The organism is Ruegeria sp. E5 (genome assembly GCF_056534105.1).
The window spans coordinates 730219-785039 of sequence record NZ_JBQFPA010000001.1 but is presented as its reverse complement, the minus strand read 5'-3'; the positions used below and the strand labels follow the sequence as shown (position 1 = coordinate 785039).

Below are 54821 nucleotides of genomic sequence, written 5' to 3'. Positions count from 1 at the left end.
GATGCCCCATGGCAGCAATGCCGCGCAAGCCGTTGAATCGCTTCAGAAGCGGTACGAAGGGCGCGGGGTGCGTGTGGTGCGCGTTGGTGAGGCTTGGGCGATCCGCACAGCCCCCGATCTTGGCTTCCTGATGCAGAAGGAAACTGTCGAGACCCGCAAACTCAGCCGGGCGGCCATCGAAACGCTGGCGATCGTGGCTTATCACCAGCCCTGCACCCGCGCCGAGATTGAGGAAATCCGGGGCGTGTCCGTTTCGCGCGGCACCATTGATCAACTGCTTGAGATGGAGTGGATCCGACTGGGCCGCCGTCGCATGACACCAGGCCGTCCGGTGACATTCGTCGTAACGCCTGAGTTTCTGGATCATTTCGGGCTGGAAAACGCCCGTGACCTGCCGGGCCTGAAGGAGTTGCGCGCAGCCGGACTGTTGGAGAATCGCCCACCCCCTGGTGCTGTGCCGCTGGGCGAAGGGCAGGGTGATGACGAGGACGAAGATCAAACCGAGCTGTTCGAAGAAGATTGATCGGACAGCCCTTTTATTGCCGCAGATCCCGCCTATCATAGGGTGCAGGAAACGGAGTTGAGCCAATGAATGCCAATCGGATCATCGATATGATCGTGCGCCGGGTGATGCGTCGCCTGGTGAACCACGGTGTGGACAAGGGTATTGATATGGCCAGCAAGGTGGGCCGCAAACCGGGGCAGTCTGATGTTGAGAATGGCCCCGAGGCGGATCGCCAGATGCGCGATGCGACCAAGCGCCAAAATCAAAGCGCAAAGCAGATGCGGCAGGTGTCGCGTCAGATGCGTCGGTTCATGAAGTTCTGAAACTCAGCCCACAGCTTTGAAATGCTTGGACAGTTTCAGGCCTTGACCCTGATAGTTCGAGGCAATCCCAGCACCATATAGCTGTGTCGGCATTTCGGCCATCTTCTCATAAACCAGGCGCCCGACGACTTGTCCGTGTTCCAACACAAATGGCGCTTCGTGGCAGCGCACTTCCAGCACCCCGCGTGATCCGGCACCGCCTGCTTCGGCATGTCCAAAGCCCGGGTCAAAGAATCCGGCGTAATGTACCCGGAACTCGCCGACCATAGCGAGATATGGGGCCATTTCAGCAGCATACATTGGCGGGATATGCACCGCTTCGCGGCTGACGAGAATGTAAAACGCGCCGGGGTCGAGGATGATGCGACCATCCTTGGTATGCACCTCTTCCCAGTATTCCTGCGGGTCGTATTCGCCGATCCGATCCAGATCGATCACCCCGGTATGGGGCTTGGCACGATAGCCGACCAGATCGGTATCGGGCAGTTGCAGATCGACCGAAAACCCCAACCCGTCCTGAATGACGGCTGGCCCATCAACCAACGGCGTTTGACCATGCAACGCGTTCAGCTCGGCGTCGCTCAGTACTGCCTGACCTTTGCGGAAACGGATCTGATTCAGACGCATTCCGGGGCGCACCAGAACCGAGAACGATCGCGGGCAGATCTCGGCATAAAGCGGACCTGTGTAGCCTGCGGGAACCCGATCAAACTCGGTTCCGCCATCGGTGATCGTGCGCGTGAGCAAGTCGAGCCGCCCGGTCGAGCTTTTGGCATTGGCCACCGCACTGACGTCATCGGGCAGGGCGAGCGATTCCATCAGCGGCACCAGATAGACACAGCCCTTTTCCAGAACAGCGCCTTCAGTGATGTCGATGCGGTGCATCTCAAACTCGGCCAGCCGGTCTGCGACAGAACGCCCTTCGCCCGCCAGAAAGGACGCGCGCACCCGGTAAGCCACTGTTCCCAAACGTAGATCAAGGCTTGCCGGCTGCACCTGTGCAGGGATGATATCCGGGCTTGCGGCGATCTCACCGCGTGCAATCATCGCCTCAAGCTGTTGGTTTGGGCAAACACCTGTCATCTCGATCCCCTCTGCTGCCAGAGCGGGATCTGGCCTATGTGCCATAAACGTCGGTGTGATTTGGTCGGGCTAGCAGGACTCGAACCTGCGACCTTCCGTCCCCCAGACGGACGCGCTACCAGGCTGCGCCATAGCCCGACGTTGAGGTGTTCATAAAGACTTTCCCGGCGGGGGCAAGAGGAAATCATCGCCTTTTTTGCTATCCCGCCGTGTGGTGTTCGACGCGATCCAGCCACCTGCGCAGGTCCTTGGCGATGGGTGCAATCTGGTGCAACAGCTTATCGTCATACTCGTCACGATTCCATGCCAGCGAGGCAATACCACCCATCAGCGGCGCTGCATCCAGCTCAGCCGGTATCGGTTTGGGTTCGGGGGTTGCGACGGGTTTCGGAGCCTCTGGGGCAGGGGAATGGGCGGGTTCGCCCAAATCCATGTCGATCTGGTTTGCGGATGGTTCCGGCGCTGAAGCGAACGGAACCACAGTATCGTCGATGCTGGGTGCGGGCGCGTTTTCATCCAAATTGGGCGAAAGCGATGCAACATGCGCAACGCCCTGTTCCCGAAGGATACGCTGAACACCTTTGATGGTAATCCCGTCCTCGTGTAGCAGTTTCTTGATACCGCCCAGCAGACGCATATCATTGGGGCGATAATATCGCCGCCCACCGGCGCGTTTGACGGGTTTGACTTGGGTAAACCGGCTTTCCCAGAAACGCAGCACATGAGCCTGAACTCCGAGCCAGTCCGCAACTTCACTTATGGTGCGAAAGGCATCGGGGGACTTACTCATAACCTGGATGTCCTGAACTTACTTGCGGTTCCCTGCGGCGACGCGATCCTTCATCAGGTGCGACGGACGGAATGTCAGTACACGACGGGGCTGGATCGGAACCTCTTCACCGGTTTTAGGGTTGCGACCGATACGGGCGGTTTTGTCCCGAACGCTGAAGGTGCCGAATGACGAAATCTTAACCTGTTCGCCACGCACCAGCGCGTCAGACATGTGGTTCAGAACGCTTTCGACCAGCTGTGCGCTTTCATTGCGTGACAAGCCAACCTCACGAAAGACGGCCTCGCTCAGATCCATTCGGGTCAGTGTTTTGTCGCCCATGCTTTTTCCCCTGTTGATGTCTGAGCATATGGCTATGCAAAATTCGCTGTCAATATCAATGAATTGCAGGAGGCTCTGTAAGCCGGATTGTGCCGGTTACCAACGCAGTGCGACCGCCCCCCAGGCCAGACCGCCACCAATCGCCTCTGTAACGATCAGATCGCCGGTTTTGATTTGGCCGTTTTGCTTGCCCACCGACAGGGCCAGAGGGATGGAGGCTGCCGATGTGTTGCCATGGTCCTGAACGGTGACGACGACGTTATCCATCGGCAGGCCCATCTTCTTGGCGGTGCCCTGAATAATGCGGATATTGGCCTGATGCGGCACGATCCAGTCGACATCATCGCTGGACAAACCGGCTCGTTCCAGCGCGACTTCGGCAGTTCGGGCCAGTTTCTCGACCGCATGACGGAAGACCTGATTGCCCTGCATCCGCAAGTGGCCGGTGGATTGGGTCGAAACCCCGCCATCAACATAGAGAAGGTCTTTGTAGCGTCCGTCCGAATTCAAGTCGGTCGCAAGAATACCGCGATCATCCGAAGTGCCCTGACCCTCTTGCTCTTCCAGAACCAGTGCGCCCGCGCCATCGCCAAACAGCACGCAGGTCGACCGGTCGGTCCAGTCCATGATTCGTGAAAAGGTCTCGGCGCCGATCACCAGTACGCGCTTGGCCTGACCGGACAGGATCAGGGCGTTGGCGTTGCTGAGCGCAAAGACAAACCCTGCGCAGACCGCCTGTACATCGAAGGCAAAACCTTTGGTCATGCCCAACCGGGCCTGTACCATGGTTGCCGCCGAAGGAAAGGTCAAATCAGCTGTGGAGGTTGCCAGCACAATCGCGTCGATATCATCCGCCGTCAGTCCGGCATCAGCCAGTGCGGCTTCGGCCGCTTTGGTGGCCAGATCGGATGTGGTTTCGTCCTCGGCCGCGAAGTGTCGCCGCTCGATCCCGGACCGGGTGCGAATCCATTCGTCCGTCGTATCCAGCGTTTTCTCGAACTCAGAGTTCGGTACAACGCGCTCTGGCAAATAATGCCCGACACCTACAACAACTGAGCGGCCTGCCATGCTGGGGTACTGCCTTTTTTGTTATTATTCCGATTGAGACACGGAATGGGCCGCATCTTGTGCAAGTGCGGCTGTTGATGCAACCCGTGCCGCCAATTTTTCGGAGAAACCGGATTCAGCCAATGTGAAAGCCAGTTTGACCGCTGCGGAAACGCCGGTTGCGTCCGCTCCGCCATGGGATTTCACCACGGTTCCATTAAGCCCGAGGAACACGCCTCCATTGACGCGGCGCGGGTCTATCCGCTTTTTCAGACGATTCAACGAGGTGATTGCCAGGATCGAGGCCAGCCGGGATAGGGGCGAGTATTTGAACGCTTCACGAAGCAAATCACCGATAAGGTTCGCGGTGCCTTCGCCGGTTTTAATGGCGACATTTCCAGTGAAGCCGTCGGTCACGATCACGTCAGCTTTGTCGCCGGGGATATCGCTGCCTTCGACAAAGCCCACGAATTCGAAATTCGCCTGATCGGCAAAGTCCGAAATCATCGCATGGGCTTCTTTCAGTTCGGCGCGGCCCTTGTGTTCTTCGGTACCGACATTCAGCAATCCGATCCGAGGGCGGCTGAGCGCCATACCGTTGCGCGCGTATGAAGCCCCCATCAGCGCGTATTGCAAAAGGTCCTTGGCATCAGCGCGCACATCTGCGCCGACGTCCAGCATCACGTTGAACCCATGCGGATTGCGCGAGGGCCACAGGATCGCGATGGCAGGGCGGTTCACGCCGGGCAGCTTGCGCAGCCGCAACATGGACATGGCCATCAGCGCGCCCGTATTGCCGCAGGACACCGCGCCGTGCGCTTCACCTGCACGCACCGCTTCCAGAGCGGACCACATCGACGTGCTCTTGCCGCTGCGGACAACCTGGCTTGGTTTGTCTTCCATCGTGACCACGTCCGGGCAATCACGAAAAACGACGCGCCCATCAAGGACACGCCGTTTGGCAACCAGCTTGCGTAGTTCCTGTTCCTGACCGTGCAGGATGAACCCGATCTTCGGGTTCTTGTCCGCAGATTTTGCAATGCCCGCCACAACGACGGCAGGGCCCGAATCTCCGCCCATAGCGTCAACCGAGATGATGATCCGTCCGGTCTGCGTGGGCTGATCCGTCATGCCTTGGCCTGCGTCCAATCAGGCTTAGGCCGCGTCTTCGTCCAGGTCGATTTCGTCGGCCTGAGCGACGACTTCACGATCGTCATAGTGGCCGCAAGATGCGCAAACGTGGTGTGGGCGCTTCAGCTCGCCGCAGTTCGGGCATTCGTTCGGGTTTGCAGCAACCAGAGCGTCGTGTGCGCGGCGGTTGTTGCGACGCGACTTGGAAACTTTGTTCTGTTGGACGGCCATGGTCTCAACCTTTGTCTGATATGGGCTGACAGAATCGCTGTCAGCCGGGTTACGTACTTTGTTTTCTCGTGGTTTGACGCGCGTTTAAGGGGCTTGCCCCGCAATGTCCAACCCAAATTCCAATGAGCGCGCGAAAATACTGCGATTCTCGTCATGTTCAAGCGGTTTTTCTGACGGCCTGCTATGACAGGAAATCCCTCGCCTGTCACTCGTCTTTTTTCATCGCATCCCGCAGCCCGGCCAAACCAGCGAAGGGTTTTACATCCTCATCCGTGAGGGCCTGTTTGCCCGGTTCGGTATAGTCTATCTGGCCCAGCTCGACTCCATCCTTCCGTGGGTATTGGGGCAGGGCCAGCGACAGCGCTTCAACCATGATCAGCGCAGGATCGATCTCGGGGCCAAGCGGTTCGGTCTCGTCATCCTCGGGGATTTCGAACTCGGGCTCTTCCGGATCGCTCCAATCGGCCACAAAGACGCGACTCACCGGGGTGTCGATGCGTGTGGTCACTGGTTCCAACGTCACGACACAAGGTTGGATCACCGTTGCGCCCAGCTTGCCAGAAAGCGTCCAATCCCGTTTGCCCTGCGCGCGCAATTCGCCGACAAAGCTGAGCTTGCGCAGGCCAAGCAGGCCGAGCTCTTGTTTTATGACCTCCAGCGCGTCGCCGGTGGGGCGCAACTCAAACGGGGTCGGAGCGTTTTGCGGCAGGTCTGCGACGCGTAAAGATGTCTGGTTGCTCATTCGTGAGGTTTTCCTGTGTTGAACCGGAGCCTTGGTTTCTGTAATCGGATAGGGTCCGCAAGGGGCCATGGCAAGAGGATGTGCATGTTGAAGGGTTTGAACAGGTTGAAACCAGCGTCGAAAACGCTTGTCTTTGCGGCCTGTCTGGCGGTCGCGGGCGCATGTTCACCAATCTTCAAGAATCACGGCTACGTACCTCCGCCAGAGGATCTGGCCAAAATCAAGGTCGGCGTCGATACCCGCGATAGTGTTGAAGAAACCATCGGCGCGCCCAGCTCGGCGGGCGTGGTGCGGGATTCGGGCTATTACTATGTCGCCTCGCGCGTCCGTCATTATGGGCCCAAACGACCCGAGGTCGTTTCACGTGAACTGGTCGCGATCAGCTTTGATCAGCGCGGTGTCGTTCGCAATATCGAGCGGTTCGGCCTGGAAGACGGCTATGTCATCGTGCTGGATCGTCGCGTGACCGATTCCAACGTGGAAGACAAAGGCTTCCTGCGTCAGCTTCTGGGTAACATCGGCAACTTCAACCCGGCAAATATTCCTGGCGCAAACAACTAAAGCGACCAATTCTCTTGCAGTGGTCACAGGACAGTCACACATTCTGTAGTAAGGACCAGACAGATGTGACCGGTCAGCAACCGCAGGAGGATGCGACCATGGCGGTTTTGTTGGACAAGGGCCGATATCGCGCCCGCTTGGCGCAAACCGAGCAAGACGTGGCGGCGGCGCAGACGCTGAGGATGCTGACCTTTGCTACTGATGGTCAGGATTGTGATGCTTTTGACGAACGCTGCGCCCATGTTTTGGTCGAAGATCTGCAGGCCGGTGGGGCGTTGGTGTGCTGTTTCCGTATGCTGACAATGCAGGGCGGCTTTGAAATCGGACTCAGCTACTCGGCACAGTTCTATGACCTGTCGGCGCTACGCGATTTTACCGGACCGATGGTTGAGATGGGCCGGTTCTGTATCCACCCGGACTACAATGATCCGGATATCTTGCGTGTCGCGTGGGGCGCAATGACGGCGTATGTCGATCAGAACGGGATCGAAATGCTGTTTGGTTGTTCGTCATTCGCTGGAACAGAAACTGCCGAATATCTTGACGCTTTTGCGATGCTCAAACACCGACATCTGGCACCAAGGCGATGGTTGCCGCGAGTCAAGGCGCCGGATGTGTTTCGCTTTGCGGCGCGCTTGCGCCGACGCCCTGATGTAAAACAGGCGATGCTTCGGATGCCTCCCTTGTTGCGCACCTATCTGATGATGGGGGGGTGGGTCAGCGATCATGCGGTGGTAGACAGGCACATGAACACCCTGCATGTGTTCACCGGCCTTGAAATCGGAGCAATTCCCCCAGCTCGTAAACGGTTGCTGCGCGCGGTGGCTGGGTGATTTGAGTATCTGGGAAAAGGTGAAGTTGGGGCGTTGACGCCTTGCTTTGGCCGGTTTAGCTGGCGGGTATGGCGAGAATTCCTTTATTGCAGATGTCCGGTATCTCTCTGACGTTCGGGGGTGATCCGGTGTTTTCCGATCTGGACCTTGTGATTCAACCAGGTGATCGCGTGGCGCTGGTCGGGCGGAACGGGTCAGGCAAATCCACCTTGATGAAAGTGATGGCCGGGCTGGTCGAGGCCGATCAGGGTGAAATCGTCATCCCTCCTGGTAAATCAGTGGGTTACATGGAGCAGGATCCCGGAATGCAGGGATTCGCGACGCTTGGAGACTATGCCTCAAGCGGGTTGGAACCGGGTGAGCTGTATAAGGTCGAACGCGCGGGCGAAGGGCTGAAATTCGACCCTGAGCGTGCGGTCGAAACCGCTTCGGGTGGGGAAAGGCGACGCGCCGCCTTGGCCAAGCTGATGGCCGAGGCGCCTGACTTGATGTTGCTGGACGAACCGACGAACCACCTGGATATCGAGGCGATTGCGTGGTTGGAGCGTGAGTTGGGCTCGACGCGCGCGGCTTATGTTTTGATTTCGCATGACCGCGCTTTCCTGCGTGCGTTGACCCGTGCGACGCTGTGGATCGATCGCGGAGTTGTGCGGCGGCAAGAACAGGGCTTTGCGGCCTTTGAAAACTGGCGGGACAAGGTCTGGGAAGAGGAGGATCAGCAGCGCCACAAGCTGAACCGCTTGATCAAGTCCGAGTCGCGATGGGCCGTCGAGGGTATCAGCGCCCGCCGCAAGCGCAATCAGGGTCGTGTTCGGGCGCTACAAGCCTTGCGCGCCGAGCGTGCAGCGCAGATCAAACGTCAGGGATCGGCTGCCATGACGTTGGAATCCGGTCCGAAATCAGGCCGCAAGGTCATCGAGGCCAATGGCGTTTCAAAGGCATTTGACTCTCAGCAGATCGTGCGCAATTTCGATCTTCTGGTTCAGCGCGGTGACCGTGTGGCCTTTGTTGGGCCGAACGGTGTGGGCAAGACCACGTTGCTGAAAATGCTGCTAGGTCAGGTCGAACCGAACAAGGGTTCGGTGGTGCTGGGTACTAACCTTGAGATCGCCGTGTTCGATCAGGCGAGGGCACAGCTGGACCCGGAAATGAGCCTGTGGGACAGCTTGACCGGCGATCCCGAGATGCGAGTCTCGGGCAAGGCCGATCAGGTGATGGTGGGCGGTCAACCCAAGCATGTAGTGGGCTATCTCAAAGAGTTTCTGTTCGATGACGCGCAGGCAAGAGCGGCTGTTAAGTCCTTGTCCGGTGGGGAAAAAGCCCGGTTGCTGTTGGCGAAACTGATGGCAAAATCCTCGAACCTTCTGGTACTGGACGAACCGACGAACGACTTGGATGTCGAAACACTGGATCTGCTGCAGGAACTTCTGGACGACTACGATGGAACGGTCTTGCTGGTCAGTCACGACCGAGATTTTCTGGATCGGGTCGCCACCACAACTATCGCGATGGAGGGCAATGGGCGCGCAACGGTCTATTCCGGTGGTTGGTCCGACTACATCGCGCAGCGAGGTGATGTAGTTGCGAAAAAGGAAGAAAAAGCAAGGCCTTCAAAGCCGAAAGTGAAGCAAGAGGCGAAGCAGAAGGCGGGGCTTTCATTTTCGGAGAAACACCGACTTGAGAAGCTACCAGCAGAGATCGCGCGCCTTGAAGCCGAGATCGCCAAGCTCGAAGATCTGATGTCTGATCCTGAGCTGTTCACACGCGAACCGATCAAGTTCCAGAAGGCAACCGATGCCCTGGTCGAACGGCAGGAAAAACTGTCAGCGGCTGAGGAAGAGTGGCTGATGCTTGAAGAGAAGGCCGAGGCCAGTTGAGTCCGAGTTGTACAACCTCAATCGACTAGATTGTCTGAGTTGTACAAACCTATGCACCGGTTTGAGCGTGCTCAAATGGGGCGGGCGGGGTTACCGACAACAGTTGCTCCGGCGGGGACGTCCTTCGTGACGACACTGCCCGCGCCGACGATGGCGCGGTCTCCGATAGTGACGCCGGGCATGATGATCGCGCCGCCGCCGATCCAGACGTTTTCGCCGATTGTCACCGGGTGGTCGATTTCCAGACCCTGTGCGCGCAGGGCTGGGTCTTTGGCGTGTTGGGCGCAATAGATCTGCACCGTGGGGCCGAGCATCGAGTCACTGCCGATGCGAACTGGCGCGGTGTCGAGAATGACACAGCCCGCATTCAGATACACCCGGTCGCCCAGCGTTAGGTTCATCCCATAGGCGCAGTGAAACGGGGCCTCGAAATAGCAATCCTGCCCGATCCCCGCAAAGAGCGCCGCCAATTCGGGAGCTATAGCCCCTCGGTCATCGGGCGGGCAGGTGTTGTGGGCATGGACCGCGCGGCGTGCTTTCATGCGAAGCACTTCCAGTTCGGGGTCGAGGCAGCAATACCACTCGCCTGCCGCCATTTTCTGCCGCTCGGTCATGAAACCCGTCTTAGCGCATCCGCAGGGCACCGTCGATCCGGATGACCTCTCCGTTCAGGTAGCCCATCTCGACGATGAACCCGGCCAGACGACCGTATTCGCGCGGGTCGCCGAGGCGAGCAGGGTTGGGGACGTCCGCCGCAAGCTGTTGCTGCACCTCTTCAGGCAGGCCGGCCAGCATCGGGGTCATGAAGATGCCCGGTGCGATGGCCATCACGCGGACACCAGTCGAGGCCAGATCGCGCGCCATGGGTAGCGTCATACCGACCACGCCGCCCTTCGAGGCTGCATAGGCCGCCTGACCCTTTTGTCCGTCAAAGGCGGCGATGGAGGCCGTGTTGATAATCACGCCGCGTGCGCCATCCGGTTCAGGATCATTCTTTGCCATCTCTGCAGCAGCAAGACGTGAGACGTTGAAAGAGCCGACCAGATTGATGTCGATGGTACGCTGGAACGCGTCCAGAGGGTGCGGGCCATCTTTGCCAACCGTTTTGGCTCCGATCGCGATCCCGGCGCAGTTCACGGCGGCGGTGATGCAGCCCATCTTGTCCATCGCATGTGCAATCGCTGCGGCGACCGAGGCCTCATCCGTCACATCGGTTTGCGCGAAATGTCCGCCGATTTCAGCCGCGACCTGCGGGCCACGCTCGGCGTCGCGGTCAAGGATAGTGACCTGCGCGCCGTTCTCGGCAAAGTGACGGGCTGTGGCCTCACCCAGGCCGGAGGCACCGCCGGTGATCACCGCAGCTGTGGTTGAGAGTTGCATGGTGGGTTCCTTCCTGATCTGAACACTTGTTCAGATAATCCCAACCATGGCCCTCTGTCCAGTCACAGCCTTGATCAATCAAGCCTGCTGCGCTGCTGCATCGGCGTGACGCCAAACGCAGCCCGGTACACACGCGAGAAATGGCCGGCGCTTTCGAAACCGCATGCAAAGGCGACCTCGGTCACCGAAGATTCGGTCTGCAACAGCAGATTGCGGGCGCGGTCCAGCCGCAATTCCATGAAGTATTTCTTAGGCGAGGTGTTCAGGAATTTCCCAAACAGGCGCTCCAGTTGCCGGGTTGAGATGCCGATATCGCTGGCAATGACCGAGGGGGACAACGGGCTTTGGATATTGTCGGTCATGATGTGGATTGCCTTGGCCAGATGCGCGTTCCGCATCCCGTTGCGCGATTGCAGCGAGACGCGCTGATCGGCGGTGGCGTTGCGCACGGCGTTATAGACCATTTGATCGGCCACTGCGACTGATAGATCGTGACCGTGGTCGCGTTCGATCAGGTGCAGCATCAGATCGGCGGTCGCGGTGCCGCCCGAGGCGGTCATGTGTTTTTCGTCGGCGACAAAGACGCTGCGAACAAGGTTTATCTCGGGGAAGGCCTCCATGAAAGCATCATGGTATTCCCAATGGATCGCCGCCTGCATCCCATCCAAAAATCCGGCCTCGGCCAGCAGCCATGCACCGGAACACAAGGCGCTGATATTGGTGCCCCGCGCCCGCTCTCGGCGCAGGGTTGCGAGCAGCGGACGCGAGACGTGATTGCGCATGTTTATTCCTGACAGAACAAACAGTTGGTCGCATTTTGGGATAGATCCCAATCCACCATGCACCAAAGTGACCGATCCGTTTGAACAGACCGCATGCTCAGCGTGTTCGGACAGGAAGGACCATCGATAAAGATCTTCCTCGGCCAGCAAATTTGCGATCCGCAATGGCTCGACCGCGCAGGAGAAGGCGAGATGCGAGAATTCCTCGACCAGTATGAAGGCGTAGTGCTGTGTTTGGCTCATCGATAGTCCGGAATCAGGGCGTTCTGACAGTTTTCTGCATGCTGCACGAAAACTAACTGTATACAACATGTATTTTTATACGATACCAGAGGGCAAGCTATCGATTCGCGGGATCGTGATGAAGGGGATCGGATGAGGGACGAAGGGAAATCACCAAAAGAGGCGTTGGCTGAGCATCTGAAGATGTCGGTTCTGACCCTGCGTTTGCGTCCCGGAGAGGATTTGGACGAGGCGCAGCTTTCGCAGGCCTTCGGCCTGTCGCGCACGCCTTTGCGCGAAGTGTTCCGGCAGTTGGCCGGTGAGGGGTATCTGGACCTGCGCACCCATCGCGGGGCGCGGGTGTCAGAGATGTCTCATACCACGCTACGCGATTTCTTTCTGGTTGCGCCGATGGTCTATGGCGCGGTGCTGCGTCTGGCCGCGGCGAATGCGACGCACGATCAGATCGATCAGTTGAAAGAGGCGCAAGAGACGTTTCGGCAAGCCTTGCGTACAGGCTCGGCTGAGGAGCGGACGCTGGCCAATACCCGGTTTCACGAGGTGACCGGAGAGATGGCGGGGAATGTCTATTTATCCCCATCGTTCAACCGGTTGCTGATCGATCACGCGCGGATCGGGATGACATTTTATCGCCCGCAGACCGCACGAATGGCTGAGAACCTTTCAGAGGCGAGCGACCAGCATGACGCCATCATCGCCGCCATCGAGGCGGGCGATGAGGCGGCTGCTGCGCAGCTGGCCGACGACCACTGGACCCTGTCACGCGATCAGATCGAGCTGTTCGTGATGCCCGAGGGGTTGGATTTTCCGCTGGGGCAGGTCCCCGGTAAGACTTCTGCATGAGGGACACATGACTCCGATCTTCAGATTTGAGGGTATTTATACGCCGGTGGTGACACCCTACGCGGCGGATGGTGGCGTGAACTGGGACGCGTTGGCCGAGGTGATCGAGTACCTGATCGAGAATGGTGTGCACGGGCTGATCTCGGGCGGGTCCACCGGCGAAAACTATGCGCAGACCGTCGATGAGCGGCTGGAACTGGCGCGCTTTACGCATGAACAACTAAAGGGGCGTGTGCCTCTGGTTGTGGGAACGGGGGCGATGCTGACCGGGGATTCCGTCGCTTTAGCCTCAGGTGCGCGAGACCTAGGCGCAGATGCGATCTTGTTGGCCAGCCCGCCGTATTCGGTGCCCACCGACCGCGAGAATGCGCTGAATGCGCTGGCAATCGACAAGGCGGCTGACCTGCCGGTGATGCTGTACAACTATCCGCACCGGACCGGCACGATGATGGGGGAAGAGTTCCTGGACCGCGTAGGCCGCAGCCGGAATTTCTGTGGCATCAAGGAAAGTTCGGGCGATATCAACCGGGTGCATCTGCTGGCGCGGGACTACCCGCATATCCAACTTGGTTGTGGCATGGATGATCAGGCGCTGGAGTTCTTCGCCTGGGGAGCGCCGTTCTGGGTCTGTGGCGGGTCGAACTTTCTGCCTGCCGAACACGTGGCGCTGTATCAGGCATGTGTGATCGAGGGCAACTTTGCCAAGGGCCGTCGCATCATGAGCGCGCTGATGCCGCTGATGCGGGTGCTGGAGCAGGGCGGCAAATTCATCCAGACGATCAAGCATGGCGTCACCATGAACGGGATCGATGCAGGCGTGGTGAGGCCGCCTCTGAAAGGTTTGAACAAAGATGACAAACGCGCGCTGGAACAGGTGACGCGCGTTCTGAAACGCAAAATCGCAGATATTTTGGCGGAGGGTTAAGGCATGGGCTTGTTGACGAAAGACGAATACGAATCCATCGCTGCGCATCTGGATCTGCCGACGGGCGCTTTCATCGATGGCGGCTACCGCCCGGCGACCTCAGGGCAGGTGTTCGAGACTATCAATCCAGCCACCGGGGCTGTGCTGACCAGCATTGCTGCCTGCGGATCGGAGGATGTGGATTTTGCGGTCGAAAAGGCGCGAGAAGCCTTTGACGACGGGCGTTGGTCAAAGATGCACCCCTCGGATCGCAAGGACATTCTGATCCGCTTGTGCAAGCTGCTTACCCGCAACGCGCGGGAACTGGCGGTGATGGAGAGCATCGACAGCGGCAAGACGATCTTTGATTGCGAAACTGTGGATGTGCCCGAGACGATCCACTGCCTGAAATGGCATGCCGAGGCAATCGACAAGATCTATGATCAGGTCAGCCCGGCCAGTGATGACCACATCGCCATGGTCGTGCGTGAGCCCATCGGCGTGGTTGGGCTGGTCCTGCCGTGGAACTTCCCCTTGCTGATGCTGGCGTGGAAGATCGGGCCGGCGCTGGCGGCGGGCTGTTCGGTGGTGGTGAAACCGGCGGCCGAGACTTCTCTGACCGCTTTAAAGGTGGCGGAGCTGGCGTCTGAGGCCGGGTTGCCGCGCGGTGTGCTGAACGTGGTACCAGGTGGTGGCGCCGAGGTGGGCGAACCCATCGGGCGGCATATGGACATCGACATGGTGTCTTTTACCGGCTCGACCGTAACCGGAAAGAAGTTCCTGAGCTATTCCGCTGAAAGCAATGCCAAGGAAGTTGTGCTTGAAATGGGCGGCAAAAACCCGGCCATCGTCTTGCACGATGCGGAAAATCTGGATCGGGTGGCGGCGCATGTCGTCAATGGCGCATTCTGGAACATGGGCGAGAATTGCTCGGCCTCGTCGCGGTTGATCGTGCATAAGGACGTGAAGGCAGAACTGCTGGAACGGATCGCGCATCATGCCAAGCACTGGAATGTCGGCGACCCGTTGGACCCAGAGACCCGCATGGGCGCGCTTGTCAGCGAGGGGCATTATTCCAAGGTGTGCGGCTATCTGGATCAGGCCGAGACTGTGCTGATTGGTGGCAAGGCGGAGAATGGGTTTGTTGAAGCCACGGTGGTCGAGGTGCCCGGAAACGATGCCACGCTGGCGCGCGAGGAGATCTTTGGCCCGGTTTTGTCGGTGATCGAAGTTTCGGGCTTTGACGAGGCGATCAGCATTGCCAATGACACCGAGTATGGGCTGTGCGCCTCGATCTTCACGGCCAACGCCAAACGCGCGATCCGTGGCGCGCGGGCGATCCGGGCGGGTACCGTCACGATCAACAGCTTTGGTGAAGGGGATATCACCACACCCTTTGGTGGCTACAAGCAGTCTGGGTTTGGTGGCCGGGACAACTCGGTTCACGCCCATGATCAGTATACCCAGCTGAAAACCATCTGGATTGATCTGGCCGATGACGAAGATGAGGCGGTAGATTGACGATCTACACCGCCAAACGTTTGCCCCGGCAAACCGGCGTGGCAGGATGGAATGCCATCCTGCCTCTGCAGCAAGACCTGCCTCGGCTTGAGCAAGACCAGACCGCAGATGTGACCATCATCGGCGGTGGTTTTGCCGGGCTGTCCGCAGCGCTGAGGCTGCATCAGCTTGATCCGGCGCTGAAGGTTGTGGTGCTTGAGGCTGGGCGCTTTGCGGAAGGCTCTGCCGGGCGCAACTCGGGGTTCATGATCGATCTGCCTCATGACTTGGCCTCGGACAATTACGCCAGCGATGGGCTGGACGCAGATCGGACCACAATCGCGCTGAATCGCCAGGCGATTTCCTTTGCGACCCGGGTAGCCGCTGAGTGCGACCTGTCGCCGGAGATGTTCGACCCGTGCGGCAAGATCAACGCTGCTGCGACCGCAGCGGGTGATCGGCACAACGCAGACTACGCAGTGCATCTGGCGCGATTGGGAGAGCCCCACGAGCTTTATGATGCACAGCAGATGCAGGCGCTGACAGGCAGCCCGCATTACACATCTGGTCTGTTTGCGCCCGGGACGGTGATGATCCAGCCTGCAGCCTATGTGCGGGCTCTCTCAACGCATCTGGCTGGGCGGATCGGTGTTTATGAAAACTCTGCCGTGACCGGGTTTCGCAAACAAGGCGGTGGCTGGGTGGTCGAGACCGAACAGGCGCGGGTTTCGACGGGGCGGATCGTGATGGCAACGAATGGTCATCTGGAAAGCTTTGGATTTTACCAGCGGCGTCTGATGCACATCTGCCTCTACGCGTCGATAACGGAACCACTGACGCCAGATCAGTTCGCCACGCTGGGCGGACAGCCACGCTGGTCAGTAACGCCAGCGGATCCGATGGGCACTTCGGTCCGGCGGGTTTCGGGCAGTTATGGGGATCGCATTCTGATCCGGACCTGTTCAAGCTTTCATCCTGAAATCCACAGCGGCGACAGCCATTTGAAACGGGCAGGCTCGGTGCACGATCGTAAGTTTCAGGAGCGATTTCCCAACTTGCCGAATGTACAGATGCAGCACCGTTGGGCTGGGATGCTGTGTCTTAGCCGCAATGGCTCGGCCGCGTTCGGCGAGATCGAGCAGGGTGTATATGCCGCCTGCTGTCAAAACGGATTGGGTATAGCGCGAGGAACACTGCAGGGAATGGGCGTGGCAGAGCTTGTGCAGGGGAAAGACTCCCAGATTGCAGATCATTTTCTGGCGCAACCGATGCCACCGCGTTTACCACCCGAGCCCTTCGCATCGGTTGGGGCCAATGCGTATCTGCGCTGGAAAGAGTGGCGATCAGGGGCGGAATAGCTTGCAGGCTGGTCAGGGCAGGCTGAGCTTTGCCATCCGTCCGCCATCGATCGTGTAAATTTGACCGGTGACAAAACCCGCTTCCTCGGCTGCCAAGAACGCGACCAGTGCGGCGACTTCTTTCGGGTCGCCGGTGCGGCCTACGGGATGAATGCGGGCGATATCCCGGCGGAATGCGCCGGGGTTGTTCATGCTCTCGATGAAATCGATGTTGAGGTCTGTGTCGATCCAGCCCGGTGCCACCGCATTGCAGCGAATGCCTTCTGCTCCGTGATCCACGGCAACCGCGCGGGTCAGCCCATGCAGCCCGGCCTTAGAGGCGCAGTAGGCGGCGTGGCCGGGGTTGCTGCCCAACCCCTCGACCGAGCCGATATTGACGATGCTGCCCTTGGTTTTGCGCAGATGTGGCAGTGCAGCCTGGATCAGCAGGAACGGGGCGGTCAGGTTGACCATGAGGTTGCGTTGCCAATCTTCAAGCGGCATGTCGTTGACGGAGGCCTCCTGCATCATGCCTGCATTGTTGATCAGTACGTCCAGCTGGCCCGCGCTGTCCACAACCTGCTTGATGATCTGCGCCGGGCTTTCCGGGTTGGCAAAATCCGCCGGGATAGAGGGGAACTCATCATCTTTACCGCGCTGCGCAGTGTAGACATTAGCCCCTTCTTCGCGCAGCCGCCGGGCGATGGCTTGTCCGATGCCACTGCGGCCACCGGTCACGAGCGCTGTTTTTCCTGCAAATCTTTTCATTGCACCGGCTTGCCCCCATTCACTTCGACCAGAGCACCACACATGTAGCGCGCCGAATCCGAGGCGAGAAAAAGGATCACTTCGGCTATATCTTCGGGTTCGGCGATACGCCCTAAAGGCACCGACTTCCCAAGCTCGGCAATCGCCGTATCAGGATCGAACCCACGTTTGGCAAAGCCCGAACGCAGCATCGGTGTGTTCACCTCGTTCGGGCAAACGGCGTTGACGCGGATGCCCTGATGGGCGTGATCGTGCCCCATGCATTGGGTGAGGCTGGCAATGGCCGCTTTGGTCATGCAGTACACCGCATGATCCGGGCCAGGTCGAAGGCCCCAGCACGAGGCAGTGTTCACAATAGCACCGCCACCCGCCGCCGCCATGATTGGAATCGCAGCGCGGCAGATACGGAAAGGGGCCTCAACATTCACTCCGACGGACAGGGCCCAATCCTCATCGGATGTTTCAGTCACCGGGCCGCGGGTGATCACGCCTGCATTGTTGATCACGATATCAAGACCATCCAGCGCCTGATGCGCGGCCAAGGCCAGCCCGTCGCAATAGTCGGGATCGCGCAGATCGCCGGGCAGATGCGCCTCGGCTTCAAGGCTGCCCACATCGCGGTCAGCAACAGCCACACGCGCGCCTTCGGCCCGCAGCTGGCTGACGATGGCGGCCCCGATCCCGCCCGACGCCCCTGTGACGAGTGCGGTTTTTTCAGCGAACCTCATTCGTGTACCTCCCCGGGATTTAGTAGGACTGGTTCAGCTCATCCGCAGCCGGTATTTCACGCTCGCGCCGGGCGATGTAATCCAGCAGCTCTTCGTTCTTGGCGATATCGAGCGTTGGTTCCTGATACTCGGCCAGCAGCTTGCGGGCGTGTTTCAGGGCGCGTTCGGTGATTTCAACACAACCCTCAGCCTGCCATTGTTCGATCGAGTTGTTGTCGAACATATCCGGCATGAAGAATGCGCTCTGGAAATTGTCCTGCGTATGCGGATGCCCAAGGTAATGCCCGCCCGGACCGATATCACCGACTGCCGAAACGGCCTGATCGAAATCGCCCCATTTCGGGCCCTCGGCCATGCGATAGGCCATGGCGCATTGTTCTGCGTCAACGATGAACTTGGCGGTCGAGCAGTGCATCCCGGCCTCGTTCCAGCCCGCCGAATGCCAGATGTAGTTGGCGCCGGAATGGATCACGGCCTGCAGAGTGGTTGCGGATTCATAGCCTGCCTGCGCGTCGAACGTCTTGGCTCCGCCCAGAGTGTTTGAGGTACGCCAAGGCACTTCGTAATACCGGGCCATCTGTCCAATCATGAAGTTCATCAGACTGATCTCGGGCGTGCCTGCCATCGGCGCGCCGGATTTCATCGAGACGGTCGACAGGTAGTGCCCGTAGATCGCGGGCGCGCCCTTGCGGATCACCTGCGTATAGGCCAGCGCGCTGAGCGCCTCGGCATTCAGTTGCGCCACGGTCGCCGGAACGCTGGCAGGCGTATTGGCCCCGCCCAGAACGAAGGGCGAGCACAACACCGGCTGCTTTCGGCGACAGAAGGCGCGCATCGCGCCCAACATGGTTTCATCCCAGACCAGCGGCGAATTGCCGTTGCAATTGCCAGTGGTGACCGGGTGATCTTCAAGGAAATCCTCGCCGAACAGGATGGCGCACATCTCCATGACATCTTCGGCATTCTTGGGGCTGGTGGTCATGCCCATGAAGGTTTTGTCAGAGTGCTTCATTGACGAATAGGTAATCCGCAGATGCCGCTGACTGATCGGGTGATCATAGGGCTCCACGATGTGATGGGCCGAGGAATGCAGCGCGGGCAACATATGGCTGAGCTTGTGGAACATCGCCAGATCGTCCAGCGTCGGGTTGCGGCGCACATCTTCCAGATCGCGCAGGAAGGGCGCTCCGGTCATCGGCACGAAGATCGAGTGTTTACCGCCCAGCCGCACGTTCTTTTTCGGATCGCGCGCGTGGTAGGTGAAATCTGACGGAATGGTCGCGATCAACTCGCGCACCAGACCGCGATCCAGATAGACGAGCTCGCCTTCTACCTTGGCACCAGCCTTCTTCCAGTCTTCCAGCGCGATGGGGTCACGGAACTGAACGCCTACGTTTTCCAGAATATCCATCGAGGCCGCATCGATGCGTTCTACCTGTGCGCCGTCCATAACCTCGCATAACGGAATGCCGCGGGTCAGGCCCGGCAACATCTCGAAGTTTGGAGCGGTGCGCATGGCGCGCCGGGCAGAGCGCCCTCCGGTACGTGTGGCTGTGGCAGTTCTGGTCATATGGTGCCTCCTTCCGGTTCAGAGTGGAACGGAAAGGGTGAGGTCCACATGCAGGAATGCGAAAGACTGTTGCGAAATGCGACGTTGAGTTGGCACACGGAAAAACCGCCACAGGAGGGCGTCCCTTGAGAGAAGTACTATTGATCTCTCAGCCACTTGGGCTTTGGTACGTCCAGACAAAGACAATACGGAAAACGCCTCGGTGAGGGTTTTTGCGTTTGATTTTGTTCAATGGCAGGTAAGCGGGGCGAAAGTGAACTTTCGCTGCATCTGCGCCAAGGTCTGTTTTCAAGAGCGCCGTAAATCGGTTAGCTAAGACTAGCATCATCAAGAGCAGTGGAGATTGACGCCGTTGAAGTACAAAGCAGCTCGAAGGGCAAAATTGGTTGACCTCGAGCCGATGTTGCAACTGCCTAAAAAGCCGGGGCACAATTCTGTAGGCAAGAGAAGCTTAGCTTTCTGCCATCCAAATCACAGTAGAGAAACGCTAGAGACTTATTTTGGAACTTTCCCACAAGCGATGTTTGTGAGCGAGGAGGAAGACCAAATCATCAGTTTTGCATGTGCGATCCGAACATCTGGCAAGCCAATACAAGAGCCAATAGTTTGGTCGGATGCAACAGGTGATGGAGCGACTTTAAATCACGACAAAAATGGAGCGTGGTTATATGTCAGTCGCCTTGCATATACAGCAGGACCTGGACATGCTCACGTATCGAAGGAAATAGGTCCGCTCCTTGTGTCCCTGCAAGAATTAGCCGTGAGGCTAAAATTACAAGGCGTTGCTTTCCCTACACGCTTCTCTAGGTTCCGCGAACGGTCGGGGACGACCGAGTTTCAAAGGACGACAATTGACGACAAGGGTTCGTTGGAGCGGTCGGGGCTACGGCCTCTCGGCATCGCCTTCCAAGCGGGCTTTGAACATGAAATAGCCTTGCCGAACTACCTGGGTGACGGGAAGCACTTCGCAATGATGGTTTGGCGAAACGAGCAGTGACAAAAAACGCGAACCTGAAAGCTGACGTTCTTTTCAATCACAACATTCAACACTTTGGGCTCAAGGCAGACCTTCGCCAGGTTCGCCAAGTATGCTCCAAAAAAGTGTTGCAGTTCGAGTTACTCGATCTGCAAGATTTACCATGGAGCGCGGCCACCCGAAGGCAGCCCTTTGATTGGCTCAACCCAACTGAACCAGCGCGTGGCGTTTCTTGCCCGCGCTGAGTTTGATGGGCGAGGACAGTGCGCCTGCGTCGATCATCAGGCCCGCGTCGGTCAGCGGAGCATCGTCCAGTTTGGCGCCGTTTTCGGCGATCAGGCGCTTGGCCTCTTTGCCGGATTTGGCGAGGCCGGATTTGACGATCAACTGCACGATGGACATGCCGTCACCCAGCTCTGATGCGCTGAGGGTCAGGGTCGGGAGGTCTCCGCCAACGCCGCCCTTTTCGAACACCTCGCGCGCGGTCGCCTCGGCGGTTGCAGCGGCTTCTGCACCGTGCAGCAGAGTTGTGACTTCGTTGGCGAGGCGAATTTTGGCCTCGTTGATCTCGGACCCTTGCAGCGCGGCCATGCGGTCGCATTCGTCCACCGGAAGCTCGGTGAAGATTTTCAGGAACCGGCCCACATCGGCGTCGGTCGTGTTGCGCCAGAACTGCCAGAACTCATAGGCGCTCAGCATGTCGCCGTTCAACCAAACCGCACCGCCCTGTGATTTGCCCATCTTGCGGCCATCGCTGGTGGTCAACAGGGGGGTCGTGAGGCCATAGATCTCGTGATCCAGCACCCGGCGGGTTAGGTCGATGCCGTTGACGATGTTGCCCCACTGGTCCGAGCCGCCCATCTGCAGAACGCAGTTATACCGGCGGTTCAGTTCGAGGAAGTCATAGGCCTGCAGGATCATGTAATTGAATTCGAGGAAACTCAGCGACTGTTCACGATCCAGCCGCGATTTCACGGATTCAAAGCTCAGCATCCGGTTGACCGAGAAATGCCGCCCGATATCGCGCAGGAAATCGAGGTAGTTCAGGCTGTCGAGCCATTCGGCATTGTTCAGCATCAGCGCACCGGTCTCGCTGTCATCGTAAGACAGGTATTTCGAGAACACCTGCTTCATGCCTGCGATATTGGCGTCGATCTGTTCAGGGCCCAGCAGGGGGCGTTCATCCGAACGGAACGAGGGATCGCCCACCTTGGTGGTGCCGCCGCCCATCAGGGTAATTGGCTTGTGGCCGGTTTTCTGCAACCAGCGCAGCACCATAATGTTCATCAGGTGACCTACATGCAGCGACTGTGCGGTGGCGTCATAGCCGATATAAGCCGTCTGCACCCCAGAAATCAGAGCGTCGTCAAGGCCTTGATAATCGGTGCAGTCGGCGAGAAAGCCGCGCTCGATCATCGTGGCGATGAAATCCGATTTGGGGTGGTAGGTCATGACGCTCAACAGGCCTTGTGTTCTGGCCCTCTCTGCAAGGGCTGGTGTAAGTCATAGGTCAGTAATTTCAAAACCAGACCCGCTTGGTCGTACGACGGAAGGTACATTCATGCGACTGGCCTTCTAATTCCCTAAGTCTCGCGGAATGTCCAGTCATTGGCGAGCAAGTGCAGTCCGCACTGAAAGAATCTTGCGGATAAGCTTTCTGAGGGAAACGCGAAGAAATAACGCATAGCGAAACACAGAATATCGCGTCAGTCTTTGAAGCGTACCAAGTCCTGCCGGATAACCTCTGGTTCTAGAGTGCAGTGTGTCTGGACAGAAGCGGCTTTTCATTCTTGATGTGGCGTTCAATCAGTTGCTTTTGCAGCTTCCCGGATGGGATCGGGCAGGCGGGCTTGGGGGCAAATTCCAGTTCTGCTATCTCGGGGAATATGCTCAGGATTTCTGTTCGTGCTTCTGCACTGATGGCCTTGAGTACTTCCGGTCCGGTAAACAGGCTTTCCGATGGTGCGCCTTCGGCATAGACTACCTCGTGCTGTCCAAAAAGAAGGTGAAAATACTCGACGCTCTGGGCATCCTGGTCGATGAAAATACCGGGCAGCGAAGTCAGATTGACGGCGGGTACCAGAACTTCGGAAGTCCTGAACATCCGCTCGACAATCTTTGAAGACACCAGCATGCGGTGCTGCCGGGACACCACAAGATCACGCTGAGGCAAGCCCAGACCTAACGCTCCGGCGCTGATACGAACCGGGCGCAGTTTGGGGTTTGCGGCCAGTTCCGGGGCAGATATCGTACGGCGAAACACCCGCAGCAGGGTGGCAAATCCGGGCCCATCACCTGTGGGATCAAACACTTCGATCTCATCGCTGGCTTTCAGATCCTCGACCGCCTTATGACCACCCCTTACCCGAATATTCGTGCCACTGGTGAAACAGGGAACAAAGTCGTCAACGGGCAGATTTACGACTGGACTGGCGAAGGCACCGTCACCCAGCGCCGTGATCGTCAGTGTTGTGTTGAGCGGGGGGACATCCCCCAAAAAGCCGATGAAAAACCCTTGCTCGGCTCCGCCGCCAAACGCGCCGTTGCCGCTGGAATCATAGTCGAAAACGCCAATCGTGTAGGTATTGGTGCCATCCGTGACTATGTAATTGTAGTCCCAGGCAATTGCATTCCCCAGATAGGTTTGCGTGGGGTCGTCTGGGAATTCGTTGTTTACACCGTCTCCCTCGATGGTGTTGGGGTCAACACCATCAGTAATTTCGATCGTATTGTACGCGGAGATCTGAAATGTCGTTCCAACGCCGCCGAATTGGGCCTGGTTCGTGGTCAGAGTCGTGTCCGTCCGAAATGCACCGTATATGTTTGGCATAAACCCTGTTCAGGCCAATTCACTGCCGCTTTTTACTAAGCGGTATGAACCTACTCACCCGTCCTCAATTTGTTGTCTGTGCTTTGCTGCATATTAGTATCTCATCTATAAGCATTGGTGCAACATTTGCGATTATCCGGGGTTTTGAGCCTGCGCTTTTATTGCACTGAACATCCCAAAGTACCGGCCATTATTCAGTCGCTTTGTTTCAATGAAAATCTGACGAAGCTGAGCTATATGGAATGATCGTAGGTGCTTCAGACCAAGTGGAACACTGAAACCGGCGACGGGCATTCTTGGGAGAGCTTGGCACCTGCTGTAGCGATCTGCGAACATGTGGTAATGGACTTTGTACAGCTCTTTCATGAGCACTCGGAACTGCGCTGCGTTTGGGAACGCCTTGTCGCCTTCATTCGCGGTCTCGTACCTTTCGGAACTCTGTAGCGGCGCACGGTACAGGCGGGGGCAGAGGCAAGGAAAAGGCACCTTTTCCAAGAAAAATGAAGCTCGCGCATGATGTGTCTTGCCTTGGCTTTGCATTACCGTGCAGGTTGTGCTCAGAACCCGGCGAAACGGGTGGAGAGACGCAATACGAGGTCGGCGTGGGCAGGGTCATCAGCAAATCGGGGGCGATCAGAGCGTTGGGGGCCATGTCGGGCACATCGCTGGACGGTGTGGACGCTGCGGTCGTTGAAACCGATGGGCAGCAGATATTCGGCTTTGGTCCCAGCGGGTATCGCGCTTATTCCGAAGAAGAGCGTGCCACACTGCGCGCGGCGCTGGGGCTTTGGCATGGACCAAAGGTTGATATTTCGGCTGAATTGGTGACCCGGGCACATGCCGAGGTTCTTTCAGAGTTCGAAGAGGTCGACCTGATCGGCTTCCACGGTCAGACATTGGCACATGAGCCGCGTGGGCGTGGCACGTTGCAGGTGGGTGACGGGCTGGGTCTGTCGCAGGCTTTGGGGCTGCCGGTGGTCTGGGATTTTCGCAGCGATGATGTGGCGCTGGGCGGAGAGGGTGCGCCTCTGGCCCCGTTCTTTCATTTCGCCTGCGCCAAATGGATCGGGGCGGAAGAGCCGCTGTGCTTCCTCAATCTGGGCGGTGTTGGGAATCTGACCTATGTTGACCCGTCTTTTGACGGGCCTGAAGCGCCAGGGGCGTTGCTGGCTTTCGACACCGGACCTGCCAACGCGCCGGTTGACGATCTGATGCAGGCGCGGTTGGGGATGCCGATGGATCGGGACGGCGCGCTGGCCCGAGAGGGTACGGTCGAGACCGGCGCACTGGAGCTGTTTCTGGCCGAGCCCTATTTCAACCGAATGCCGCCCAAATCGCTGGACCGGAATGATTTCTCGGAAATGATCGGTCTGGTGACCGAGCTGAGCGATGCGGATGCGGTGGCCACGTTGACCGGGATGAGCGCTGCGGGTGTGCTGCAGGGGATGGAGCATTGTCCCAAGCCGCCTGTGCGCATGCTGGTTACCGGTGGCGGACGTCACAACCCAGTGCTGATGGAAATGCTGCGCGTGTCGCTGGATTGCCCGGTCGAGCCGGTTGAGGCGGTTGGGCTGGACGGAGACATGCTGGAAGCGCAGGCCTTTGCCTACCTTGCCGTGCGTGTGGCGCGGGGGTTGCCGACCTCTTGCCCGGGTACCACCGGGGTAAGTGCGCTGGTCGGGGGCGGTGTCGTGTCGTCTCCGGCGAGGGGTGTCGCGGTGAGCGGGTAGGGGGCTCTGCCCCCGTCGCTGCGCGACTCCCCCGAGGTATTTTTGGCCAGATGAAGAGGCGGATCTAGCGATTTAGGGCGCGGGCGTAATCTAGAGTGAATTCGGTGTAGCCGTCCGAGGTGGATTGCAGGTGTGCTTGGGTCCAGCGGTGGAAGGCTGGAAGGTGGTGGAAAGGCACGTTTGGAAAGGCGTGGTGTTCCGCGTGGTAGGGCATGTTCCAGGCCAGAAATCGGATCATTCGATTGGTAAAGGTGGTACGGGAGTTTTCGAGCATATTTGCCACCGGCGGGCAGAGGCCGTGTTCGGCGAGCAGGTATAGGCGCAGGAAAGGCTGGCCGATAAGGGCGGGCAGAAGCCAGAGCCAGAACAACAAGGGGCTGAAGAACAGGCTGAGTGCGCCCAGGGCATATAGTGTGGACAATATTCGGGCTTCGGTTCGTATGGCGTGGTGCTGGCGGGTTGGCAGGTAAGCGGCGTCAATCCTGCCGCGCGCGTTGTCGGTCAACACACGGGCCATACCCGTCCAATATGGCCAGCCGCTGAGATAGATCGCAAGGCTGCGCCAGTTTTCGGGGCGGGGTTTGCCGCCAAGTTCCGGGTCTTTGGTCGGGTGGTTTGTCCATTTGTGATGGGCAAGGTGAAAGTAGCGAAACCATGTGAATGGCAGGCAGATGGGAATTGAGACAAGGTGCCCAACCGCTTCGTTGATCCAAGGGGTTTTGAACGGCGTCTTGTGGGTGCATTCGTGGCTGAGCGTAAAGAGGAAAACCAGCAATAGGCCTTGCGGCAGGAGCAATAGTGGCCAGAGGGGAACCTGTAGGATGATACCGGTGCTGGTTGCTGTCAAAGCGCCGAAATAGATCGCTAGATGTCTGAGACCTGCCGTGTCTGACCGCTGTTGCAGCCTGTCCTTGGTCTCGGGCGGGATCGCGGCGATCAGGGCGCGGTGGTCCATGGAATTACACTCTTGGAATATCAAAGCCGGGTGGCGCGAGTTCAAATCCGTCAAAATCAAATCCCGGTGAAACAGTGCAACTGACCAGCGTGTAGTCTCCACTGCTGCGCGCCGCCTGCCAATGGCCCTTGGGTACAATAAGCTGCGGTGCGCCTTGGGTCAGATCAGGTGTGAGGGTGTGGTCTTTGGCAGGGCCTGTATCGGAGGCGCTGAGCGAGAGGATCAGCGGAGCGCCGGAATGGTAGAGCCAGATCTCGGTCGCATCTACCTTGTGCCAGTGGCTGCGCTCACCCTCTGCCAGTAGGAAGTAGATGCAAGTGCCGGTGGCACGTCCGGGATTGTCGGCGCGCCAGGTCTCTTTGAACCAGCCGCCTTCGGGGTGCTGCTGCAGGTTCAGGTGTTGGATGATGTCTTGCGCGGTCATGGAAGCCTCGGGTCTGTTTGTGGGATTATGCACGCACGCGCACGATCTGCTATGGCAATTGTGTATGCAGAGCATATGTTTGCCGCATGACTTTGACGATCCCGTTTGACAACAGCTATGTTCGCCTGCCGGACACCTTCTTTGCGCGGCAGGGGCCTGTGCCTGTGCGTGCACCAAAGCTTGTTGCCTTCAACAGTGATCTGGCGCGACTGTTGCGGATTGCGCCGGGCGACGTAGAAGAGATGGCGCAGGCTTTTGCGGGCAATACTGTGCCCGAAGGGGCCGAGCCGCTGGCGCAGTTATATTCCGGGCATCAGTTTGGCACCTATAACCCTCAACTAGGAGATGGGCGCGCGGTTTTGTTAGGTGAGACGATCGGAACCGACGGGATTCGGCGGGATATTCAATTGAAGGGCTCAGGGCAGACACCTTTCTCGCGCCAGGGAGATGGACGTGCCTGGCTGGGGCCGGTTTTGCGCGAATATGTGGTTTCCGAGGCGATGCATGCGCTGGGCATTCCCACCACGCGCGCCTTGGCAGCGGTTGAAACCGGAGAGATCGTGCTGCGCGAGGGTCCGATGCCCGGGGCGGTACTGACACGTGTGGCGCAAAGCCATTTGCGGGTAGGCACGTTTCAGGTGTTTGCAGCGCGAGGGCAGTTAGAGAGCCTGCAACGGCTAACTGAATATGCCATTCAGCGCCACTATCCTGAGGCGGACGGGGCTATGGGTTTGTTGCGCGCGGTTCGGGATGCGCAGGCCGGGTTGATCGCCCGATGGATGAGCGTGGGTTTCATTCACGGGGTCATGAATACTGACAACAGCTCGATCGCCGGTGAGACGATCGACTATGGCCCATGTGCGTTCATGGACAGCTATCACCCGAATACAGTCTATAGCTCGATCGACCGGATGGGGCGGTATGCCTACTCGAACCAGCCTGAGATTGCGGTTTGGAATCTGGCGCAGCTGGCAACGGCCCTAATTCAGCAGTTTGAGGACAAGGACGCAGCTGTCGAAGAGGCCACCGAAATTGTCCATGCCATGCCTGCGTTGATGCAGGCACATTGGCTGGAACGTTTCAGGGCCAAGATCGGATTGGTTCGGGCAGAGGAGGGGGATCTTGAAATGATCTCGGATCTGTTGACGCGGATGGCGCAGAATCAGGCGGACTTCGCAAACACGTTCCGCGCGCTGGGCAGCGACCGCGCGCGAGACCAGTTTGCCGACCCGGCGGCTTTTGACGAATGGGCAAAGGGGTGGCAGGAACGCTTGGCGCGTGAGGATGCGCCTTTGGACGTGATGGCTGTGGCCAATCCGGCCTTCATTCCACGCAATCATCGGGTGGAGCAGATGATTCAGGCTGCGGTGCAGGGCGATTACGCACCGTTCAATCGGCTGAATGAAGTGCTGTCACGGCCGTATGAGGATCAACCAGAATCAGCTGACCTGATGCGCCCTCCGGCGAAGAACGAGGTCGTACACGCGACATTCTGCGGTACGTAACAAAGAGACGGTTTCTTATGAAGAAACCGAGCCTGAAACTTTTGAAGTTTCAGGTTTCGAGGCTATCGGGGCGTGTCTGCAAAGGGTTCGGCGATCACCTGACACGCATCTTCATAGACAACGTAGCCGATCCGGTCTGATCGCAGAGTATCGATCTGATATCCGTTTTCTTTGAGCAGTGCGACCATCTCATACGACTTGCCCAAAACCTCATTGGCTTCGGGTTTGAACCAGCTGAGGCCTTTGGTATTGCGCTGAAAGGCGCCTTTAGATTTTGTCCTGTTGAACCGATAGGGGATTTCAAGGTTTTCCCGGAACCAAACCAGCAGCGCCTCAATTCGATCGAATGTGTATTTATCCAGCGCAGCAGTGTCGCGCAGGTCGTAGGCCGCGCAGAAGAACCCCTGACGCGCGTCCATATCTTCTATCTTGATCGGGTGGACAAACCTTATGAACATGATCGTGAAGGTGGCCGAGGGGCTGCGCGGGCTCAAGGCCGTTTTGCACAAATGTTAGCGGAGCAGGCGGCGCGTTGCCATTCAGCGCTGGGTTCAGCTTGCACTTGTCCGACCAGTTGGCGATCTTGGGTTAAATCAGTTTAAGTGTGCCGATGACCTACCGCTCGACCTTGCGCCTTGCCAGTTACAACATTCAGAAATGCGTGGGACTCGATTTCCGGCGGCAGCCGCAGCGGATATTGCAGGTCATCGAAAGCATGCAGGCCGATATCGTTGTTCTGCAGGAGGCGGACAAACGATTGCCGCCCCGTCCTGCCGCTTTGCCACATTTCATGTTGGATGAGGCCGGGTGGCAGATCGTGGACCTGGGCGGTGCCGGTAGTCTTGGTTGGCATGGCAACGCGGTGATCTGGCGTGGGGACGCCATTCAGGTGCGTCAGGCAGGTCATCATGATTTGCCGGGTCTGGAGCCCCGCGGCGCCGTGCGGGTCGAGTTTGATACGCAGATCGGGCCTTTACGGGTGATGGGCATGCATCTTGGGCTTTTGCCGGCGTCGCGACGCCAACAGATCAGTCATATCCGTCGATGTGATTCTGATCTGGAACACATGCCCACCGTCTGGGCCGGGGATTTCAACGAATGGTCACGCCAGCCTGTTCTAGATCATTTGGCCCCGGACATGCGGTTTCTTCCTCCGGTTCCAAGCTTCCCGGCCGCGCAGCCATTGGGGGCACTGGACAGAATCGCGGTGGGGCAGGGGCTTGAGGCTGCACTGCACGGGGTGCATGATGCGCGGCCCGCGCATATCGCCTCGGATCATTTACCCGTCTGGGCCGATCTGCGACGCATCGCCTGACCGCAAAATCGTCTGTGGCGCAGGGCGCGTAGACATATTAAGACAGAACACCGAACAGTTCCGGGGGTCACCATGTCCGACACGATTATCGCCCGTTGCGAAGCCAAGGGCCTGCGCATGACCGGCCAGCGGCGGACCATTGCACAGGTCTTGCAGCAAAGCGAAGATCACCCGGATGTAGAAGAGCTTTATGCCCGTGCTTCAGCCGAAGATGCGGGAATTTCGATCGCGACAGTCTATCGTACCGTGAAGTTGTTCGAAGAGGCCGGGATACTTGAGCGGCTGGAGTTCGGCGACGGGCGCGCGCGATACGAAGATGCAGAGCGTGATCACCACGACCACCTGATCGACATGCAGTCAGGCGAGGTGATCGAGTTTGTCGACCCTGAGATAGAAGCGCTGCAAGAAAAGATTGCGGCCAAGCTTGGCTACAGGCTGAAAGGCCATCGCCTTGAATTGTACGGCGTACCGTTGGAAAAAGACTGACACATCACGAAAATCGATCGGTCGGTGAACGCGATTTCATCGAACATGTCGTAATACTGCTTGCGACGTCGCAAAGGTTGCGGTTTTGCTGCCGGAAAGGTCCGCCTGTCAGCGGCCTGTTCCAATGGAAACGCGCATGAACAACGTAAACGGCATTTTGCTGATCATCGGCTCGATGGCAGCCTTCGCGCTTGAGGACATGTTCATCAAGCATCTCTCGGTCAGCGTGTCGACCGGGCAGATCATGATCGCATTGGGTCTGATCTGCGGGGCTGTGTTTACGCTTATGTCTATGGCAACACGCAAACGCATCTTCGACCCGGTCGCGTGGCAACCTTTGCCGCTGATCCGTGCCGGAACCGAAGCCTTTGGTGCGCTCAGCTTCGTGACCGCGCTGTCACTTGTTGATCTGTCGACTGTGGCGGCGGTTTTTCAGGCGATGCCTCTATTTGTCACGATGGGGGCAGCACTGTTTCTGGGCGAGCAGGTCGGTTGGCGCCGTTGGAGCGCCATCGGGATCGGCTTTGTCGGCGTCTTGATGATCATCCGCCCCGGGTTCGAGGGATTCCAGCCGGAATCATTGTTTGTTTTGGTATCGGTCGTTGCGATCGCGGCACGTGATCTGATCACACGCAGGTTGGATGTTCGTGTGGCCTCGTCGGTCGTCGCATTGCAGGCCTATATCGGAGTGGCGCTGGCTGGTGCGGCCCTTATGGTGTTCACAGCACAGCCCGTTGTGCCGCTGCAAGCTGCGCAGATCGGGCCTTATCTGGGTGCCATCGGGTTCGGCGTTTTGGGCTATTACGGCATCGTAACCGCGATGCGGATCGGCGAAGCCTCAGCGCTGACGCCGTTTCGGTATACCCGGTTGGTGTTCTCGATCACGGCTGGGATGCTGATGTTTGGCGAACGCCCCGACAGCATGACGTTGGCCGGTGCCGGTCTGATTATCGGATCAGGTCTGTATACTTTCATTCGAGAACGCCAGCTGGCGCGGGCATTGGCAGTGGCCTAAGCGCCCGCGACCTGTTGGCGCAAACAGCAAACTGTTAGCCCTAAAGGCTGAAAAATATAAGTGTTAGCGATAACGGAAACGGTTTACTTTTCGCCGCGTGCTGGTATGAGGCATGCAACCGTTGGCTTCATTGGGACCCATATCATGAGCACGATCATCGACATCCACGCACGCGAAATACTGGACAGCCGGGGCAACCCGACGGTCGAAGTGGACGTGATTCTGGAAGACGGCACCATGGGCCGCGCCGCTGTGCCTTCAGGGGCGTCGACCGGCGCCTACGAGGCGGTGGAAAAGCGCGATGGTGACAAATCCCGTTACATGGGAAAGGGCGTGCTGGAAGCGGTCGCTGCCGTTAACGGTGAGATCGCCGAAGAACTGGTGGGCTTTGACGCGACCGAGCAGGTGGCCATCGATCAGGCGATGATTGAACTCGACGGGACCGAGAACAAGGGCCGTCTGGGCGCGAACGCTATCCTGGGTGTCTCGCTGGCGACGGCCAAGGCGGCGGCGGATTTCACCACGCAGCCTCTGTATCGCTATGTTGGCGGTACTTCGGCGCGCGTTCTTCCGGTTCCGATGATGAACATCATCAACGGGGGTGAGCACGCCGATAATCCGATCGACATTCAGGAATTCATGATCATGCCGACCTCGGCCGCGAATATCCGCGAAGCCGTGCGCATGGGGTCGGAGGTGTTCCATACGCTCAAGCGCGAACTGTCGGCTGCCGGACTGGCCACCGGAGTGGGGGACGAAGGTGGTTTTGCCCCTAACATCGCTTCGACCCGTGAGGCACTGGATTTCATCCTGCAGGCGGTCGAAAAAGCGGGCTACAAACCCGGAGAAGAGATCCATCTGGCGCTGGACTGCGCCGCCACCGAATACTACCGCGACGGAAAATATGTTCTGTCGGGTGAAAACATCTCGCTGACCTCAGAGGAAAACGCAGAGTATCTGGCGACATTGGTCAAAGATTACCCAATTATCTCGATCGAAGACGGTATGTCCGAGGACGATTGGGATGGCTGGAAAGCGCTGACTGATGCCATCGGCAACGAAGTACAACTGGTCGGCGACGACCTGTTCGTAACCAACCCAGAGCGTCTGGCCGAGGGAATCGATCGTGGCTGTGCCAACTCGATGCTGGTTAAGGTGAACCAGATTGGATCACTAACTGAAACCCTGCGCGCCGTCGATATGGCCCACCGTGCACGGTATACCAACGTGATGTCGCATCGCTCGGGCGAGACCGAAGATGCCACCATTGCCGATTTGGCTGTGGCGACCAACTGCGGGCAGATCAAAACCGGCTCGTTGGCGCGGTCGGACCGGTTGGCCAAATACAACCAGCTGATCCGCATCGAGGAATCGCTGGGTGAGGTCGCAGAATACGCCGGCGCGTCGATCCTAAAGCGCTGAGTTTGGCGTACTTGGTAAAACCAGATCAGGCCCCGGTAGAACGCCGGGGCCATTTTTTTCTTTGCGTCATTACCGATCCGTCTAAGCTGGGCATCGAAGGCCAACATGGGAGAGGGCGATTTATGACAACATTCAAACGCATCGTTGGCGCTGGGGCGCTATTGATCCTGCCTCAGCTTGCAGGGGCTGATCGTCCGCCTCAGGCAGTGTGCCAGAAAATGGTGGAAGGCGATCCCAGCGGGCAGGTCACGATGGAGGAATGCCTGTGCACCTATAACGTCGCCAACACGGTTTTGGACGATGACATCAAAGAATTATTGTTCGAGTCCTGGTACACAGGTGAGAACATAACTGAACAGTTGAATGCGCTGCCCAAACCCAAACGCGTGCCCCGGCAGTTCAAGACCATGGAGCAGACGTTCAATAAGAACTGCCGCTGATCGTTAAGCTAAACAAACATAAATGTCGTTATGTGTGAACTTGTTCCTATTGCGGCGCTGTGACTCCCGATAGTCTGCAAGCATTGCAGAAAGGGGGACGATATGTCTGCTTCAAAGGTCTTTCTCGTAATTTCAATGCTTTGCGCGGGGATGCTGGCCGCATGTTCAGAGCCTGGGACCTATCCGATCACAGGGATGCAGGTTTCGCAGGATGATCCGGTGCAGGAAATGGCAAATCCGGCGGTAATCTTCCGGGGGGAATCGCGCTAAAGCGATTTGCTCATCAGCATGTAGCGATCGCGCGGTTTAAAACCTGACCGCAGATATAGTTTCTGCGCGGTTTCGTTGGTCCGGTCGACCTCAAGATGCAGGGCGGTCAGACCGGCCTCGGCCAGCGCCTTGGGGAGATCATGCAGCACTTCGGTGGCGATACCGCGTCCGCGGACGGCGGGGCGGATGTAAATCTCATCTACAAAGGCATCCATGCCACCAAACTCGACCGACCAACCGAAGGTGAGGATGACATAGCCCAGCGGTGCGCGGCCCGGACCGATCAGATATATGCACCCATGGGGTATTCCATCCAGCAGAGGGGCCAGCGCGTTGCGACGTTTCTCGTCATCCTGCGCGATGCCGGATTCCGAGTGAAACGCCGCGACCAGCGCCATCAGTCGGTCCAGATCGTCGGGGCGGGCAAGGCGGAGTGCGGCGGTCATAGGCGGGCAAGTCTTTCTGTGAGCAGGTCGAAGAAACCTTTGGCATCCACGTCACCCATGAACATGGCGTTTGGTGCGCGATCAGTGACCCTCCACCAGTCGGCCACTGTCATGCCCAATGTCAATTCAGATTGGGTTTCGATCTCAACATTGATGTGGCGGCCCGAGAACAACTCGGGTCGGATTAGATAGGCGGTGACGCAGGGGTCGTGCAGCGGTGCGCCCTCCGAGCCGTATTTTTCTTTGTCGAAGCGTTCGAAGAAATCGGTCATTTCTGCGACCGCATGACCAACCTTGCTATCCAATGCCCGGAATGCATCGTTGCGATGGGGCGTGACAAGCGCATCATGTGTGACATCCAATGGCATTACGACGACATGAATGCGCGATTTAAACACAATATCAGCGGCTTCCGGGTCGACATAAATGTTGAACTCGGCTGCTGGTGTGATGTTTCCAACCTCAAAATACGCACCACCCATCAGCACGATTTCCTGCACCCGGTTGATGATGTCGGGCGCTTTCTGGAACGCTGTGGCGATGTTCGTCAGCGGCCCCAGAGGGCAGAGCGTCACCGTGCCGGGCTCATGTGCGCGTAGGGTATCGATGATAAAATCGACCGCGTGACCTTCGGCCAGAGGCATTTCAGGATCTGGCAAAACAGGGCCGTCGAGCCCTGTTTTACCATGCACATGCTCGGCGGTGACGAGCGGGCGTTTCAAGGGGCGATCGCATCCGGCGTAGACGGGGATTTCGGTGTGCCCCGCCAACTCGCAAACGATGCGGGCGTTTTTGGCGGTCAGCTCCAAAGGCACGTTTCCAGCGACGGCGGTGATACCCAGAACCTCGATCTCTTCGGGGCTGGCAAGCGCCAGAAGAATGGCGACGGCGTCGTCCTGTCCGGGATCGGTGTCGATTATGATCTTGCGGGGCATGGGGGTCTCCGGGGGCCGTGAAGGTCGGACACTCGCAAGTGTCGCGGGACTTGTCTAGCCGAATTACGTGCCTGCCGGAGCATCCACCGGCGGGAGTTTGCCGTTGGCGCGGTGTTCCTCGATTTTCACCTCGTCCCACAGCGCGTCCATTTCGGCCAGATCACTTTGCGAAGGCGTTTTTCCGCGTTCGGCCAGCCGGGCTTCGACCTTCTCAAAACGACGAGTAAACTTGGCGTTTGTGCGGCGCAGGGCGGCCTCGGGTTCGATGCCTAAGTGGCGGCCGAGGTTGACAATCACGAACAGCAGATCGCCGAATTCATCCTCAAGCGCGTCGGCATCCATGCTGTCGCGCGCCTCTTCCAGCTCAGCGGCTTCCTCGGTGATCTTGGCGAGCACATGGCTGGCGTCAGGCCAGTCGAACCCTACGCGCGCGGCACGTTTCTGCAGCTTGTGTGCGCGTAGCAGGGCGGGCAGGTTGGCGGCGACACCGTCTAGTGCACCTTTTTGTTCTTTGCCCGCACGTTCGGCGGCTTTGATGGTTTCCCAGTCCTTTGTCTGTTGATCCGCCGACTTCTCGCGGGACTCATCACCGAAGACATGTGGGTGACGGGTAACCATCTTGTCCGACATGGTGCGCACCACGTCCTGAAAGGTAAAATGCCCAGCCTCTTCAGCCATTTGCGCGTGGAAGACGGATTGGAACAGCAGGTCGCCCAGCTCTCCCTTCAATTCGTCATAAGCCTCGCGTTCGATGGCATCGGCGACTTCATAGGCTTCTTCGATCGTATAGGGCGCGATGGTCGAAAAATCCTGTTCGATATCCCACGGGCAGCCGGATTGAGGGTCGCGTAAGCGGCGCATGATTTCCAGCAAACGCTCGATACCTGCGTCCGTGTCGTGGATCAGAGGATTTTCGGCCATTGCGAACCCTTTCGTTCCGGTGTCAGATGCATCCATCCCGCAGTCAGGATCAGGAGTCCACCCCAGATGCCCGTCGTCAACCGAATTGCCGATTACGCCGCTGATATGGCCAAGTGGCGCCAGCACCTTCACACCATCCCCGAATTGGAATTCGAATGCTATGAGACGGCCGCCTATGTGGCCGAGCGTCTGCGCGAGTTTGGGGTAGATGAACTGCATGAGGGAATCGCCAAAACCGGCATGGTCGCGATCATCAACGGGCAGGGCGAGGGACCGACTATTGGTCTGCGCGCTGACATGGATGCTCTGCCGATTACCGAGGAGACGGGCGTGGACTACGCCTCGAAAAACCCCGGTAAGATGCATGCCTGCGGTCATGACGGGCATACAACCATGCTACTGGGTGCTGCGCGCTATCTGGCCGAAACGCGGAATTTTGCGGGCCGGGTTGCGCTGATCTTTCAGCCTGCCGAGGAAGAGGGCGGCGGCGCGGGCGTGATGGTTGAAGAAGGCATCATGGATCGGTTCGATATCTCTCAGGTTTACGGTATCCATAACACTCCGGGTCGGCCCGAGGGGCTGTTCGAAACCACGCCGGGGCCGCTGATGGCCGCAGTAGATACGTTTGAGATCCATATTCAGGGCGTGGGCGGCCACGGGGCAATGCCGCATGAGACGCGCGACCCGGTGATGGCAGCTTGCGGGATGGCGCAGGCGATCCAAACCATCGTCAGCCGCAACCACTATGCGCTGGACGATCTGGTGGTGTCGGTGACGCAGATACACACCGGAACAGTGAATAACGTGATCCCTGATACCGCTTATCTGAACGGCACCGTTCGCACCTTTGATCCGGCCGTGCAAAGGATGGTCAAAGAGAGAATGGCGCAGATCGTGGCGGGGCAGGCGGCCTCGTACGGTGTCGAGGCCAAACTGGACTATCAGGAGGGTTATCCCGCCACTATCAACGACGCCGACAAGGCGGCATTCGCGGCTGAAGTGGCGCGGGATGTATCCGGCGCGGAACACGTGAAAGATGATGCTGGGCGTGAGATGGGGGCAGAGGATTTTTCCTACATGCTGCAGGCCCGACCCGGTGCTTACCTGTTCATGGGGCAAGGAGATGGCGCGGGGCTGCACCATCCGAAATACAACTTCAATGACGACGTCGCGCCGATCGGAGCGTCCTTCTTCGCGCGGATCGTCGAAAAGGCACAGCCGTTGGGCTGACAGGGAAAAGACATGGCACTGGAAGATGCAAAGAACCAGGTGGATGAGGCATTCACCAACCCCGATCTTAAGGGGCTGTCCTATGAAAACACCTTTGGCGGCGCGACTTCATTCCTGCGGCGGCTTTATACCAAAGACCTGACGGGTGCGGATATTGCTGTAACCGGCGTGCCTTTCGATCAGGCGGTGACAAACCGCCCCGGAACCCGTCTGGGGCCGCGCGCGATCCGTGAGGCGAGCGCGCTGCAATCGCCGGATGCGCCTTATGGCTGGCCTTTTGATGCTCTGAGTGAGCTGGCCATCGTGGATTATGGCGACATGGCCTATGACTACGCCAATATCCCGGCCTTTCCCGACACGCTGACCGACCACATTCGGACCATTCTGAAGGCCGATGTCGCTTCGGTCACGCTGGGCGGGGATCATTATATCAGCTTCCCGATCCTCAAAGCTTATGCCGAGAAATATGGGCCGATGTCGCTGCTGCAATTTGATGCGCATACGGACACCTGGGCCGATGACGACATGTCCCGCGTGGATCACGGGACGATGTTCTACAAGGCAGTGAAATCGGGGTTGGTTGATCCGAAACGCTCGGTTCAGGTGGGCATTCGCACTACAAACGAAGACACGTTGGGCGTCAACATCATCGACGCGCGCGAGGTTTACGAATCCGGCCCAGCCGCCGTGGCGCAGAAGATCAGGGGTATTCTGGGCGACAGCCCCGTGTACCTGAGCTTCGACATCGACGGTCTGGACCCTGCTTTTGCGCCCGGTACTGGCACGCCAGTCTGGGGCGGGCTGAGTTCGATTCAGGCGCAAATCATCCTGCGCGACATTGCCGGGATCAACCTCAAAGGTGGCGACGTGGTCGAGGTTTCTCCGCCCTATGACACCTCTGGTGCGACGGCGATTGCGGGGGCGCATGTGGCAACACAGATCATTTGCCTTTTGGGGTGGAACAAGCTGGTGAAGCCTTAACCTTTGGTTAGGCATAATCCCGGTATCTGCTTGGTGAGGCACCGGATCGGAGACATCACATGACCCAATACAACCAACCGATTGGCGGCAATGATCTGGCACGGTTTTCGGGGCCGAACACGTTTATGCGGTTGCCACAGGCGTCGTCGCTGGACGGGCTGGATGTGGCGATCCTGGGGGTTCCGATGGATATCGGCACTTCGTGGCGGTCGGGCACACGGTTCGGACCCAAGCAGATTCGCAGTGAAAGTGCGATGATCCGGCCCTATAACATGTCCAATGGCGCGGCGCCCTTCGACCATCTGCAGATCGCAGATATCGGCGATCTGGCGATCAACACTTTCTCGCTCGCCGATAGTCTTAAGATCATCAAGGAAAGCTATGACGGCATTTTGGCGCAAGGTGTTGTCCCAGTGGCGATGGGTGGGGATCACTCGATCACTTTGCCGATCCTGCGGGCGATGGCAGCCAAGCACGGGCCTGTGGCACTGGTGCACGTGGACGCCCATGCCGACGTGAATGATGAGATGTTCGGTGAAAAGGAAACCCACGGCACTGTCTTCCGCCGCGCCTATGAGGAAGGGCTGATTGTCCCTGACAAGACCTTTCAGATCGGCATTCGAGGCTCGGGTTACGCCGCCAGCGACTTTACCGAGGCACAGGGTTGGGGGTTCCGTCAGTACCCGGCGTGGGAGCTGTGGCAACAGAACCTGACCGAAATCGGCTCTTTGATCCGTAAAACTGTTGACGATCACCCGGTCTATATCACCTACGATATCGACAGCCTCGATCCGGCCTATGCACCCGGAACAGGCACGCCCGAGATCGCAGGTCTGACCACTCCGCAGGCGCTGCAGTTGATCCATGCGCTGGCAGGCATGAATGTGGTGGGCTGCGATCTGGTCGAAGTATCTCCACCCTATGATCCGTCGGGCAATACGGCACTGACCGCAGCCAATCTACTGTTCGAGATGCTGTGCATTCTGCCCGGAGTGACGTCACGATAGGGGTGCGACGCCATCCTCTGACCGAGTAAGCAGGGCATAGCGGGAATGAATGGGCAGATAAAAATGTTGCTGTGGCTGTTGATTGCGGTGGGCCTTGCAATGGGTGCCTATATCAGACTTGCGCCTTCAGATCCTGTGCGCTGGCATGTGGCCCCTGAAGACACGGAACGAGACCTGAAGGGTGGTGTCGTTCGGGTCGTCGAAACCGGTCCTGATGGGCTGGCGCGTCTCGATAAAATTGCGCGCGCAACACCACGCACCAGTGTGCTGGCCGGATCGCTGGAAGAGGGCATGATCACCTATATCACCCGTACCAAGGTGTTCGGTTTTCCCGATTACACCACCGTGCAGCTAGACGGTGATACGCTGCGTATCTATGCAAGATTAAGATTTGGCCGGAAAGATTTCGGCGTCAATCGGGACCGGGTCACCCAATGGCTTGCTTTGCTGCAACCCTGACGACAAACAGCCCTCTTGCACCTCGCGCCACATGGGCACGTTCAGCGACATCTGGCATTGGGCCATGAACATGCGGCCGTCGACCTGCAGGCATATCATCTCTCCCAACTCGATGCGGGTGCCGGATTTGTCGGTGCAATAGCAGTCTTGCACCTTGCCTCCGGGGCCAACAACATCGGCCATTCCGGGCGCCGCAATGAGTGTCAGGGCTAAGATCAGTCGCTTCATGGCCCAAGCCTAGCACAAGGCAGGGCCTTGACCAAAGCCTCTGGATGATAGACACCGCGCGGATGATCCCCGAAGAACGCCTTGAACAGATAACTCAGCGATTCCAATACCTCGAAGCGGCCATGGCGGATGGTGCCTCGGGCGGGGATATTGCAGCTTTGGCAAAGGAATATTCCGACCTCAAGCCGGTGGTCGATCAGATCATGGCGTGGCGTCAGCTGGTTTCAGATCTGGCCGAGGCCGAGGCAATGCTGTCCGACCCGGACATGAAAGAGCTGGCCGAAGAGGAAATTCCAGAACTGCAGGCGCGTATCCCCGAGGCGGAGCATGCCTTGCAGCTGGCGCTGTTGCCCAAAGACGCGGCTGATGCGCGCCCGGCAATGCTGGAAATACGCCCCGGCACCGGCGGGGATGAGGCCGCGCTGTTCGCCGGAGACCTGCTGCGCATGTATCAACGCTATGCCGAAGCGCGGGGCTGGCAGTTCGAGATCATCGAGGAACAAGCGTCTGATCTTGGTGGGATCAAAGAGGTGGTGGCACACATCAAGGGCGACAATGTCTTTGCGCGGATGAAGTACGAATCCGGCGTGCATCGCGTGCAACGCGTGCCCGAAACCGAAAGCGGTGGGCGCATTCATACCTCGGCGGCGACGGTGGCGGTTTTGCCAGAGGCCGAGGATGTGGACATTCAGATCGATGCCAATGACATCCGAATTGACACGATGCGCAGCTCGGGCGCGGGGGGGCAGCACGTGAACACGACGGATTCGGCCGTGCGGATTACTCACTTGCCCAGCGGTATCGTGGTGACCAGTTCCGAGAAATCCCAGCACCGAAACCGTGAGATAGCGATGCAGGTGCTGAAAACGCGCCTTTATGATCTTGAACGGCAGCGGATCGACAGCGAACGCTCGGCGGATCGCGCCAGTCAGGTCGGTTCAGGTGACCGGTCCGAACGGATCAGGACCTACAATTTCCCGCAGGGCCGCATGACCGATCACCGCATCAACCTGACGCTTTATAAGCTGGATCAGGTGATGCAGGGCGATCTGGATGAGGTGATCGACGCGCTGACCGCAGATGATCAGGCTCGGCTTCTGGCCGAAATGGCGCAATGATTGCGGCGCTGACAGCCGCGCAGGCCATGGTCGCTGCAACCGCACGTTTGCGCGCAGCCGGTGTGCCTGATCCAGCGCGGGATGCGCGGGTGCTGCTGGCGCATGCGGCGCGGATCGAGGCCAGTCGGGTGACGCTGATCGCGCCCGAGGAACTGCCGGTGGATATCGCGGAACGCTACGATCAATTGATCTCGCTAAGGGCCATCCGAGTGCCGGTATCGCATCTGCTGGGCGAGCGTGAATTCTATGGTCGGCGGTTTCGGGTCAGTCGCGATGTGCTGGACCCGCGCCCGGAGACCGAGGCATTGATCGAGGCGGCGCTGAGCGAGCCGTTTGATCATGTACTCGATTTGGGTGTGGGCTCGGGCTGTATCCTGATCACCTTGCTGGCCGAGCGGGGGAGTGCCTCGGGCGTCGGCGCCGACCTCAGCGAAGCTGCCTGTCTGCAGGCCAGCGCCAATGCAGTACAGCATCAGGTGCAGGCGCGCGCCGAGATTCGGCAATCTGACTGGTTCGAAAACATTGAGGGTCAGTTCGATCTGATTGTTTCGAATCCGCCCTATATTTCAGCGGACGAGATGCACGCGCTTTCCCCTGAAGTGCGCGAGCATGAGCCGCGCATGGCGCTGACGGATGAGGGCGACGGTCTGGATGCCTATCGCCGTATTGCGGCGTCGGCCCCGGATTATCTGATGCCCGGCGGGCGTATCCTGGTTGAAATTGGCCCGACACAGGGCGCTTATGTTTCTGCCCTTTTTGATGCCGCTGGTTTGACCGGCGTAAAGGTGATCCCCGATCTGGACAGGCGTGATCGTGTTGTGGGGGCCAGAATGCCGCCTTCTAAGCGAAACTGAGGCCGAAAAATGCCGATTGATGTAAAAAAGCTGCGACATTTTCGAGAATCCCCTTGTCTGAACGCTCAGGACATGTTTACTCAGGATTAGTCGGCGAGGTTGACGCTGTTTCAGCGCACCCCTGACGCCAAGCCCAAAAAGTCGATAGCGCGTAACGGCACAAGCCACTGAGCAGCGTTAGATACGGGTTGATCGACAGTGAATTGATAAGGCTGACGTAAAGTAAGATGAGATCTTCCAAATCCCGCTCGCGGGCCAAGAACAACCGCAATCGTCCTTCTGGCGGAAACGTCGTAAACCGAGTTTTTGACAGCTCGGGCCCCGAAGGCAAGGTGCGTGGCACACCGCAGCAGATCATTGACAAATACAACCAATTGGCGCGCGACGCTCAGCTGTCGAATGACCGCGTGGCAGCTGAGAACTTTCAGCAACACGCCGAGCACTATCTGCGCATGCTAAGCGAAGCGCAGCGCGAGATCGAAGCGCGCCGCGAAGAGCAAGAGCGTCAGAACCGCGAACGGCAGGCCGAGCGTGATCGTGAACGCGCCGAGCGTCAGGAACGCGAAGCCGCCCGTCAGGCCGATCCGGCCGAGGCTCCGCAGCCGGACGTTGTGGATTTCGGGAATGAGGCGGCTGCGCCCGATACAGGGCTGGTCGAGACGCCGGAAAGCAAGGATGCCGAGCAACCCGAAGCGACCGAGCGTAAGGAAAAGCCGCGCCGCCCGCGCACCCGGAAGCCAAAGGCTGCCACCCCTGCGGCTGAGGATGCACCCGCTGACAAGGGCGACGCACCCGAGGCAGCTGAATAAGCGCTTTTCGATCATGAATTGAATGAAAACCCCGGGCAAAGGCCTGGGGTTTTTTCGTTCAGGGTTTGCGAATTTCGCGCGCGAGCGCGCAGAAGGCTTCGAGTGGGATCTGCTCGGCCCGGTCGGTGGGTTTGATACCGGCTGCGATCAGGCGGTCCTCGATATCTGGCGCTGCCCCTTTCAGTGAGGCCCGCAGCATTTTGCGGCGCTGATTGAAGGCTGTGGCAACCACGCGAGACAGGGTTGCGGCGTCAGCGGGATAGCGGGGTTCGGGCAGGGCAGTCAGGTGAACCACGGCGCTTGAGACCTTGGGCGGTGGAGTGAAGGCTCCGGGTGGCAGGGACATTGCAATGCGCGCTTCGGCCCGCCATTGGGCAAGGATGGCGAGGCGGCCATAGGCCTTGCTGCCGGGTTGGGCGACGATCCGCTCGGCCACTTCACGTTGAAACATAAGGGTCAGGCTCTGCCAGAAGGGCGGCCATTCGGGCGGGGTGAGCCAGCGGACCAGAAGCTCGGTCCCGACATTGTAGGGCAGGTTGGCGGCCACCCGGATCGGAGGCGTCAGATGGGCCAGCGGCTCGATTTCCAGCGCGTCGCCGTTGATCACTTCCAGCTGGCCCGGATAGGCAGTGGCGATGTCGTTCAGGGCGGCGATGCAGCGGGTGTCCTTTTCCACGGCCACGACCTTGCGCGCGCCTTCGGACAGAAGCCCGCGAGTCAGACCTCCGGGGCCTGGGCCGATTTCAAGGACATCGCATTGAGTGAGATCACCCGCCTGCCGCGCGATCTTGGCGGTCAAGTTGAGGTCGAGCAGGAAGTTCTGGCCCAGCGACTTGCGGGCCGAAAGCTGGTGAGTTGCGATAACCTCGCGCAGCGGGGGGAGGGAGTCGATGGCGCTCATGACTTTACCGTCGCGCGGGTTGCGGGGAGAGCGCCAGAGATTTTTTTGCCTCCGGCGGAGGTATTTGGGGCCAGATGAAGCATTAGCGGGACTGCGCCATTCGCTGGGCGAGCTTCAGGGCCTCGATCAGGCTGTTGGGGTTCGCGCTGCTTTGGCCCGCGATATCCAGAGCGGTGCCGTGATCCGGCGAGGTCCGGACGAAGGGCAGGCCCAAGGTTACGTTCACACCGCGGTCGAAATCCAGTGTCTTGATCGGGATCAGGGCCTGGTCGTGATACATTGCAATCGCGGCATCATAGCGGGAGCGCGCAGCGGCGTGGAACATGGTATCGGCGGGGTGCGGGCCCGTCACTGCGTAGTCGATTGGATCGAGGTCTGCGATCAGTGGCGCGATCCAGTCAAGCTCTTCCGTACCCATTTTCCCGCCTTCGCCAGCGTGGGGGTTCAGCCCCGCGATGGCGATGCGAGGATGGTGGATACCGAATTGGGTGCGCAGGCCTTGGGCGGTGATCTCGATGGTTTCTTGCAGCACTTCTGGGGTGAGTGCGCTTGGGACCTGGGAGAGCGGGATGTGGATGGTGGCAGGAACCACGCGGAGCTGTTCGCTGGCCAGCATCATTACCACGCGCGACCGGCCTGCCAACGCCGCAAGAAATTCGGTATGGCCGGGGAAGGCAAAACCCGCACCGTCGATCAGCGCCTTTTTGTGGATCGGGGCGGTACAAAGTGCAGAGGCTGCGCCGGAACTCACCAGCTCAACACCCTTTTCAATAGAATCGATGACCGAAAGTGCGTTTGCTGGATTGGGGTGGCCGGGAGTGTTCGGGGCAGGAAAGTCGAAATGCAGCACCGGCAGAGCCGAGGCGCTGGCCGGTGTCGCTTCAGACGGGTTGGCGATCCGGGTAATGGGTGTTCCATCGGGTAAATGTGATGCGTCGCCGATGTAGAAGAACGGACAGGTATCGCGCAGGGCTGCCCAAGCTTTGGCTGCGATTTCGGGTCCGATCCCGGCGGGCTCACCGCAGCTTAGTGCGATTGGGGCGATCATTGTTCGATGATGACGGCGTCGGCCCTCAGCTGTTCCAGCAGGCTGTTTGCAAGGGCCTGCAACCGCTGCTGGGTCAGTGCGTTTGCTACGTCCACACGGGTGGTGTCTTCGCCCAGGTTGCGGGTGCGATTGCACAGCATCAGGAACATCAGCGTCTGCCCGTTGTTGCGCGTCAGCGTGGCCGATGCCTCATTTGGATCAAGCTTGGCCAGCTCAAGCGCTACGTCGCGTGGAATCGCCGAGGGGCTTTGGGTAAGGCGTTCCAGCACGTCGGGCGATTGATCTTTGGCGATGCCGTAGAGGTCATCGCAGGTGTCGATCTCTTCCTTGAGCTTTTCGGCTTTCGCAAGCGTTTCGGCGCTGCGGCCACCGGGAAGGTAGTAGATCGCGTAGTCGATCTCGGAATAGGTTGGGGCACCAGCGGCAACTTCGCGGATACCGCGCATCTGGAACAGAGCAACGGCGTTCGGGAGCGACAGTGGGTCGGTGATCTCACCGTTTTTCAAGCCCAGAATGACGGGTTGCAGGGCCGGAGGCAGGTTGTTGAGCGACAGCCAATCCAGTCGCCCGCCATTCTCGCGTGTGGCAGCGGCAGAGTATTGCGTAGCAGCCGAAGAAAAGCTGTCTTGATCGGGAAGTTGTGAGATTTCATCGGCCAGGGCTTCAGCCTGCGCCAGGGTCTGCGGTGTTACCGGAATGATAATCTCGGACAACAGAACCTGCAGGCCGCCGCCGCCACCCTGACCCAGTGCACGGTTGATCTCATCTTCCGAGGGACGAGCCTGCGACAGAAAGCGGGTACTGACAAAGTCGCGCCAGGACAGTTGATCGGCAACAAAATCCCTGACGGTTTCCTTTGATACGCCCGCATCGTTGAGCAGCTGCAGAAACTCTTCGCTGCTGAGGTTGCCGCGCGAGGCGAATTCATCAATCCCGGTCTGGATATCTTCGGGCGCGGCTTCGATGCCGGCATCGCGCATCGCCTGTTTGCGCAGACGATCCTCAATCAGGGCTTCGCGGACTTCGCGCTCGGAACTGCCCGGAACGCCGAGCAGTTCGAGAAACTGCTGACGTTGTTGAAGTTCATACCAGGTGACGATGTCCTGATTGACCCGGATTGCAGGCGAGAACAGGCTTTGAGCCTGGACCTGTGGTGTGGCCATTGCAACAAGCGCGGCAGCCAGCACCGGCAGCACCGATCTACGGCAGCCAGAGCGGAGAGATTTTGTGAAACCTGAGATCAACTGCATCTTCTCTTAAACTTCTGTCCATCGCCTTCGACGGAATACCCTGTCAGGGCAACGGTAAAGCCGAATTCTGTCGAAGGCTCAATACTTGATGTGGAGGTAAAGCGTCTGTTGACGTTCACATTTACCTGCACACACTCATTTTCGTAAGTCACGCCGAACCCAAGGCGGAGTGGTTCGGATTCGCTGAAATCATAGCGTGCGCTGGCAAGGGTTAGCCAATTTTGGTCTACGCGGTAGCGGCCACCGACCCGTAGTTCCGAGATTTCATCATTATTCGCTTCAGCAGGATCAGGTTCGAGCCAGATGTACCCGCCGGAGATTGCCGTATCTCCATTAGCCCAGCCTGCACGAATTTCAGCTTTGGTAAAACTGAAATCGCTGTTCAAAAGCCCACGCGCGGCCAATGTCAGCCCCTTGCCGTTATTCAATTGCCCGGCAAGCAGAATGTCGGACTTGGTACCCTGCAGCCCCGATGTGAGCGTGAAATCCGGATCCGCATCGGACCGGAAGACCTGTCCGATTGTCGCCAGCGCCCGCCAGCCGTCAGCATTGTACCGAGACCAGTTCAGGCCCACAACGGCGGTTGCACCGTCTTCGCGGCGGTCGGGGGCCGGAAAGCGCGAAAGGGACAAAAGATTGCCCTGATCGAGTTCCTGAAAGGTACTTTCATCGTTGGGAACGTCATTGTTCGAAACATGCGTCCAACCAATTTGCGCGATTGGCTCAAGGATTTGTGTTGCACCGGACTGCTCGCGGCGCAGCATGGGGTAGCGCAGGGTAAAAGCTGCACGCGGGGTCGAGCGGGTTACATTGTTCGGAAACTCGCTGTCATTGCGGATATTGAACGTATCCACTGACGCGCCCACCAATGCTTCTGCACGTAATCCGGTCGCAAAGGTCCAGTTGCGCAGCCATTCCGCATCGAATGTTGCCCTGGCGACGTCGCGACCAATAATATCTTCGTCACTGGTTCGCGTGTGGGTGTGACCATCGAGGCTTAGTTCAACTTCACCCCCTAAGGTGCTGGGGAAGAATCGCTTTCGATAGTTGATGTCGAAGACACGCGATGGGATTTCATCCTGATTTTCGCTATCCCGAAGGGACTTGTAGTGGATGAAGCTGGTTCTGAATGCCGTATCACGCTTGATCCGCTCAAGTGCAATTTCGCTACGCAGGCGGTCAAAATCGGGCAAGCCGTAATCTGCCAGATACGAGTCATCCGAAGTTGTTTTGATATCGAATGTCAGCCGGTAGTCATTTCCAAGACCGAACCGGCCATCGGCGAAGAAATACCCCCGGTCTTGACCGGGCTGCAGGTCGTCGCGTGTATAAGAGCCTCGCAGCCGAATGCGCCCGCGTTTGAATGCCTGCCGGTAACGAAACCCAAGTGTGCGGGTCTTGGACGACAGATAGGGCGTCAGAGTCAGGTCCTTGTGATCTCCGATCTTGAAGAAATACGGCACCTGAACGCCAGTGCCCAGTTGCGAAGTGGTGCGGATCGACGGCACGAGAAAGCCGGTCGCCCGCTCAAGTGTCGGGTCGGGTAGGCGCAACGTGGGAAAGTAGAAGACCGGGATATCGAGTATTCGGAACTGTGCGCCTTCGAAATAGAGCTGCCGTTCAAGCTGGTCATGGGTCACTTTCCGGGCGCGAATTTGCCAGATCGGGGGTCTGCCATTCGCGCAGACATGACATGAGGTTGCAGCGACCTTGCTGAATTGCGTATAGCGACCTGCCGCACGGGTGGCCTGGACTGAGGCGATCTGCACTTGCTGGTCAAAGACCATGCGCGCGCCCATCAGAAGTCCATTCTGTATTCCGCTGTCCAACTGCGCGGAATCGGCCAGCAATGTGCTGTTCCCGCCTTGATCGATCCGGATTGGGCCGGTCAGGGTCAGCTCGCCGGTTTCGCGATCATAGGTGACGCTTTGCGCTGTCAGTTTGACGTCGCCTTGGAAGGCCTCGACATTCCCCTCTGCGACCAGTTTGCGATCCGGGGTAATGAATATCTCATCGGCCACCAGTAGCGCGGGTTGATTCTGTTCAGTCGCGTCAGCCTCGCTGGCGGCACCTTCTGGTTCGGACTGAGCGGCAACTGCTGCTGGCAGCGAGAGGATCAGTGCGCTCGACAGCAACAAAGATAGGACGGAGCGCATCAGCCATCCTCCGCATGGAGCAACAGGCCCAGAGACAGTAGAATGCCCGCAAAGGGTGGGGCCCAAGCCGAGACCAGAATAGGTAATTGCCCGTTTTCGCCAAGGATTTGGGCGAAATTCCGGATGAAGTAGATACCGAACCCCAGCAATACGGCGGTCAGCACGGCGATACCGGTGCCGCCGAACCGGACATGGCGCATTGTGAAGGCGGCCCCGATCAGAACCATCGAAACCAGAAACAGGGGTCGCGCAAGTTGTACCTGCAGCCAGACCTCATATTGCTTGGTTGAAAATCCCGCTTCGCCCAGATCACGAATCAACTGGGGCAGATCATAGACCGAAACCGAATCCTTTTGCCCAAGAGTGTCCAGAATGCGGTCTCTGGTCAGCGTTGTGGGGAGGTTCAGGATCTCATGGCTGGTGGCATTTGCTTCGGGATTGAGGTCGTCCTGAATGGGCCAGATTTTGGCCTGATGCAAGGTCCAGAATCCATCCTCCAGATCAGCTTGCTGGGCCGAGATTTGCTGGTTCGGCTTGCCGTCGGATGAGAACGTTGTGATGGTCACGTTCTGCAGGGCGAACCGGTCGCCATTGACAGTGCCGGTTGCGTGAATCACCGACTGACCGTTGGCTGAGCTCTGGCGCAACCACAACCCCTCGCGGCTGATGGACAGGGCTGAACCACCCTGGTTGCGATAACCATCAGACAAGCGTTGGAACTCTTCCGACGTCGCGGCCGCGATGGGATTCAGCATAGTAACAGCAAGTGCGCCGATGGTCAGCGCAAGCAACACGGGCGCCAGCAGGGCTCGGATACCGGATCTCCCGATTGCGCGGGTCACCACCAGTTCGGAGCTGCGGGCGAGGCCGACAAACAGCGCGATGGTGGCCAGGATCATCAGCAGGGGCAACATCTCGCTGATCGCGGCCGGTGCGTTCAGCAACGTCAGTTGCAGCAACTGGCCAAAGGATAGGTCAACACCATCGAACCGCCGCACCTGTTCGATCAGATCGATCAGGATCATCAAGGTCAGAAAAATACCGCCGATTACAAGAAAGCTTTGAATAAAGCGGCGGGCAAAATAGCGGTCGAGGATCACTTGGGCATCCCCGTCAAACCCCGGCATCCAAGAATCACAATCGGGCATGGAATCATGCGCGACGGCCTGTAACTGCCGATTGGTGTCACGTTCTCTCCCCCGAGCCTGCCGTTATTTTCGCGCGACCATAATGCAATTGCCCGGCGGGGAAAACTGCTATCTGGTCAACGGTGGCTGCGCGGGCTAGGTCTTGGGCAACGCATTTTTTAGGAGAATGATATGAGCAGTCTTGTGCCCGTCCGATTCACCCCCTTTGACCTTGATGCGATAGCGCAAACCGAAGGGCGCGTGGCCATACTCATTCCCGCCGATGGCAAGATGAGCCCCGCCGCGCGTCGAGCCAATCGCCTGACCAAAGGCGCGGTTGCGCGGCTGGTCGAAAGCGAGCGGTTCAGCAAGGTCAAATCGGGTAATGTTATTTCGCTGGCCTGGCCTGCCGGAATGGTGGCCGAGGCGCTGGATATTCTGGTGTTGCCGCGTCGCCCCGACTCTGACGAGGCACGCAAGGCCGGGGCCAATCTGGCGAAAGCTGCAGCGGGCAAACCCGTGCTGGTCATGGCCGCCAATCACGCGCGTATCGAAGAGGTAGCCTTGGGCATGGTACTGCGGGCCTACGATTTCGATGTCCACAAATCCAAGGACTCAGACCCGGCGGGTGAGATCACCATCGGTCACTCAAAGCCGGAGGAGGCCGAAGCTGACTTTGCGCCGCTCTATGCCGTCGCAGACGGTGTGCGCATGACACGAGACCTGACAAATGAACCCGCGAATGTGCTGACGACAACTGAGTTCGCGGACAGGTTGGTCGAGATGGAATCGCTGGGCTTGAAGGTCGAGGTTCTGGAAGAGGACAAGCTGGCCGAACTGGGCATGCGTACGCTGCTGAGCGTCGGGCAGGGCTCGGTCAGCCCCTCGAAAGTTGTGGTGATGCAATGGGACCGCGGCGACAAGGATGACGCGCCGCTGGCCTTGGTCGGCAAGGGCGTCGTGTTCGATACCGGCGGTATCTCGCTTAAGCCGGCCGGAGGCATGGAAGACATGACCATGGACATGGGCGGCGCGGGTGTTGTTGCCGGAACCATGCGAGCGTTGGCCAAGCGCAACGCCAAAGCCAATGTCGTGGGGCTGGTCGGGTTGGTCGAAAACATGCCCTCGGGCAATGCGACCCGTCCGGGCGATGTGGTCACTTCGATGAAAGGCGACACTGTCGAGATCATCAACACCGATGCCGAGGGTCGTTTGGTTCTGTGTGACGTCATGTGGTACGCGCAGGATCGGTTCCAGCCGGTGGGCATGATCGATCTGGCAACTCTGACGGGCGCGGTCATCATTGGTCTTGGGCATGAGAATGCCGGTGTGTTTTCAAACAATGACACCTTCTGCGACGCCTTCCTGAAGTCGGCAAAGGCCGAGGACGAGGGCGCATGGCGGCTGCCCTTGGGGGAAGGCTACGACAAACAACTTAAATCGCGCATTGCGGATATGAAGAACGTGGGCGGGCGGCCGGCAGGTTCGATCACCGCAGCGCAGTTCCTGCAGCGTTTCGTCAAGGAAGAGACGCCGTGGATTCACTTGGATATCGCAGGTGTGGCCTCTGTCTCTTCCGAGACCTCTTATGCGCCGAAAGGGGCCACGGGCTGGGGCGTCCGCGCGCTAAGCCGGTTCGTGCAGGACAATTTCGAGTAAGCGCATGGGTTCCGTCTATTTCTACCACCTGACCCGTCAGCCGTTGGAGCACACATTGCCTGTGCTGCTCGACAAGGCACGGCAGGCCGGATGGCGGATTGCCGTGCGGGGTGTCGACCCTGCGCGGATGGACTGGCTGGATGAGAAGTTGTGGCTGGGACCTGAGGACGGGTTCCTGCCGCATGGCCGCGAAGGTGGCCCGCACGACGCGTCACAGCCCGTTCTGCTGACGACCGGCCAAGGGGCAGCAAATGGCGCGACCTGTGTAATGGCTGTCGATGGGGCAACGGTTGAGGCGGAGGAAGTTTCGACCATGGAGCGTGTCTGCATTCTGTTCGACGGGAATGATCCGGAGGCGGTTCAACATGCGCGCGGGCAGTGGAAGGCTCTGACCGGGGCGGGGTGTTCGGCACAGTATTGGTCCGAGGAATCCGGACGATGGGAGAAAAAGGCCGAGGCTTGATCGGCCACAAATATATTTTAGGAGATTTCAAATGGATATGAAGCCTTTGGGCCGCACCGGGATCATGGTGTCGGATTTATGTCTTGGGACAATGACCTTTGGTACTCAGACCTCGGAAACTGAGGCGCACCGCCAGATGGACATGGCGCTTGCGGGTGGGATCAACTTTGTCGACGCGGCTGAGATGTATCCGGTGAACCCGATCTCGGCAGAGACGGTCGGGCGGACCGAGGAAATAATTGGCAATTGGAATGCCGCCAATCCTTCGCGTCGAGGGGACTATGTGCTGGCCACGAAACACTCCGGTGAAGGGTTCGTGCATGCGCGCAATGGCGCCCCAATCTCGAAAGAGACCATACCTGAGGCGATAGAGGGTTCACTGCGTCGTCTACAGACTGATTGCATAGATCTCTATCAGTTCCACTGGCCAAATCGTGGCAGCTACATGTTCCGACAGAACTGGGACTATGCGCCCTTGGGTCACAACCGTGACGAGATTATGGACGAGATGCGCGAAAGCCTGATCGCTCTGCAGGCGCAGGTGGACAAGGGCAATATCCGTGCCTTTGGTCTGTCGAATGAAAGCGCTTGGGGTACCGCTCAGTGGTTGCGGGCGTCGGATGAGGTTAGTGGACCTCGGGTCGCGTCGATCCAGAACGAGTATTCTTTGCTCTGCCGGTTATTCGATACCGACCTGGCTGAATTGTGTCTTCTGGAAGATGTCGGGTTGCTGTCCTTTTCGCCTTTGGCTGCGGGTTTCCTGACCGGGAAGTATCAAGGCGGGGCTATTCCAGAAGGGTCGCGCATGGCGCTAGTGCCGAATATGGGCGGACGCAAAACGGATCGCGTGTATGATGCCGTGGCTGCTTATCTAGAAATCGCGCAGCGACACGGGTTGGACCCCGTGCACATGTCCTTGGCGTGGTGTTGCAGCCGGCCGTTTATGGGATCGACCATTTTCGGCGCGACGACTGTGGCGCAGCTAGAACATATTCTGGCGGGTAAGGATTTGAAGCTGTCGTCCGAAGTGATGGCCGAGATCAGTGCGGCGCATCGGGCGTTTCCGATGCCATATTGAAGGGATGGGGGCTCTGCCCCCGTCGCCTTTGGCGACTCCCCCGAGGTATTTTAGGCCAGATGAAGCTGGATCGTGTCAGTGATGGGTGGGTTGCGTACGGTCTTGCCTGAGGTCGCGAGCCGTGAGGCCGTGGGCGGTTCGGAACGCGCGGGCGAAGCTGGATTGCGAGGCGAAGCCGGTGGCCAGCGCCACGTCCATCAGCGGCAGGTCGGTATCGGTAACCAGACGGCGGGCCTCGGCCAGTCTGAGTTGCAGGTAGTGATCCTGTGGAGTTGTATTCAGGCGCAGGCGGAACTGCTGCTGCAGGGTGCGTGTACTAGTGCCGAGCCTATCGGCGATGTGCGCAAGGGACAGCGGGTCGTCCAGTGAGGATTCCATCAATGAGTTGGCTTTGGCTGTGAGCGCGGTGTGACGGTGCGGCGCACCGGTGCGGCTTTGTGGTTTTGAGGGCTGAGACGCACCTTCATAGAGGAATAGCCCGGACACGCGGGCGGCAAAGCCCGCGCCATGACGTGCAGCAATAATATGGAGCATCATATCGATCGCCGGGACGGCGCCGCCAGAGGTTAGGCGTGTATCGGAGACGGTAAATCGGTCAGGGCGCACATCGACATTGGGAAAGCGCGCAGCGAAGTTCTCCAAATCCTCCCAATGGGTCGTCGCCGCGTGACCGTCGAGCAATCCAGCCTCAGCCAGTAACCAGGGGCCGCCATCTATCCCGGCGATTGTTGCACCGGTGGCCGCGATCCTGCGGAGCCCGGCGAGCAGGCTGGGCGTCGCATGACGGGCCAATTGGAATCCGGCAACTACGATCAACAGATCGCAGCCCTGCAACCGGGCCAGGGGAATGCCCTGCACATTCAGGGCGCTGGTCAGCAACGCGGGTTCTGCGGTTGCCGTGACGTAGTCCCAATCAAAAGCGGGCCGATCCGCTAGTCGGTTGGCAGCACGCATCGGATCGACGGCGGCCGCGAAGCTGAGTGTGTTGCATTCGTCCAGCACCAGCACCGCCGTTTTCAGGGCGCGATGTTCGGGCTGCAGTATGTTTTTTGCGGATTTCATCAAGTCTGATTCGCATTTTGCTAAGTGGTTCCCTCAAGGCTGCGTCAGAGTTGGCGTTGACGCAAATCGGAATCCGGGGAGAAGCCTGGGGAAAACCCACGGTAAAACCGGGTATAAGCTGGGGATAACGCCATGCCTTTGGAAATGAACCGCGAAGTCTTTATCACCTGTGCCGTCACCGGCTCGGGCGGGACACAGGATCGCAGCCCACATGTGCCGCGTTCGCCGAAGCAGATTGCCGATAGTGCAATTGCTGCAGCGAAAGCCGGTGCGGCCGTGGTGCACTGCCATGTGCGCGACCCCGAGACCGGTGCGCCTTCACGCGATCTGGCGCTGTACCGTGAAGTCACGGACCGCATTCGCGATGCCGAAGTAGACGCGGTTCTGAACCTGACGGCGGGCATGGGCGGAGACATGGTGTTCGGCGGGATCGAAAATCCGCTGCCTTTGGCAGAGGCCGGAACCGATCTGGTTGGTGCCACTGAACGTGTTGCACATGTAGCGGAGTGCTTGCCTGAAATCTGTACTCTGGATTGTGGCACGATGAACTTTGCCGAGGCCGACTATGTGATGACCAATACGCCCGGCGCCTTGCGGGCGATGGGGCAGATGATGACCGATCTGGGTGTGAAGCCCGAGATCGAGGCCTTCGACACCGGCCATCTGTGGTTCGCCAAGCAGCTGGTGAAAGAGGGTGTTCTGGAACCGAACGCTCTGGTCCAGCTATGTATGGGGGTGCCGTGGGGGGCTCCGGATGATCTCAACACCTTTATGGCGATGGTGAACAATGTGCCGGATGACTGGACGTTCAGCGCGTTTTCGCTGGGGCGCAATGAGATGGCGTATGTCGCGGCCTCGGTTCTGGCGGGCGGCAATGTGCGCGTCGGGCTGGAGGACAACCTGTGGCTGGAAAAGGGTGTTCTGGCCGAAAACTGGCAGTTGGTCGAGCGTGCAGGCAGCATCATCGAAAACATGGGCGCGCGGGTGATCGGGCCGCAGGAAGTACGTGAAAAGTTGGGGCTTACTAAGCGGGCTCCGGTTGCGAAGTAGTCGCGGATTGGGGGCCAGCCCCCAAACCCCCGAGATATTTTTGGCCAGATGAAGAGGCGGATCGTGGGCAAAGAACAGCAAGCAAAAACAGCAGCAATCATCGGAGGCGGTGTGATTGGTGGCGGGTGGGCTGCCCGGTTCCTGCTGAACGGATGGGATGTTCGGGTATACGATCCCGACCCTGAAGCCGAGAGGAAGATCGGTGAGGTGTTAGATAACGCGCGCCGTTCTTTGCCGGGGTTGAGCGATGTACCTCTGCCGCCCGAAGGGACCCTGAGCTTTCATGACGATCTCGGTGAGGCAGTTCAGGGCGCGATCTGGATTCAGGAGAGCGTACCGGAAAGGCTCGATCTCAAGCTGAAGGTTTACAAGAGCTTGCAGGGGGTTTGTGATCCAGATGCAATCATCGGGTCCTCGACCAGCGGGTTCAAGCCCTCAGAGTTACAGGAAGGCGCGTTGCGACCCGAGCAGATCGTGGTGACCCACCCGTTCAACCCGGTCTACCTGTTACCACTGATCGAACTGGTTCCGACCGACAAGAATTCACCTGACTTGATCGCGCAGGCCAAAGATCTTTTGACCTCGGTGGGGTTCTTCCCGCTGCACATCAAGAAGGAAATCGACGCGCATATTGCTGACCGGTTCCTCGAGGCGGTGTGGCGCGAGGCGCTTTGGCTGGTGAAAGACGGCATCGCAACGACCGAAGAGATCGATGAATCCATCCGCATGGGTTTTGGCATCCGTTGGGCCCAGATGGGACTGTTCGAAACCTATCGCGTGGCCGGTGGAGAGGCCGGGATGCGGCATTTCATGGCTCAGTTCGGCCCGGCGCTGAAATGGCCCTGGACTAAGCTCATGGACGTGCCTGAGTTCACCGATGAGTTGGTCGACTTGATCGCGGATCAGTCGGATGCGCAGTCTGGCAAGCACTCGATCCGCGAGTTGGAGCGTATCCGGGACAATAACCTCGTTGGTATGATGCGGGCGCTGAAGGCCCAGAACTATGGTGCAGGGGCGGTATTGAACCAGCATGATGCGGCCTTGAAGCCAGGAGCGCTGCCGACGCTGGACGAGGCGGATCTGAGCCAGCCGATCCTCACGCTGTCGCGCGCCGTTCCGCTGGATTGGACCGACTACAATGGCCACATGAATGAAGCTAAATATCTGGAGGC

The 54821-nt window shown here is 58.7% G+C and carries 58 protein-coding genes and 1 tRNA gene (2 of these 59 only partly in view); 30 read left to right on the top strand and 29 right to left on the bottom strand.

The window, feature by feature from the left end; genetic code table 11:
• On the top strand, positions 1-523 hold the 3' portion of the coding sequence (gene scpB, locus ACR0BI_RS04000) for an SMC-Scp complex subunit ScpB (protein WP_170636219.1). 128 nt of this gene lie to the left of the window's left edge; only the last 523 of its 651 coding nucleotides appear in the window; the start codon falls outside the window, past its left edge; it ends in the stop codon at positions 521-523.
• 65 nt (positions 524-588) lie between these two features.
• Positions 589-828: a hypothetical protein gene (locus tag ACR0BI_RS03995; protein ID WP_170396673.1), complete on the top strand. Its 240-nt coding sequence runs from the start codon at positions 589-591 to the stop codon at positions 826-828.
• Positions 829-831: 3 nt separating this feature from the next.
• On the opposite strand, the gene ACR0BI_RS03990 is transcribed toward ACR0BI_RS03995, so the two are convergent.
• From ACR0BI_RS03990 to ACR0BI_RS03955, 8 genes are all read right to left on the bottom strand, one after another.
• Positions 832-1911, bottom strand: a complete 1080-nt coding sequence (locus tag ACR0BI_RS03990; RefSeq protein ID WP_170662775.1) for a 2'-deoxycytidine 5'-triphosphate deaminase — start codon at positions 1909-1911, stop codon at positions 832-834.
• A 61-nt stretch (positions 1912-1972) separates the two neighbouring features.
• A tRNA-Pro gene (locus ACR0BI_RS03985) sits at positions 1973-2049 on the bottom strand.
• Positions 2050-2110: 61 nt separating this feature from the next.
• A complete protein-coding gene (locus ACR0BI_RS03980) occupies positions 2111-2701 on the bottom strand; it encodes a MerR family transcriptional regulator (RefSeq protein WP_480561394.1) in 591 nt (196 codons plus the stop codon).
• An 18-nt stretch (positions 2702-2719) separates the two neighbouring features.
• A complete protein-coding gene (gene ihfA, locus ACR0BI_RS03975; RefSeq protein WP_008755922.1) occupies positions 2720-3022 on the bottom strand; it encodes an integration host factor subunit alpha in 303 nt (100 codons plus the stop codon).
• A gap of 96 nt (positions 3023-3118) precedes the next feature.
• Positions 3119-4090 carry a beta-ketoacyl-ACP synthase III gene (locus tag ACR0BI_RS03970; protein ID WP_170406350.1) on the bottom strand — a complete coding sequence of 324 codons (972 nt, stop codon included), beginning with the start codon at positions 4088-4090 and terminating at the stop codon, positions 3119-3121.
• Between the two features lie 24 nt (positions 4091-4114).
• Positions 4115-5200 carry a phosphate acyltransferase PlsX gene (gene plsX, locus ACR0BI_RS03965; RefSeq protein WP_170626811.1) on the bottom strand — a complete coding sequence of 362 codons (1086 nt, stop codon included), beginning with the start codon at positions 5198-5200 and terminating at the stop codon, positions 4115-4117.
• 24 nt (positions 5201-5224) lie between these two features.
• Positions 5225-5431: a 50S ribosomal protein L32 gene (gene rpmF / locus ACR0BI_RS03960; RefSeq protein ID WP_008756996.1), complete on the bottom strand. Its 207-nt coding sequence runs from the start codon at positions 5429-5431 to the stop codon at positions 5225-5227.
• A gap of 205 nt (positions 5432-5636) precedes the next feature.
• Positions 5637-6173: a DUF177 domain-containing protein gene (locus ACR0BI_RS03955; protein ID WP_170595346.1), complete on the bottom strand. Its 537-nt coding sequence runs from the start codon at positions 6171-6173 to the stop codon at positions 5637-5639.
• Between the two features lie 84 nt (positions 6174-6257).
• Between ACR0BI_RS03955 and ACR0BI_RS03950 the strand changes: the two genes are divergently transcribed.
• The 3 genes from ACR0BI_RS03950 to ACR0BI_RS03940 all read left to right on the top strand — a co-directional run bounded on the left by ACR0BI_RS03950 (position 6258) and on the right by ACR0BI_RS03940 (position 9444).
• Positions 6258-6734 (top strand): outer membrane protein assembly factor BamE, encoded by a 477-nt coding sequence (locus ACR0BI_RS03950; RefSeq protein ID WP_170396685.1) that lies wholly within the window; start codon positions 6258-6260, stop codon positions 6732-6734.
• Between the two features lie 98 nt (positions 6735-6832).
• On the top strand, positions 6833-7567 hold the full coding sequence (locus tag ACR0BI_RS03945) for a GNAT family N-acyltransferase (RefSeq protein WP_170406340.1): 735 nt from the start codon (positions 6833-6835) through the stop codon (positions 7565-7567).
• Positions 7568-7635: 68 nt separating this feature from the next.
• Positions 7636-9444, top strand: coding sequence for an ABC-F family ATP-binding cassette domain-containing protein (locus tag ACR0BI_RS03940; RefSeq protein ID WP_480561395.1), 1809 nt, complete (start codon positions 7636-7638; stop codon positions 9442-9444).
• 71 nt (positions 9445-9515) lie between these two features.
• Here the strand turns inward: ACR0BI_RS03940 and ACR0BI_RS03935 are convergent, their stop codons facing one another.
• From ACR0BI_RS03935 to ACR0BI_RS03925, 3 genes are all read right to left on the bottom strand, one after another.
• A complete protein-coding gene (locus ACR0BI_RS03935; protein ID WP_170595352.1) occupies positions 9516-10058 on the bottom strand; it encodes a sugar O-acetyltransferase in 543 nt (180 codons plus the stop codon).
• A gap of 10 nt (positions 10059-10068) precedes the next feature.
• The gene (locus tag ACR0BI_RS03930; protein WP_480561396.1) at positions 10069-10824 is read right to left on the bottom strand and encodes an SDR family NAD(P)-dependent oxidoreductase; all 756 of its coding nucleotides are present in this window, start codon (positions 10822-10824) and stop codon (positions 10069-10071) included.
• 74 nt (positions 10825-10898) lie between these two features.
• On the bottom strand, positions 10899-11849 hold the full coding sequence (locus ACR0BI_RS03925; protein ID WP_170396693.1) for a GlxA family transcriptional regulator: 951 nt from the start codon (positions 11847-11849) through the stop codon (positions 10899-10901).
• Positions 11850-11981: 132 nt separating this feature from the next.
• Between ACR0BI_RS03925 and ACR0BI_RS03920 the strand changes: the two genes are divergently transcribed.
• Genes ACR0BI_RS03920 through ACR0BI_RS03905 form a run of 4 tightly spaced genes read left to right on the top strand, consistent with a single transcriptional unit; the run spans position 11982 to position 16454 of the window.
• Positions 11982-12692 (top strand): GntR family transcriptional regulator, encoded by a 711-nt coding sequence (locus tag ACR0BI_RS03920; protein WP_170396695.1) that lies wholly within the window; start codon positions 11982-11984, stop codon positions 12690-12692.
• A 7-nt stretch (positions 12693-12699) separates the two neighbouring features.
• Entirely contained in the window at positions 12700-13617 is a 918-nt protein-coding gene (locus ACR0BI_RS03915) for a dihydrodipicolinate synthase family protein (protein WP_170406326.1), read from the top strand.
• 3 nt (positions 13618-13620) lie between these two features.
• Positions 13621-15117 (top strand): aldehyde dehydrogenase, encoded by a 1497-nt coding sequence (locus tag ACR0BI_RS03910; protein ID WP_170817863.1) that lies wholly within the window; start codon positions 13621-13623, stop codon positions 15115-15117.
• Entirely contained in the window at positions 15114-16454 is a 1341-nt protein-coding gene (locus tag ACR0BI_RS03905) for an NAD(P)/FAD-dependent oxidoreductase (RefSeq protein ID WP_480561397.1), read from the top strand. Before ACR0BI_RS03910 ends, ACR0BI_RS03905 begins: the two co-directional genes overlap by 4 nt.
• 12 nt (positions 16455-16466) lie before the next feature.
• Here ACR0BI_RS03905 and ACR0BI_RS03900 read toward each other — a convergent pair whose 3' ends face one another.
• The 3 genes from ACR0BI_RS03900 to ACR0BI_RS03890 are packed head-to-tail and all read right to left on the bottom strand — an operon-like array spanning position 16467 to position 19499.
• Entirely contained in the window at positions 16467-17201 is a 735-nt protein-coding gene (locus ACR0BI_RS03900; protein WP_170396703.1) for an SDR family oxidoreductase, read from the bottom strand.
• Positions 17198-17929, bottom strand: coding sequence for an SDR family oxidoreductase (locus ACR0BI_RS03895; RefSeq protein ID WP_170595370.1), 732 nt, complete (start codon positions 17927-17929; stop codon positions 17198-17200). Before ACR0BI_RS03895 ends, ACR0BI_RS03900 begins: the two co-directional genes overlap by 4 nt.
• 19 nt (positions 17930-17948) lie before the next feature.
• The gene (locus ACR0BI_RS03890; protein WP_170626821.1) at positions 17949-19499 is read right to left on the bottom strand and encodes a trimethylamine methyltransferase family protein; all 1551 of its coding nucleotides are present in this window, start codon (positions 19497-19499) and stop codon (positions 17949-17951) included.
• Between the two features lie 352 nt (positions 19500-19851).
• Between ACR0BI_RS03890 and ACR0BI_RS03885 the strand changes: the two genes are divergently transcribed.
• Positions 19852-20496, top strand: coding sequence for a hypothetical protein (locus ACR0BI_RS03885; RefSeq protein WP_480561398.1), 645 nt, complete (start codon positions 19852-19854; stop codon positions 20494-20496).
• 180 nt (positions 20497-20676) lie between these two features.
• Here ACR0BI_RS03885 and tyrS read toward each other — a convergent pair whose 3' ends face one another.
• Positions 20677-21927, bottom strand: a complete 1251-nt coding sequence (gene tyrS / locus ACR0BI_RS03880; protein ID WP_170595380.1) for a tyrosine--tRNA ligase — start codon at positions 21925-21927, stop codon at positions 20677-20679.
• A gap of 298 nt (positions 21928-22225) precedes the next feature.
• Complete coding sequence (locus ACR0BI_RS03875) at positions 22226-23305, bottom strand: Hint domain-containing protein (RefSeq protein WP_170611022.1); 1080 nt, start codon at positions 23303-23305, stop codon at positions 22226-22228.
• A gap of 650 nt (positions 23306-23955) precedes the next feature.
• On the opposite strand from ACR0BI_RS03875, the gene ACR0BI_RS03870 reads away from it, so the two are divergent.
• A complete protein-coding gene (locus ACR0BI_RS03870; RefSeq protein WP_480561836.1) occupies positions 23956-25035 on the top strand; it encodes an anhydro-N-acetylmuramic acid kinase in 1080 nt (359 codons plus the stop codon).
• Between the two features lie 64 nt (positions 25036-25099).
• On the opposite strand, the gene ACR0BI_RS03865 is transcribed toward ACR0BI_RS03870, so the two are convergent.
• Entirely contained in the window at positions 25100-25990 is an 891-nt protein-coding gene (locus tag ACR0BI_RS03865) for a fatty acid desaturase (protein WP_170567055.1), read from the bottom strand.
• Between the two features lie 4 nt (positions 25991-25994).
• On the bottom strand, positions 25995-26414 hold the full coding sequence (locus ACR0BI_RS03860) for a cupin domain-containing protein (protein WP_170626825.1): 420 nt from the start codon (positions 26412-26414) through the stop codon (positions 25995-25997).
• An 86-nt stretch (positions 26415-26500) separates the two neighbouring features.
• Between ACR0BI_RS03860 and ACR0BI_RS03855 the strand changes: the two genes are divergently transcribed.
• Positions 26501-27919, top strand: a complete 1419-nt coding sequence (locus ACR0BI_RS03855; protein WP_480561399.1) for a protein adenylyltransferase SelO — start codon at positions 26501-26503, stop codon at positions 27917-27919.
• 62 nt (positions 27920-27981) lie between these two features.
• Here the strand turns inward: ACR0BI_RS03855 and ACR0BI_RS03850 are convergent, their stop codons facing one another.
• Positions 27982-28377, bottom strand: a complete 396-nt coding sequence (locus ACR0BI_RS03850; protein WP_170567182.1) for a hypothetical protein — start codon at positions 28375-28377, stop codon at positions 27982-27984.
• 152 nt (positions 28378-28529) lie between these two features.
• Between ACR0BI_RS03850 and ACR0BI_RS03845 the strand changes: the two genes are divergently transcribed.
• The 6 genes from ACR0BI_RS03845 to ACR0BI_RS03820 all read left to right on the top strand — a co-directional run bounded on the left by ACR0BI_RS03845 (position 28530) and on the right by ACR0BI_RS03820 (position 32867).
• A complete protein-coding gene (locus ACR0BI_RS03845) occupies positions 28530-29234 on the top strand; it encodes an endonuclease/exonuclease/phosphatase family protein (RefSeq protein WP_170396721.1) in 705 nt (234 codons plus the stop codon).
• A gap of 72 nt (positions 29235-29306) precedes the next feature.
• Positions 29307-29720: a Fur family transcriptional regulator gene (locus tag ACR0BI_RS03840; protein WP_170396723.1), complete on the top strand. Its 414-nt coding sequence runs from the start codon at positions 29307-29309 to the stop codon at positions 29718-29720.
• A gap of 136 nt (positions 29721-29856) precedes the next feature.
• Positions 29857-30735 carry a DMT family transporter gene (locus ACR0BI_RS03835; RefSeq protein ID WP_170422062.1) on the top strand — a complete coding sequence of 293 codons (879 nt, stop codon included), beginning with the start codon at positions 29857-29859 and terminating at the stop codon, positions 30733-30735.
• A 144-nt stretch (positions 30736-30879) separates the two neighbouring features.
• A complete protein-coding gene (gene eno / locus ACR0BI_RS03830) occupies positions 30880-32157 on the top strand; it encodes a phosphopyruvate hydratase (RefSeq protein WP_170406273.1) in 1278 nt (425 codons plus the stop codon).
• A 122-nt stretch (positions 32158-32279) separates the two neighbouring features.
• Entirely contained in the window at positions 32280-32597 is a 318-nt protein-coding gene (locus tag ACR0BI_RS03825) for a hypothetical protein (RefSeq protein ID WP_170422059.1), read from the top strand.
• Between the two features lie 102 nt (positions 32598-32699).
• On the top strand, positions 32700-32867 hold the full coding sequence (locus tag ACR0BI_RS03820; protein ID WP_170396730.1) for a hypothetical protein: 168 nt from the start codon (positions 32700-32702) through the stop codon (positions 32865-32867).
• Here the strand turns inward: ACR0BI_RS03820 and ACR0BI_RS03815 are convergent.
• The 3 genes from ACR0BI_RS03815 to mazG all read right to left on the bottom strand — a co-directional run bounded on the left by ACR0BI_RS03815 (position 32864) and on the right by mazG (position 35169).
• A complete protein-coding gene (locus ACR0BI_RS03815; RefSeq protein WP_170422057.1) occupies positions 32864-33313 on the bottom strand; it encodes a GNAT family N-acetyltransferase in 450 nt (149 codons plus the stop codon). The genes ACR0BI_RS03820 and ACR0BI_RS03815 overlap by 4 nt on opposite strands.
• Positions 33310-34248 (bottom strand): nucleoside hydrolase, encoded by a 939-nt coding sequence (locus ACR0BI_RS03810; RefSeq protein ID WP_480561401.1) that lies wholly within the window; start codon positions 34246-34248, stop codon positions 33310-33312. Before ACR0BI_RS03810 ends, ACR0BI_RS03815 begins: the two co-directional genes overlap by 4 nt.
• Before the next feature lie 63 nt (positions 34249-34311).
• Positions 34312-35169, bottom strand: coding sequence for a nucleoside triphosphate pyrophosphohydrolase (gene mazG, locus ACR0BI_RS03805; protein WP_480561402.1), 858 nt, complete (start codon positions 35167-35169; stop codon positions 34312-34314).
• Between the two features lie 66 nt (positions 35170-35235).
• Here mazG and ACR0BI_RS03800 point away from each other — a divergent pair, with 66 nt between their 5' ends.
• Genes ACR0BI_RS03800 through ACR0BI_RS03785 form a run of 4 tightly spaced genes read left to right on the top strand, consistent with a single transcriptional unit; the run spans position 35236 to position 38846 of the window.
• Positions 35236-36399, top strand: coding sequence for a M20 aminoacylase family protein (locus ACR0BI_RS03800; protein ID WP_480561403.1), 1164 nt, complete (start codon positions 35236-35238; stop codon positions 36397-36399).
• A gap of 12 nt (positions 36400-36411) precedes the next feature.
• Complete coding sequence (gene speB, locus ACR0BI_RS03795; RefSeq protein ID WP_170406255.1) at positions 36412-37380, top strand: agmatinase; 969 nt, start codon at positions 36412-36414, stop codon at positions 37378-37380.
• A 59-nt stretch (positions 37381-37439) separates the two neighbouring features.
• A complete protein-coding gene (gene speB / locus ACR0BI_RS03790; protein ID WP_170396741.1) occupies positions 37440-38387 on the top strand; it encodes an agmatinase in 948 nt (315 codons plus the stop codon).
• A 45-nt stretch (positions 38388-38432) separates the two neighbouring features.
• Complete coding sequence (locus tag ACR0BI_RS03785; protein ID WP_170509517.1) at positions 38433-38846, top strand: DUF1499 domain-containing protein; 414 nt, start codon at positions 38433-38435, stop codon at positions 38844-38846.
• Here the strand turns inward: ACR0BI_RS03785 and ACR0BI_RS03780 are convergent.
• Positions 38772-39074, bottom strand: coding sequence for a hypothetical protein (locus ACR0BI_RS03780; protein ID WP_480561404.1), 303 nt, complete (start codon positions 39072-39074; stop codon positions 38772-38774). The genes ACR0BI_RS03785 and ACR0BI_RS03780 overlap by 75 nt on opposite strands.
• A gap of 62 nt (positions 39075-39136) precedes the next feature.
• Between ACR0BI_RS03780 and prfA the strand changes: the two genes are divergently transcribed.
• The 3 genes from prfA to ACR0BI_RS03765 all read left to right on the top strand — a co-directional run bounded on the left by prfA (position 39137) and on the right by ACR0BI_RS03765 (position 41855).
• Entirely contained in the window at positions 39137-40192 is a 1056-nt protein-coding gene (gene prfA / locus ACR0BI_RS03775; RefSeq protein ID WP_170396981.1) for a peptide chain release factor 1, read from the top strand.
• On the top strand, positions 40189-41046 hold the full coding sequence (gene prmC / locus ACR0BI_RS03770; protein WP_170817854.1) for a peptide chain release factor N(5)-glutamine methyltransferase: 858 nt from the start codon (positions 40189-40191) through the stop codon (positions 41044-41046). The genes prfA and prmC overlap by 4 nt, the downstream gene beginning before the upstream one ends.
• Before the next feature lie 227 nt (positions 41047-41273).
• Positions 41274-41855: a DUF4167 domain-containing protein gene (locus ACR0BI_RS03765; protein ID WP_170396747.1), complete on the top strand. Its 582-nt coding sequence runs from the start codon at positions 41274-41276 to the stop codon at positions 41853-41855.
• 58 nt (positions 41856-41913) lie between these two features.
• Here the strand turns inward: ACR0BI_RS03765 and rsmA are convergent, their stop codons facing one another.
• From rsmA to lptG, 5 genes are all read right to left on the bottom strand, one after another.
• Positions 41914-42756, bottom strand: a complete 843-nt coding sequence (gene rsmA, locus ACR0BI_RS03760; RefSeq protein ID WP_480561405.1) for a 16S rRNA (adenine(1518)-N(6)/adenine(1519)-N(6))-dimethyltransferase RsmA — start codon at positions 42754-42756, stop codon at positions 41914-41916.
• Between the two features lie 82 nt (positions 42757-42838).
• Positions 42839-43804 carry a 4-hydroxythreonine-4-phosphate dehydrogenase PdxA gene (gene pdxA, locus ACR0BI_RS03755; RefSeq protein WP_480561406.1) on the bottom strand — a complete coding sequence of 322 codons (966 nt, stop codon included), beginning with the start codon at positions 43802-43804 and terminating at the stop codon, positions 42839-42841.
• Complete coding sequence (locus tag ACR0BI_RS03750) at positions 43801-45054, bottom strand: peptidylprolyl isomerase (RefSeq protein WP_170406236.1); 1254 nt, start codon at positions 45052-45054, stop codon at positions 43801-43803. Before ACR0BI_RS03750 ends, pdxA begins: the two co-directional genes overlap by 4 nt.
• Positions 45045-47210, bottom strand: coding sequence for an LPS-assembly protein LptD (locus tag ACR0BI_RS03745; RefSeq protein WP_480561407.1), 2166 nt, complete (start codon positions 47208-47210; stop codon positions 45045-45047). Before ACR0BI_RS03745 ends, ACR0BI_RS03750 begins: the two co-directional genes overlap by 10 nt.
• The gene (gene lptG, locus ACR0BI_RS03740; RefSeq protein ID WP_480561838.1) at positions 47210-48310 is read right to left on the bottom strand and encodes an LPS export ABC transporter permease LptG; all 1101 of its coding nucleotides are present in this window, start codon (positions 48308-48310) and stop codon (positions 47210-47212) included. Before lptG ends, ACR0BI_RS03745 begins: the two co-directional genes overlap by 1 nt.
• 219 nt (positions 48311-48529) lie before the next feature.
• Here lptG and ACR0BI_RS03735 point away from each other — a divergent pair, with 219 nt between their 5' ends.
• From ACR0BI_RS03735 to ACR0BI_RS03725, 3 genes are read left to right on the top strand one after another with little or no spacing between them, the layout of a single operon-like run.
• Complete coding sequence (locus ACR0BI_RS03735; RefSeq protein ID WP_480561408.1) at positions 48530-49996, top strand: leucyl aminopeptidase; 1467 nt, start codon at positions 48530-48532, stop codon at positions 49994-49996.
• A gap of 4 nt (positions 49997-50000) precedes the next feature.
• Positions 50001-50459 (top strand): DNA polymerase III subunit chi, encoded by a 459-nt coding sequence (locus ACR0BI_RS03730; RefSeq protein WP_480561409.1) that lies wholly within the window; start codon positions 50001-50003, stop codon positions 50457-50459.
• Between the two features lie 31 nt (positions 50460-50490).
• A complete protein-coding gene (locus ACR0BI_RS03725; RefSeq protein ID WP_480561410.1) occupies positions 50491-51537 on the top strand; it encodes an aldo/keto reductase in 1047 nt (348 codons plus the stop codon).
• A gap of 75 nt (positions 51538-51612) precedes the next feature.
• Here ACR0BI_RS03725 and ACR0BI_RS03720 read toward each other — a convergent pair whose 3' ends face one another.
• Positions 51613-52599, bottom strand: a complete 987-nt coding sequence (locus ACR0BI_RS03720) for a GlxA family transcriptional regulator (protein ID WP_170396763.1) — start codon at positions 52597-52599, stop codon at positions 51613-51615.
• Between the two features lie 132 nt (positions 52600-52731).
• Between ACR0BI_RS03720 and bcoG the strand changes: the two genes are divergently transcribed.
• Both bcoG and ACR0BI_RS03710 read left to right on the top strand, forming a co-directional pair.
• Entirely contained in the window at positions 52732-53649 is a 918-nt protein-coding gene (gene bcoG / locus ACR0BI_RS03715) for a 3-dehydrocarnitine:acetyl-CoA trimethylamine transferase BcoG (protein ID WP_170422013.1), read from the top strand.
• A 63-nt stretch (positions 53650-53712) separates the two neighbouring features.
• Positions 53713-54821, top strand: the 5' portion of a protein-coding gene (locus ACR0BI_RS03710; protein WP_480561411.1) for a carnitine 3-dehydrogenase. Its footprint extends 373 nt past the window's final position; the window shows 1109 of its 1482 coding nt (coding positions 1-1109); its start codon is at positions 53713-53715; its stop codon lies beyond the right edge, outside the window.

Excerpts from the sequence above, each read along its gene's own strand:
- ACR0BI_RS03995 (WP_170396673.1), top strand. The coding sequence starts at position 589 with ATGAATGCCAATCGGATCATCGATATGATCGTGCGCCGGGTGATGCGT.
- ACR0BI_RS03990 (WP_170662775.1), bottom strand. The coding sequence starts at position 1,911 with ATGACAGGTGTTTGCCCAAACCAACAGCTTGAGGCGATGATTGCACGC.
- ACR0BI_RS03980 (WP_480561394.1), bottom strand. The coding sequence starts at position 2,701 with ATGAGTAAGTCCCCCGATGCCTTTCGCACCATAAGTGAAGTTGCGGAC.
- ihfA (WP_008755922.1), bottom strand. The coding sequence starts at position 3,022 with ATGGGCGACAAAACACTGACCCGAATGGATCTGAGCGAGGCCGTCTTT.
- ACR0BI_RS03970 (WP_170406350.1), bottom strand. The coding sequence starts at position 4,090 with ATGGCAGGCCGCTCAGTTGTTGTAGGTGTCGGGCATTATTTGCCAGAG.
- plsX (WP_170626811.1), bottom strand. The coding sequence starts at position 5,200 with ATGACGGATCAGCCCACGCAGACCGGACGGATCATCATCTCGGTTGAC.
- rpmF (WP_008756996.1), bottom strand. The coding sequence starts at position 5,431 with ATGGCCGTCCAACAGAACAAAGTTTCCAAGTCGCGTCGCAACAACCGC.
- ACR0BI_RS03955 (WP_170595346.1), bottom strand. The coding sequence starts at position 6,173 with ATGAGCAACCAGACATCTTTACGCGTCGCAGACCTGCCGCAAAACGCT.
- ACR0BI_RS03950 (WP_170396685.1), top strand. The coding sequence starts at position 6,258 with ATGTTGAAGGGTTTGAACAGGTTGAAACCAGCGTCGAAAACGCTTGTC.
- ACR0BI_RS03945 (WP_170406340.1), top strand. The coding sequence starts at position 6,833 with ATGGCGGTTTTGTTGGACAAGGGCCGATATCGCGCCCGCTTGGCGCAA.
- ACR0BI_RS03940 (WP_480561395.1), top strand. The coding sequence starts at position 7,636 with ATGGCGAGAATTCCTTTATTGCAGATGTCCGGTATCTCTCTGACGTTC.
- ACR0BI_RS03935 (WP_170595352.1), bottom strand. The coding sequence starts at position 10,058 with ATGACCGAGCGGCAGAAAATGGCGGCAGGCGAGTGGTATTGCTGCCTC.
- ACR0BI_RS03930 (WP_480561396.1), bottom strand. The coding sequence starts at position 10,824 with ATGCAACTCTCAACCACAGCTGCGGTGATCACCGGCGGTGCCTCCGGC.
- ACR0BI_RS03925 (WP_170396693.1), bottom strand. The coding sequence starts at position 11,849 with ATGAGCCAAACACAGCACTACGCCTTCATACTGGTCGAGGAATTCTCG.
- ACR0BI_RS03920 (WP_170396695.1), top strand. The coding sequence starts at position 11,982 with ATGAGGGACGAAGGGAAATCACCAAAAGAGGCGTTGGCTGAGCATCTG.
- ACR0BI_RS03915 (WP_170406326.1), top strand. The coding sequence starts at position 12,700 with ATGACTCCGATCTTCAGATTTGAGGGTATTTATACGCCGGTGGTGACA.
- ACR0BI_RS03910 (WP_170817863.1), top strand. The coding sequence starts at position 13,621 with ATGGGCTTGTTGACGAAAGACGAATACGAATCCATCGCTGCGCATCTG.
- ACR0BI_RS03900 (WP_170396703.1), bottom strand. The coding sequence starts at position 17,201 with ATGAAAAGATTTGCAGGAAAAACAGCGCTCGTGACCGGTGGCCGCAGT.
- ACR0BI_RS03895 (WP_170595370.1), bottom strand. The coding sequence starts at position 17,929 with ATGAGGTTCGCTGAAAAAACCGCACTCGTCACAGGGGCGTCGGGCGGG.
- ACR0BI_RS03890 (WP_170626821.1), bottom strand. The coding sequence starts at position 19,499 with ATGACCAGAACTGCCACAGCCACACGTACCGGAGGGCGCTCTGCCCGG.
- tyrS (WP_170595380.1), bottom strand. The coding sequence starts at position 21,927 with ATGACCTACCACCCCAAATCGGATTTCATCGCCACGATGATCGAGCGC.
- ACR0BI_RS03875 (WP_170611022.1), bottom strand. The coding sequence starts at position 23,305 with ATGCCAAACATATACGGTGCATTTCGGACGGACACGACTCTGACCACG.
- ACR0BI_RS03870 (WP_480561836.1), top strand. The coding sequence starts at position 23,956 with ATGTCGGGCACATCGCTGGACGGTGTGGACGCTGCGGTCGTTGAAACC.
- ACR0BI_RS03865 (WP_170567055.1), bottom strand. The coding sequence starts at position 25,990 with ATGGACCACCGCGCCCTGATCGCCGCGATCCCGCCCGAGACCAAGGAC.
- ACR0BI_RS03860 (WP_170626825.1), bottom strand. The coding sequence starts at position 26,414 with ATGACCGCGCAAGACATCATCCAACACCTGAACCTGCAGCAGCACCCC.
- ACR0BI_RS03855 (WP_480561399.1), top strand. The coding sequence starts at position 26,501 with ATGACTTTGACGATCCCGTTTGACAACAGCTATGTTCGCCTGCCGGAC.
- ACR0BI_RS03850 (WP_170567182.1), bottom strand. The coding sequence starts at position 28,377 with ATGTTCATAAGGTTTGTCCACCCGATCAAGATAGAAGATATGGACGCG.
- ACR0BI_RS03845 (WP_170396721.1), top strand. The coding sequence starts at position 28,530 with ATGACCTACCGCTCGACCTTGCGCCTTGCCAGTTACAACATTCAGAAA.
- ACR0BI_RS03840 (WP_170396723.1), top strand. The coding sequence starts at position 29,307 with ATGTCCGACACGATTATCGCCCGTTGCGAAGCCAAGGGCCTGCGCATG.
- ACR0BI_RS03835 (WP_170422062.1), top strand. The coding sequence starts at position 29,857 with ATGAACAACGTAAACGGCATTTTGCTGATCATCGGCTCGATGGCAGCC.
- eno (WP_170406273.1), top strand. The coding sequence starts at position 30,880 with ATGAGCACGATCATCGACATCCACGCACGCGAAATACTGGACAGCCGG.
- ACR0BI_RS03825 (WP_170422059.1), top strand. The coding sequence starts at position 32,280 with ATGACAACATTCAAACGCATCGTTGGCGCTGGGGCGCTATTGATCCTG.
- ACR0BI_RS03820 (WP_170396730.1), top strand. The coding sequence starts at position 32,700 with ATGTCTGCTTCAAAGGTCTTTCTCGTAATTTCAATGCTTTGCGCGGGG.
- ACR0BI_RS03815 (WP_170422057.1), bottom strand. The coding sequence starts at position 33,313 with ATGACCGCCGCACTCCGCCTTGCCCGCCCCGACGATCTGGACCGACTG.
- ACR0BI_RS03810 (WP_480561401.1), bottom strand. The coding sequence starts at position 34,248 with ATGCCCCGCAAGATCATAATCGACACCGATCCCGGACAGGACGACGCC.
- mazG (WP_480561402.1), bottom strand. The coding sequence starts at position 35,169 with ATGGCCGAAAATCCTCTGATCCACGACACGGACGCAGGTATCGAGCGT.
- ACR0BI_RS03800 (WP_480561403.1), top strand. The coding sequence starts at position 35,236 with ATGCCCGTCGTCAACCGAATTGCCGATTACGCCGCTGATATGGCCAAG.
- speB (WP_170406255.1), top strand. The coding sequence starts at position 36,412 with ATGGCACTGGAAGATGCAAAGAACCAGGTGGATGAGGCATTCACCAAC.
- speB (WP_170396741.1), top strand. The coding sequence starts at position 37,440 with ATGACCCAATACAACCAACCGATTGGCGGCAATGATCTGGCACGGTTT.
- ACR0BI_RS03785 (WP_170509517.1), top strand. The coding sequence starts at position 38,433 with ATGAATGGGCAGATAAAAATGTTGCTGTGGCTGTTGATTGCGGTGGGC.
- ACR0BI_RS03780 (WP_480561404.1), bottom strand. The coding sequence starts at position 39,074 with ATGAAGCGACTGATCTTAGCCCTGACACTCATTGCGGCGCCCGGAATG.
- prfA (WP_170396981.1), top strand. The coding sequence starts at position 39,137 with ATGATCCCCGAAGAACGCCTTGAACAGATAACTCAGCGATTCCAATAC.
- prmC (WP_170817854.1), top strand. The coding sequence starts at position 40,189 with ATGATTGCGGCGCTGACAGCCGCGCAGGCCATGGTCGCTGCAACCGCA.
- ACR0BI_RS03765 (WP_170396747.1), top strand. The coding sequence starts at position 41,274 with ATGAGATCTTCCAAATCCCGCTCGCGGGCCAAGAACAACCGCAATCGT.
- rsmA (WP_480561405.1), bottom strand. The coding sequence starts at position 42,756 with ATGAGCGCCATCGACTCCCTCCCCCCGCTGCGCGAGGTTATCGCAACT.
- pdxA (WP_480561406.1), bottom strand. The coding sequence starts at position 43,804 with ATGATCGCCCCAATCGCACTAAGCTGCGGTGAGCCCGCCGGGATCGGA.
- ACR0BI_RS03750 (WP_170406236.1), bottom strand. The coding sequence starts at position 45,054 with ATGCAGTTGATCTCAGGTTTCACAAAATCTCTCCGCTCTGGCTGCCGT.
- ACR0BI_RS03745 (WP_480561407.1), bottom strand. The coding sequence starts at position 47,210 with ATGCGCTCCGTCCTATCTTTGTTGCTGTCGAGCGCACTGATCCTCTCG.
- ACR0BI_RS03735 (WP_480561408.1), top strand. The coding sequence starts at position 48,530 with ATGAGCAGTCTTGTGCCCGTCCGATTCACCCCCTTTGACCTTGATGCG.
- ACR0BI_RS03730 (WP_480561409.1), top strand. The coding sequence starts at position 50,001 with ATGGGTTCCGTCTATTTCTACCACCTGACCCGTCAGCCGTTGGAGCAC.
- ACR0BI_RS03725 (WP_480561410.1), top strand. The coding sequence starts at position 50,491 with ATGGATATGAAGCCTTTGGGCCGCACCGGGATCATGGTGTCGGATTTA.
- ACR0BI_RS03720 (WP_170396763.1), bottom strand. The coding sequence starts at position 52,599 with ATGAAATCCGCAAAAAACATACTGCAGCCCGAACATCGCGCCCTGAAA.
- bcoG (WP_170422013.1), top strand. The coding sequence starts at position 52,732 with ATGCCTTTGGAAATGAACCGCGAAGTCTTTATCACCTGTGCCGTCACC.